At 41.5% G+C, this 57,671-nt stretch carries 45 protein-coding genes, 1 other RNA gene and 4 pseudogenes; 28 read left to right on the top strand and 22 right to left on the bottom strand.

Annotation, left to right across the window (positions count from 1 at the left end; genetic code table 11):
- The first annotated feature begins 144 nt into the window (after positions 1-144).
- The 7 genes from ACR5KR_RS11200 to ACR5KR_RS11170 all read left to right on the top strand — a co-directional run bounded on the left by ACR5KR_RS11200 (position 145) and on the right by ACR5KR_RS11170 (position 5,651).
- Positions 145-576, top strand: coding sequence for a F0F1 ATP synthase subunit B' (locus tag ACR5KR_RS11200; protein ID WP_322715098.1), 432 nt, complete (start codon positions 145-147; stop codon positions 574-576).
- A 194-nt stretch (positions 577-770) separates the two neighbouring features.
- On the top strand, positions 771-1,343 hold the full coding sequence (locus ACR5KR_RS11195) for a F0F1 ATP synthase subunit B (RefSeq protein ID WP_448266571.1): 573 nt from the start codon (positions 771-773) through the stop codon (positions 1,341-1,343).
- Positions 1,340-1,894, top strand: coding sequence for an ATP synthase F1 subunit delta (gene atpH / locus ACR5KR_RS11190; protein ID WP_445626486.1), 555 nt, complete (start codon positions 1,340-1,342; stop codon positions 1,892-1,894). The genes ACR5KR_RS11195 and atpH overlap by 4 nt, the downstream gene beginning before the upstream one ends.
- 232 nt (positions 1,895-2,126) lie before the next feature.
- On the top strand, positions 2,127-3,641 hold the full coding sequence (gene atpA / locus ACR5KR_RS11185; RefSeq protein ID WP_448266570.1) for a F0F1 ATP synthase subunit alpha: 1,515 nt from the start codon (positions 2,127-2,129) through the stop codon (positions 3,639-3,641).
- 96 nt (positions 3,642-3,737) lie between these two features.
- Positions 3,738-4,685: a F0F1 ATP synthase subunit gamma gene (locus ACR5KR_RS11180; RefSeq protein WP_445626488.1), complete on the top strand. Its 948-nt coding sequence runs from the start codon at positions 3,738-3,740 to the stop codon at positions 4,683-4,685.
- Positions 4,686-4,856: 171 nt separating this feature from the next.
- Positions 4,857-5,247: a transfer-messenger RNA gene (gene ssrA, locus ACR5KR_RS11175) on the top strand.
- A 191-nt stretch (positions 5,248-5,438) separates the two neighbouring features.
- Entirely contained in the window at positions 5,439-5,651 is a 213-nt protein-coding gene (locus ACR5KR_RS11170; RefSeq protein ID WP_445626489.1) for a hypothetical protein, read from the top strand.
- On the opposite strand, the gene ACR5KR_RS11165 is transcribed toward ACR5KR_RS11170, so the two are convergent.
- Positions 5,644-6,099, bottom strand: coding sequence for a helix-turn-helix domain-containing protein (locus tag ACR5KR_RS11165; RefSeq protein WP_445626490.1), 456 nt, complete (start codon positions 6,097-6,099; stop codon positions 5,644-5,646). The genes ACR5KR_RS11170 and ACR5KR_RS11165 overlap by 8 nt on opposite strands.
- Before the next feature lie 1,093 nt (positions 6,100-7,192).
- On the opposite strand from ACR5KR_RS11165, the gene ACR5KR_RS11160 reads away from it, so the two are divergent.
- The 5 genes from ACR5KR_RS11160 (at position 7,193) to ACR5KR_RS11140 (ending at position 13,722) form a co-directional block, all read left to right on the top strand.
- Positions 7,193-8,932 (top strand): diflavin flavoprotein, encoded by a 1,740-nt coding sequence (locus tag ACR5KR_RS11160; protein WP_445626491.1) that lies wholly within the window; start codon positions 7,193-7,195, stop codon positions 8,930-8,932.
- A 115-nt stretch (positions 8,933-9,047) separates the two neighbouring features.
- Positions 9,048-10,760 carry a diflavin flavoprotein gene (locus tag ACR5KR_RS11155; protein ID WP_445626492.1) on the top strand — a complete coding sequence of 571 codons (1,713 nt, stop codon included), beginning with the start codon at positions 9,048-9,050 and terminating at the stop codon, positions 10,758-10,760.
- A gap of 502 nt (positions 10,761-11,262) precedes the next feature.
- A complete protein-coding gene (locus tag ACR5KR_RS11150; protein WP_448266569.1) occupies positions 11,263-12,159 on the top strand; it encodes a hypothetical protein in 897 nt (298 codons plus the stop codon).
- Between the two features lie 34 nt (positions 12,160-12,193).
- The gene (locus tag ACR5KR_RS11145) at positions 12,194-13,267 is read left to right on the top strand and encodes a TIGR03032 family protein (RefSeq protein WP_448266568.1); all 1,074 of its coding nucleotides are present in this window, start codon (positions 12,194-12,196) and stop codon (positions 13,265-13,267) included.
- Between the two features lie 275 nt (positions 13,268-13,542).
- Entirely contained in the window at positions 13,543-13,722 is a 180-nt protein-coding gene (locus tag ACR5KR_RS11140) for a hypothetical protein (RefSeq protein WP_322679176.1), read from the top strand.
- Positions 13,723-13,766: 44 nt separating this feature from the next.
- On the opposite strand, the gene ACR5KR_RS11135 is transcribed toward ACR5KR_RS11140, so the two are convergent.
- The gene (locus tag ACR5KR_RS11135) at positions 13,767-15,059 is read right to left on the bottom strand and encodes a dicarboxylate/amino acid:cation symporter (RefSeq protein ID WP_445626495.1); all 1,293 of its coding nucleotides are present in this window, start codon (positions 15,057-15,059) and stop codon (positions 13,767-13,769) included.
- 193 nt (positions 15,060-15,252) lie between these two features.
- On the opposite strand from ACR5KR_RS11135, the gene ACR5KR_RS11130 reads away from it, so the two are divergent.
- The 3 genes from ACR5KR_RS11130 to ACR5KR_RS11120 all read left to right on the top strand — a co-directional run bounded on the left by ACR5KR_RS11130 (position 15,253) and on the right by ACR5KR_RS11120 (position 18,503).
- Positions 15,253-17,883 (top strand): DNA polymerase III subunit alpha, encoded by a 2,631-nt coding sequence (locus tag ACR5KR_RS11130; protein WP_448266567.1) that lies wholly within the window; start codon positions 15,253-15,255, stop codon positions 17,881-17,883.
- Positions 17,884-18,073: 190 nt separating this feature from the next.
- Positions 18,074-18,283: a type II toxin-antitoxin system HicB family antitoxin gene (locus ACR5KR_RS11125; protein ID WP_445626497.1), complete on the top strand. Its 210-nt coding sequence runs from the start codon at positions 18,074-18,076 to the stop codon at positions 18,281-18,283.
- Positions 18,276-18,503, top strand: a complete 228-nt coding sequence (locus tag ACR5KR_RS11120) for a type II toxin-antitoxin system HicA family toxin (RefSeq protein WP_448266565.1) — start codon at positions 18,276-18,278, stop codon at positions 18,501-18,503. Before ACR5KR_RS11125 ends, ACR5KR_RS11120 begins: the two co-directional genes overlap by 8 nt.
- 214 nt (positions 18,504-18,717) lie before the next feature.
- Here the strand turns inward: ACR5KR_RS11120 and ACR5KR_RS11115 are convergent, their stop codons facing one another.
- Positions 18,718-20,466, bottom strand: coding sequence for an Rqc2 family fibronectin-binding protein (locus tag ACR5KR_RS11115; RefSeq protein ID WP_448266564.1), 1,749 nt, complete (start codon positions 20,464-20,466; stop codon positions 18,718-18,720).
- A 559-nt stretch (positions 20,467-21,025) separates the two neighbouring features.
- Positions 21,026-22,261, bottom strand: a pseudogene (locus tag ACR5KR_RS11110) (glycosyltransferase family 4 protein); the annotation flags it as partial.
- Between the two features lie 752 nt (positions 22,262-23,013).
- Between ACR5KR_RS11110 and ACR5KR_RS11105 the strand changes: the two are divergent.
- Positions 23,014-23,181: a hypothetical protein gene (locus ACR5KR_RS11105; RefSeq protein ID WP_448266563.1), complete on the top strand. Its 168-nt coding sequence runs from the start codon at positions 23,014-23,016 to the stop codon at positions 23,179-23,181.
- Positions 23,182-23,319: 138 nt separating this feature from the next.
- On the opposite strand, the gene ACR5KR_RS11100 is transcribed toward ACR5KR_RS11105, so the two are convergent.
- The 6 genes from ACR5KR_RS11100 to ACR5KR_RS11075 form a co-directional block, all read right to left on the bottom strand.
- Entirely contained in the window at positions 23,320-23,892 is a 573-nt protein-coding gene (locus ACR5KR_RS11100; RefSeq protein WP_448266562.1) for a Uma2 family endonuclease, read from the bottom strand.
- Between the two features lie 43 nt (positions 23,893-23,935).
- Positions 23,936-26,098: a DNA helicase RecQ gene (recQ, locus tag ACR5KR_RS11095; RefSeq protein WP_448266560.1), complete on the bottom strand. Its 2,163-nt coding sequence runs from the start codon at positions 26,096-26,098 to the stop codon at positions 23,936-23,938.
- A 131-nt stretch (positions 26,099-26,229) separates the two neighbouring features.
- Complete coding sequence (locus ACR5KR_RS11090) at positions 26,230-26,466, bottom strand: hypothetical protein (RefSeq protein ID WP_448266559.1); 237 nt, start codon at positions 26,464-26,466, stop codon at positions 26,230-26,232.
- A gap of 107 nt (positions 26,467-26,573) precedes the next feature.
- Entirely contained in the window at positions 26,574-26,774 is a 201-nt protein-coding gene (locus tag ACR5KR_RS11085; protein WP_448266558.1) for a hypothetical protein, read from the bottom strand.
- A 38-nt stretch (positions 26,775-26,812) separates the two neighbouring features.
- On the bottom strand, positions 26,813-28,387 hold the full coding sequence (locus ACR5KR_RS11080; RefSeq protein WP_448266557.1) for an AAA-like domain-containing protein: 1,575 nt from the start codon (positions 28,385-28,387) through the stop codon (positions 26,813-26,815).
- Between the two features lie 405 nt (positions 28,388-28,792).
- Entirely contained in the window at positions 28,793-30,199 is a 1,407-nt protein-coding gene (locus tag ACR5KR_RS11075) for an AAA-like domain-containing protein (protein ID WP_448266555.1), read from the bottom strand.
- Between the two features lie 586 nt (positions 30,200-30,785).
- On the opposite strand from ACR5KR_RS11075, the gene ACR5KR_RS11070 reads away from it, so the two are divergent.
- The 3 genes from ACR5KR_RS11070 (at position 30,786) to ACR5KR_RS11060 (ending at position 33,360) form a co-directional block, all read left to right on the top strand.
- Positions 30,786-31,745 (top strand): protochlorophyllide reductase, encoded by a 960-nt coding sequence (locus tag ACR5KR_RS11070; protein WP_448266554.1) that lies wholly within the window; start codon positions 30,786-30,788, stop codon positions 31,743-31,745.
- Between the two features lie 220 nt (positions 31,746-31,965).
- A complete protein-coding gene (locus ACR5KR_RS11065; RefSeq protein WP_448266553.1) occupies positions 31,966-32,430 on the top strand; it encodes a DUF29 domain-containing protein in 465 nt (154 codons plus the stop codon).
- Positions 32,431-32,739: 309 nt separating this feature from the next.
- Complete coding sequence (locus tag ACR5KR_RS11060) at positions 32,740-33,360, top strand: TMEM165/GDT1 family protein (protein ID WP_445626508.1); 621 nt, start codon at positions 32,740-32,742, stop codon at positions 33,358-33,360.
- Between the two features lie 146 nt (positions 33,361-33,506).
- On the opposite strand, the gene ACR5KR_RS11055 is transcribed toward ACR5KR_RS11060, so the two are convergent.
- Positions 33,507-34,400, bottom strand: a complete 894-nt coding sequence (locus tag ACR5KR_RS11055) for a tetratricopeptide repeat protein (protein ID WP_448266552.1) — start codon at positions 34,398-34,400, stop codon at positions 33,507-33,509.
- 378 nt (positions 34,401-34,778) lie between these two features.
- Between ACR5KR_RS11055 and ACR5KR_RS11050 the strand changes: the two genes are divergently transcribed.
- Positions 34,779-35,801, top strand: coding sequence for a hypothetical protein (locus tag ACR5KR_RS11050; RefSeq protein ID WP_445626510.1), 1,023 nt, complete (start codon positions 34,779-34,781; stop codon positions 35,799-35,801).
- A gap of 128 nt (positions 35,802-35,929) precedes the next feature.
- Here ACR5KR_RS11050 and ACR5KR_RS11045 read toward each other — a convergent pair whose 3' ends face one another.
- The 4 genes from ACR5KR_RS11045 to ACR5KR_RS11030 form a co-directional block, all read right to left on the bottom strand.
- Complete coding sequence (locus ACR5KR_RS11045; RefSeq protein WP_448266551.1) at positions 35,930-37,099, bottom strand: homocysteine biosynthesis protein; 1,170 nt, start codon at positions 37,097-37,099, stop codon at positions 35,930-35,932.
- Between the two features lie 587 nt (positions 37,100-37,686).
- Entirely contained in the window at positions 37,687-38,838 is a 1,152-nt protein-coding gene (locus ACR5KR_RS11040) for an AI-2E family transporter (protein WP_445626512.1), read from the bottom strand.
- 90 nt (positions 38,839-38,928) lie between these two features.
- Positions 38,929-39,120 carry a hypothetical protein gene (locus ACR5KR_RS11035; RefSeq protein WP_448270164.1) on the bottom strand — a complete coding sequence of 64 codons (192 nt, stop codon included), beginning with the start codon at positions 39,118-39,120 and terminating at the stop codon, positions 38,929-38,931.
- A 284-nt stretch (positions 39,121-39,404) separates the two neighbouring features.
- The gene (locus ACR5KR_RS11030) at positions 39,405-40,397 is read right to left on the bottom strand and encodes a hypothetical protein (RefSeq protein WP_448266550.1); all 993 of its coding nucleotides are present in this window, start codon (positions 40,395-40,397) and stop codon (positions 39,405-39,407) included.
- Between the two features lie 442 nt (positions 40,398-40,839).
- On the opposite strand from ACR5KR_RS11030, the gene ACR5KR_RS11025 reads away from it, so the two are divergent.
- The 3 genes from ACR5KR_RS11025 (at position 40,840) to ACR5KR_RS11015 (ending at position 43,785) form a co-directional block, all read left to right on the top strand.
- Positions 40,840-42,009, top strand: coding sequence for a pyridoxal phosphate-dependent aminotransferase (locus ACR5KR_RS11025; protein ID WP_448266548.1), 1,170 nt, complete (start codon positions 40,840-40,842; stop codon positions 42,007-42,009).
- Between the two features lie 102 nt (positions 42,010-42,111).
- Positions 42,112-42,549 carry a secondary thiamine-phosphate synthase enzyme YjbQ gene (locus ACR5KR_RS11020; protein WP_448266546.1) on the top strand — a complete coding sequence of 146 codons (438 nt, stop codon included), beginning with the start codon at positions 42,112-42,114 and terminating at the stop codon, positions 42,547-42,549.
- Between the two features lie 183 nt (positions 42,550-42,732).
- A complete protein-coding gene (locus ACR5KR_RS11015) occupies positions 42,733-43,785 on the top strand; it encodes a Rieske 2Fe-2S domain-containing protein (protein ID WP_448266545.1) in 1,053 nt (350 codons plus the stop codon).
- Between the two features lies 1 nt (position 43,786).
- Here the strand turns inward: ACR5KR_RS11015 and ACR5KR_RS11010 are convergent, their stop codons facing one another.
- The gene (locus ACR5KR_RS11010; RefSeq protein ID WP_448266544.1) at positions 43,787-44,464 is read right to left on the bottom strand and encodes an SDR family oxidoreductase; all 678 of its coding nucleotides are present in this window, start codon (positions 44,462-44,464) and stop codon (positions 43,787-43,789) included.
- Between the two features lie 263 nt (positions 44,465-44,727).
- On the opposite strand from ACR5KR_RS11010, the gene ACR5KR_RS11005 reads away from it, so the two are divergent.
- Entirely contained in the window at positions 44,728-45,123 is a 396-nt protein-coding gene (locus ACR5KR_RS11005) for a hypothetical protein (protein ID WP_445626518.1), read from the top strand.
- A gap of 411 nt (positions 45,124-45,534) precedes the next feature.
- Positions 45,535-47,298, top strand: a complete 1,764-nt coding sequence (locus ACR5KR_RS11000; RefSeq protein ID WP_448266543.1) for a WD40 repeat domain-containing protein — start codon at positions 45,535-45,537, stop codon at positions 47,296-47,298.
- A 372-nt stretch (positions 47,299-47,670) separates the two neighbouring features.
- Here the strand turns inward: ACR5KR_RS11000 and ACR5KR_RS10995 are convergent, their stop codons facing one another.
- From ACR5KR_RS10995 to ACR5KR_RS10975, 5 genes and pseudogenes are all read right to left on the bottom strand, one after another.
- Complete coding sequence (locus ACR5KR_RS10995; RefSeq protein ID WP_448266542.1) at positions 47,671-47,892, bottom strand: hypothetical protein; 222 nt, start codon at positions 47,890-47,892, stop codon at positions 47,671-47,673.
- Between the two features lie 461 nt (positions 47,893-48,353).
- Positions 48,354-49,424: pseudogene (gene nrdJ, locus ACR5KR_RS10990) on the bottom strand (ribonucleoside-triphosphate reductase, adenosylcobalamin-dependent); the annotation flags it as partial.
- A gap of 355 nt (positions 49,425-49,779) precedes the next feature.
- Positions 49,780-50,664, bottom strand: a pseudogene (locus ACR5KR_RS10985) (ribonucleoside-triphosphate reductase, adenosylcobalamin-dependent); the annotation flags it as partial.
- A gap of 93 nt (positions 50,665-50,757) precedes the next feature.
- Complete coding sequence (ltrA, locus tag ACR5KR_RS10980) at positions 50,758-52,572, bottom strand: group II intron reverse transcriptase/maturase (protein ID WP_448266541.1); 1,815 nt, start codon at positions 52,570-52,572, stop codon at positions 50,758-50,760.
- 671 nt (positions 52,573-53,243) lie between these two features.
- Positions 53,244-53,501: pseudogene (locus ACR5KR_RS10975) on the bottom strand (ribonucleoside-triphosphate reductase, adenosylcobalamin-dependent); the annotation flags it as partial.
- Between the two features lie 474 nt (positions 53,502-53,975).
- Here ACR5KR_RS10975 and tilS point away from each other — a divergent pair.
- From tilS to ACR5KR_RS10960, 3 genes are read left to right on the top strand one after another with little or no spacing between them, the layout of a single operon-like run.
- A complete protein-coding gene (tilS, locus tag ACR5KR_RS10970; protein ID WP_448266540.1) occupies positions 53,976-54,968 on the top strand; it encodes a tRNA lysidine(34) synthetase TilS in 993 nt (330 codons plus the stop codon).
- A gap of 30 nt (positions 54,969-54,998) precedes the next feature.
- Entirely contained in the window at positions 54,999-55,298 is a 300-nt protein-coding gene (locus ACR5KR_RS10965) for a type II toxin-antitoxin system HigB family toxin (RefSeq protein WP_152590697.1), read from the top strand.
- A complete protein-coding gene (locus ACR5KR_RS10960; protein ID WP_448266539.1) occupies positions 55,282-55,686 on the top strand; it encodes a helix-turn-helix domain-containing protein in 405 nt (134 codons plus the stop codon). The genes ACR5KR_RS10965 and ACR5KR_RS10960 overlap by 17 nt, the downstream gene beginning before the upstream one ends.
- Before the next feature lie 72 nt (positions 55,687-55,758).
- Here the strand turns inward: ACR5KR_RS10960 and hmpF are convergent, their stop codons facing one another.
- Entirely contained in the window at positions 55,759-57,519 is a 1,761-nt protein-coding gene (gene hmpF / locus ACR5KR_RS10955; protein ID WP_448266538.1) for a pilus motility taxis protein HmpF, read from the bottom strand.
- Positions 57,520-57,671: the final 152 nt, after the last annotated feature.

Raw genomic sequence — 57,671 nt, 5'->3', positions numbered from 1 at the left:
CACGCCTCTACAATCAAAAGATTTTGGGTATCTTAATAGTTGTAATGTACAGTTGACCCTTGTTGGCTATGGGTCTCTAAAATATGAAAGGTTGGATGATGTTGCTAGCCATGAAAACTGCTACTCCAGCCAAAGAGGAGACAAATGTTTGATTTCGATGCTACCTTGCCCTTCATGGCATTGCAATTCCTGCTACTAGCAGCTTTGTTGAATGCAATTTTCTATAAGCCACTGACCAAGGTACTAGACGATCGCGATAATTATATCCGAACGAATACCCTTGAGGCGAAAGAAAGCTTGGCAAAAGCCGAGCGTTTAGCCGCCGAATATGAGCAGCAACTCGCAGACGCTCGCAGACAATCGCAAGCTACTCTAGAAGCAGCTCAACTGGAAGCTAAAAAAATTACTGCCGAGAAAATCGCCGAGGCCCAAAAGGAAGCTCAGTCTCAACGAGAACAAGCTTCTGTTGAAATAGAACAACAAAAGCAAGAAGCCTTTCGTACCTTAGAGCAACAAGTTGATGCTCTAAGCAGGCAGATTCTAGAAAAACTATTGGGGCCAACTCCAGTTAGATAAGCTAACCAGACTGGTTCCGTGAAAGCATAGGCGCAGCTGGTCCCTAGTCCAGAGCGCAAAATTTAAGTGTCAAAAAAAGGCACTTTTTCCCTTCTCGGGAAAGATACTTAGATTTCCTTACGGGGAAAAGATACTTAAATTTCCTTCACTTGGGAAAAATACAACGTATTAGCAAGCGAGCAGCGCACTTGTAAATGGGTATCATGGGGACATTCTTATTACTTGCCGCAGAAGCGAACGCTGTTGGCTCTGAATTGGCAGAAGGCGCAGCAGAAGGTGGTTTCGGTCTAAACCTAGACATTTTTGAAACCAATCTGATCAATCTAACGATTCTGATTGGCATATTATTCTACTTCGGACGTAAGGTTTTAAGCAATATCCTGAACGAGCGACAATCCAATATTGCCACTGCAATTCAGGAAGCAGAAGGGCGCTTAAAAGAGGCAAAGACTGCCCTTTCCCAAGCGCAAGAGCAATTGAAGCAATCTCAAGCAGAGGCAGAACGCATCCGCCAATCTGCCACAGAAAACGCCCAAAAGACGAAAGAAGCCTTGTTAGCGAAGGCAGCGCAAGACGTAGAACGCTTGAAACAAACAGCAGCAGCAGATTTAAATACCGAAACAGAGCGAGCGATCGCTCAACTACGGCAAAGAGTTGCTGCACTAGCATTGCAAAAAGTCGAATCGCAACTCAAAGGCGGGATTGCCGACGATGCTCAACAAAGTTTAATTGACCGCAGCATCGCACAACTGGGAGGCAATGTATGACAAGTCAAGTAGCAACAGCCGAAGTAGCCCAACCCTATGCACAGGCACTTTTGTCAATAGCGCAATCGAAAAATTTGACAGAAGAGTTCGGGGAAGATGCGCGTACTTTACTGGGGCTGTTAAAAGCAGACAAACAGCTACAAAACTTCTTTGGCAACCCGTTTATTCAGCCTGAGAACAAAAAAGCTCTGATCAAACAAATACTTGGTGAAGGCTCTAACCCCTACTTACGCAACTTTTTGTTGGTGCTAGTAGACAAACGCCGCATTGCATTCTTGGAATCGATTTTTCAACAATATCTGGCGCTGTTGCGGCAGCTGAATCAAACCGTATTAGCGGAAGTGATTTCAGCCGTTCCCCTCACAGAAGCTCAACAGCAGGCAATCATTCAAAAGGTCATTGCCATAACTAATGCTCGCCAGGTAGAACTAGAAACCAGGGTAGACAACGAGTTAATTGGTGGTGTGATTATTAAAGTAGGTTCACAGGTAATTGATGCCAGTATCCGGGGTCAGTTGCGCCGCCTTTCATTGCGCTTAACTAATAGTTAAGAGTTAGGAGTAGAGACGCGATTAATCGCGTCTGTACAAGAGTTAGGAGTAGAGACGCGATTAATCGCGTCTGTACAGAAGTTAGGGGTTAAGAGTTAAGTAAACAATAATTTATTTTGACTTTTAACTTTTAACCTTTGCTTTTTTAACTCATCGCTCTTAACTCATCACTCTTAACTCATCACTCCTAACTATTGAATTTTCCCGTCTCGAAAGCAAACAAGATAGACACATGAGCATATCAATTAGACCTGACGAAATTAGCAGCATTATCCAACAACAAATCGAGCAATACGATCAAGAGGTCAAAGTTGCTAACGTTGGTACCGTTCTACAAGTAGGTGACGGTATTGCCCGGATCTATGGTCTGGAAAAGGCTATGGCTGGGGAACTCTTAGAATTTGAAGATGGCACAATTGGCATCGCCCAGAACTTAGAAGAAGACAACGTGGGCGCGGTGCTTATGGGTGAAGGGCTAGAAATTCAAGAAGGTAGCTCTGTAACCGCTACTGGTAGAATTGCTCAGATTCCAGTAGGAGAAGCCTTAATTGGACGAGTTGTAGACGCTTTGGGTCGCCCCATTGATGGCAAAGGAGACATCAAATCCTCAGACAGCCGTTTGATTGAATCTCCAGCACCCGGTATCATTGCTCGTCGGTCAGTACACGAACCCATGCAAACGGGTATCACAGCTATTGACTCAATGATTCCCATCGGTCGCGGTCAACGAGAATTGATTATTGGCGACCGTCAAACCGGTAAAACTGCGATCGCGATCGACACAATCATCAACCAAAAAGAAGAAGATGTAATTTGTGTCTACGTTGCGATCGGTCAAAAGGCGTCCACCGTCGCTAACGTGGTGCAGACATTACAAGAAAAAGGCGCACTTGATTACACCATCGTCGTCGCTGCTAATGCCAGTGACCCAGCAACCCTGCAATTCCTAGCACCCTACACAGGCGCAACTATTGCTGAGTACTTCATGTACAAAGGCAAAGCTACCCTGGTAATTTATGACGATCTCTCCAAGCAAGCCCAAGCTTATCGCCAAATGTCCCTGTTGCTGCGTCGTCCACCCGGACGCGAAGCTTACCCTGGAGATGTATTCTACATTCACTCCCGTTTGCTAGAAAGAGCCGCAAAGCTAAGTGACGAATTAGGTAAAGGCAGTATGACCGCCCTACCAATCATCGAAACCCAAGCTGGTGACGTTTCGGCATACATCCCCACCAACGTAATTTCTATTACCGATGGTCAGATATTCCTGTCTTCTGACTTGTTCAACGCTGGTATCCGTCCGGCTGTGAACCCCGGTATTTCTGTATCCCGCGTGGGTTCTGCGGCGCAAACCAAGGCAATGAAAAAAGTTGCCGGTAAGATTAAATTGGAACTAGCCCAATTTGACGACCTGCAAGCCTTCGCTCAATTTGCTTCTGACTTAGATAAAGCCACTCAAGACCAGTTAGCACGGGGTCAACGGTTACGCGAACTCCTCAAGCAGCCACAAAATTCGCCACTTTCAGTATACGAGCAAGTAGCAATTCTATACGCTGGTATCAATGGTTACTTAGACGACGTTCCCGTAGATAAAGTCACTAGCTTTACCCAAGGTCTGCGCGAGTACTTAAAGACTGGTAAGTATGCCGAAGGAGTAAGAGCCTCCAAAGCGCTAGGTGATGCAGAAGAAGCTGCCTTAAAGGAAGCACTTACCGAATACAAGAAGACCTTCAAAGCAGCAGCGTAATTAAAGTGAGGAGTGAAGAGTTAAGAGTTAAAAGTTAATGAAATACTCCTACCTCTTAACTCCTAACTCCTAACTCCCAACTCCTAACTCAAGAATATGCCCAATCTAAAAGCAATACGCGATCGCATTCAGTCGGTCAAAAACACCAAAAAAATCACAGAAGCCATGCGTCTGGTAGCTGCGGCTAGAGTGCGTCGGGCGCAAGAACAAGTGCTAGCAACTCGCCCCTTTGCCGATCGCTTGGCACAAGTATTGTATGGTTTGCAAAGCCGTCTGCGCTTTGAAGAAGCAAACCTACCACTGCTGAGAAAACGCCAAGTTAAATCAGTCGGGTTGTTGGTAATTTCAGGCGATCGCGGTCTATGCGGCGGCTACAATAGTAACGTTATCCGTCGTGCAGAAAACCGCGCTAAAGAAATCCAGGCAGAAGGTTTAAACTATCAATTTGTACTCGTCGGACGCAAAGCTACACAGTACTTTCAGCGCCGCAATCAGCCAATTGATGCCACCTACAGCGGCTTAGAGCAAATTCCCACCGCAGCAGAAGCCAATCAGATTGCTGACCAGCTACTTTCTTTGTTTCTTTCCGAAGAAGTCGATCGCATCGAATTAATCTATACCAGATTCATTTCCTTAGTTAGCTCCCGTCCTGTGGTACAAACCTTACTGCCCCTCGATCCCCAAGGTCTAGAAGCAGGCGATGATGAAATCTTCCGCTTGACAACCCGTGGTGGTAAATTTGAAGTCGAACGCGAGAAAGTGACTAGCCAAGCCCGCACGTTGGCTCCTGACATGATCTTCGAGCAAGATCCCGTGCAGATTCTCGATTCTCTATTGCCCCTGTATCTGAGTAACCAGCTATTGCGGGCGCTACAAGAATCAGCAGCTAGCGAACTAGCAGCGCGGATGACAGCTATGAGTAATGCCAGCGACAATGCCGGTGAACTGATTAACACTTTAACCCTGTCCTACAACAAAGCTCGACAAGCTGCAATTACCCAAGAACTCCTTGAAGTTGTGGGCGGTGCTGAAGCACTAACTTAGAAAAATACTTGTTGTGGATCGTCGTAAATAGCCAATCGCTAATTTTAAAACCATTAACGATTGGCTATTTTGAGTAATGGGAGCTATATATCCTGACTTTGATAATTACGAATTACGAATTACGAATTACGAATTAAAAATCGCGTACTATAATTGAAATATGAAGCGCATGGGTCCGTCACGGTTTCGACAGGTTGGCGAACGCTGCTCTGTGATTCAGGTCGAGAGTGAGTCTCCTCTCGCAAATCAAAGGCTCAAACAAAAAGTAAATGCGAATAACATCGTTAACTTTGCTCGTAAGGATGCTCTAGTAGCAGCCTAAAACACCTCTTACAGGTTCGAGCGTCTTTAGTTTGACTCCGTTAAGGACTGAAGACCAAACCCCAACGGATGCTCTAGCAAGCGTTCTCTGGTTGGCTTGCTGGCTAAGATTAAATCAGAGCATCCTACGTTCGGGATAATGAACGATTCCCGCCTTGAGGGTCAGAAAGGCTAAACCTGTGAATGAGCGGGGGGTCAATACCCAATTTGGACAGCAGTTCGACTCTGCTCGGATCCACTAAAAATAGTTAACAAGTCCACTTGACACTGTGATGTGTAAGTGGGCTTTGTTTTATGGAAAACTCCATCATAATTTTCTATAATGCACAGTTAACTTGAGTTCATTCAACGGCTAAAATAGCAATACCGTTTAGTGAAGCCCAAAATTTTTGGTAAAGATGCGAAACTAAACTGTTATCCTGCTGCGCTAAGGTGTCTCTACAAGTTTCTCGGCAAACCTTAAACCAAAAATGTGTAGACCTCAACAGCACCCAAGCCCGACTAACAGAAAGAAGCGCAACAAATATTATTTCTGCAAAAAGTCAGGAACTTGTCAAGAAAATAATCTTGATTTTCAACCATAATCTAGCGATCGCTACCCAAACGAAACAAGTGATTCGATTTCAAGATGGTGTAATCAGCTAATCACGCTGTTTCTGGGTTTGTGTGCGTTTCCCAACCTTCTTCCTCTTTTTTTCAGTACACGTCGTAGTCGATCTGCACTCAAGTTTACTTGACGCTCAGATGCTAGTTTTTTTGCTAATTGTTTAGAGTTATAAGTCTCTGACTCTTGAGCTAAACAATTTTCGAGATAAACCAAATCTGATTCTGAATATCGTGGTTTTCCTCCTCGGCCAGGAGCATCCCATAAACCTGCTAAACCCATTTTTTCCCAGCGATGAAGGGTTTGACGCACTGTTGAAATCGCCCAATTCAAGCCTTTTGCAATTTGCTCATTTTTTAAGCCGCGAGTATTCAGCAGTAAAACTTGAGCGCGATCCTTAGTACGTTGAGGAACATCTTTGGCTTTTCTCAATTCTTCTAAAGTCAGCTTTTCTTCTTCTGTGAGAAACACTTTTAATCGGCATCCCATAAACAATAACCTTTTACAAAATCAATTTTTGTATCTATTTACGCCTGTATATTGAATTACTTAGGTATTTCATAATACATTTTAAATATTTTAACTACAAGTATTAGTGATATCGGCGTTTCTAAGGCTACTACGCGATAAGTATTGGCTTGGGAAAACTATCAAAATTTGCATTTTTTCATCAACAATGGATTTTGATAAGAAGTTCGGCACATCGAGATTACACATTAACCTATATAGGTAAAGCGATCTGATAGCCTGAAGCTGTAGCTTATAGCTATAACAAGAAAAATTTTTTGGCGTTATCTTGTTAATGTTTAAACTCGATAATAAAGGACTGTATCATTAAATTCCTGATATTATTCTTATGCTTACGGAGGTTTATCGAAACTTTAAAAATTATTTTTATGCTAGTTTCCTTTTAGATGAGCAAAAAAATATATACAAGCCTGCTTTCTTTTTATTCAACTAGTCTCTGGAAATTTGCCTTGATTATCTTCAAAAAAATATCTTTTTTCTCAACTTTACATAAAGTTTATATTCTATGCACCATATTTTTGGTTAAGACAACATATTGAATACCAATTGAATAAACTAATGTTAACAGCCGATGCGACGCTTTTTGCAAGCCTAATAAGGTTTGTCCTACCTTTCCTACTTTTCCTACTTTTCCTACTTTTCCTACTTTTCCTACTTGTTTAATTAAGTGAGTACCCGAAAAATATAAATTTTTCTACTTGATAAATATATCCTTTGACAATATGAAGTATTAAAAGTAATCTCAACTTGGTAGATAGACCAACAATCTAATCATAGTAAAATTATGCTTTCTTAGTTAAAGAATATAATTACTATGATATTTTTAAATTAAGATAAAACCAGATAAATAGCAAAAACAAGTACTCAGTAAAACTTAGGGATAAATTAATATTTATTGAGAATATTTTTTGAATCATATTTTTTGCGAAAAAACAGCAATAATTGATACAAGTTAAATTTTTAAAAAACTGATATTCATTACAACTTCAAAGAAAAATAATAGAGAGAATGGGGGCAGAAGAAAAACCTGTTAATTTGCGCTCGGAGACGAATAATGGTATCGATGTCTACGACCGGCAAGGCCCACGCAGAGAACGTTCAACATCGGCTAACTATACAAACTGTAGAAATTGCCCCTAACACAACGGCGATTCGCTCTCTTGACTGGGATCGCGATCGCTTTGATATCGAATTCGGATTGCAAAACGGTACAACCTACAATTCATATCTAATTAGGGGCGAACAAACAGTTTTGATTGATACTTCTCACCAGAAGTTTCGCGATTTGTATTTAGAGACTCTCAAAAGTCTTGTCAACCCCAAAACAATTGATTACATAATTGTTAGTCACACAGAGCCAGACCATAGCGGTTTGGTAGAAGATGTCCTCCAGTTAGCTCCAAGAGCCACTGTTTTAGCCTCAAAAGTTGCGCTGCAATTCCTTGAGGGATTAGTACACGATCCTTTTTCCAAGCGGGTTGTGAAAACTGGCGATCGCATTGATCTCGGCAAAGGACACGAAATGGAATTCGTGAGTGCGCCTAACCTGCACTGGCCGGATACAATCTTTAGCTTTGACCGCAAAACCCAAATTCTCTACACCTGTGATGCTTTTGGAATGCACTTCTGTGACGATCGCACCTTCGACGAAGATTTAGAAGCGATCGAAGCGGACTTTAGATTTTATTACGACTGCTTGATGGGTCCTAACGCTCGTTCGTTGTTGAATGCGATGAAGCGGATGGGCGAACTAGGAAAGATTAATATAATCGCCAATGGTCACGGACCATTATTATACCACCATTTAGATGTTCTAACCGGGTGCTACGAAAATTGGAGCCAAAGACAAGCTAAAGCAGAAACAACAGTTGGCTTGTTTTTTGTCTCAGAATATGGATATGGCGAACGCCTTGGTCACGCAATTGCCGAAGGTATCCTGAAAACTGGCGTTGGCGTAGAAGTACTGGATCTAAGTACTGCCCAGAGCCAAGAAATTCAAGAACTAGCCGGGAGAGCAGCTGGCATCATTATCGGGATGCCCCCAACTACCTCCGCCGCCGCCCAAGCTGGTATCAGTTCGGTGCTAGCTGTCGCCAAGAACAAGCAATTGATTGGGCTGTTTGAATGTTACGGTGGGGATGATGAACCCATTGATACACTCCGCAGACAATTTCTTGACTCTGGCATCAAAGAAGCCTTCCCACCCATTCGGATTAAAGAGGCTCCCACCGCATCAACATTCCAGTTGTGTGAAGAAGCGGGTAAAGACATCGGACAATTGCTAGTGCGCGATCGCAACATCAAGCAAATCAAGTCCCTTGATGTCAACATGGAAAAGGCACTGGGTCGCATTAGTAGTGGACTATATATAGTCACCACGAAAAAAGATAATGTCTCAAGTGCAATGCTGGCATCCTGGGTAACGCAAGCGAGTTTGCAACCATTAGGATTTACAATTGCCGTTGCTAAAGACCGCGCCATTGATTCCTTAATGCAAGTAGGCGATCGCTTCGTCCTCAACGTTTTGGAAGAAGGCAATTATCAAGAACTCAAAAAACACTTCCTCAAGCGCTTGCATCCTGGTGCCGATCGTTTTGCTGGAGTGAAAACTCAAACCGCGAAAAACGGTTCGCCGATTCTAACTGATGCTTTGGCATACATGGAATGTGAAATACAGACCAGTATGGAATGCAGCGACCACTGGATATTATACTGCACCGTCCAAGAAGGTCGTGTCTCCAAAAACGATGGATTGACAGCTGTTCGCCATCGCAAAGTAGGTAATTACTACTAAGAAAGAGGCAAGAGGTGACAGGTGACAGGGGACAGAAGAGAAAACTATCCCCTGTTCCCTATTCCCTATTCCCTATTCCCTATCCCCTGTTCTCTGTAACCTATTTCCAACAGCTATGACCAATTCCAAGCCACGTGACGTACAAGTTTTACCAATTGCTACCAATACTAAAGCTATCAGAGCGCGTAGTTGGTCACGTCTGCGGTTTGAAATTGAATACGCACTTGAAAGAGGTACAACCTCCAATTGCTATTTAATTGAAGCTGATAAAACCGCACTTATCGATCCACCGCCAGAAAGCTTTACCGAAATTTATTTAGAGGCATTGCGGCAGACTTTAGATTTACAAAGTTTGGATTATATCATCTTGGGTCATTTTAGCCCCAATCGAGTTGCAACCCTCAAAGCAATTTTAGAACTGGCACCACAGGTAACTTTTGTCTGTTCTCTTCCTGGTGCGAACAATTTGCGTGCTGCTTTCTTAGAGCAAGATTTAAATGTTTTGGTGATGCGGGGGAAAGAAACTCTGGATTTGGGTAAGGGTCATGTTTTGAAATTCTTACCCACTCCCAGTCCGCGTTGGCCGGAAGGACTTTGTACCTACGACCAGCAAACTCAAATTCTTTACACAGATAAGTTATTTGCAACTCATCTCTGTGGCGATGAAGTGTTTGATGATAACTGGGAAACGCTCAAAGAAGACCAGCGTTACTACTTTAACTGCCTGATGGCTCCCCAAACTCCTCATGTGCAAGCAGCTTTGGAAAAAATCTCAGATTTGCAGGTGAGAATGTATGCTGTGGGACACGGGCCCTTGGTACGCACCGGCTTAATTGAACTTACCAAAGCTTATGCAGAATGGAGCCGTTCTCACAACGATCGCGAAATTTCCGTTGCCCTACTTTACGCTTCAGCTTATGGGAATACAGCGACTTTAGCACAAGCGATCGCTCTGGGACTAACTAAAGGTGGAGTCGCAGTTAAATCCATTAACTGCGAATTTGCTACCCCTGATGAAATTCGCATCAACCTCGCACAGTCAGAGGGTTTTATCATTGGTTCTCCTACCATTGGTGGTCATGCACCAACTCCCATTCATACTGCTTTAGGGATTGTGCTATCGAGTGGTGACAACAGCAAACTCGCTGGGGTCTTTGGTTCTTATGGCTGGAGTGGCGAAGCCTTTGACTTAATTGAAGGTAAACTCCGGGATGCTGGATATCGCTTTGGCTTTGACACCCTGAAGGTGAAGTTTAAACCTGATGATGTTACCCTCAAGTTTTGTGAGGAATTAGGTACAGACTTTGCCCAAGCACTGAAAAAAGCTAAAAAGGTACGCTTACCCCAACAAGCCGCGACTCCAGTGGAACAGGCTGTTGGCCGGATCGTTGGTTCCGTTTGTGTGGTGACAGCGAAACAAGGAGAAGTGTCTACCGCAATGTTAGGCGCTTGGGTTTCTCAAGCCACCTTTAACCCACCCGGAATAACAGTGGCGATCGCCAAAGAGCGAGCGATCGAATCTTTGATGTATCCAGGCGGTAAGTTTGCCTTAAATATTCTACCTGAAGGCAATCATCAAGAATACATGAAGCATTTCCGTAAATCTTTCGCGCCTGGAGAAAATAGATTTGCCAACTTTAGCACAGCAGTTGCAGATAACGGTTGTACCGTCCTCACTGATGCACTAGCATATTTGGAATGTTCAGTCAACCAACGTCTAGAATGTGGCGATCATTGGGTTGTGTATGCAACTGTAGATGAAGGTAAATTACTCAAGCCTGATGCTGTGACTGCCATCAATCATCGCAAAACCGGCACTCATTATTAAATAATGAGAAATTTAACCTAACGAAACCGCTTTAGCTTAAATATAGCCAAGGCGTTTTATAACAAAAATTCTCTTTTTTCTTGTGGGATGGGTCGAAAAGCCCGTCCCAATTTTTTGTCGATATGCAGAATACGCCCAAATAAATTTTAGTTATCTAGAAGCCGATCGATCTTTAGACAGATGTTCAGGGTTATTTAAGTTTTAGATTATACACTATATACCCTTGTATTACAAATTTATCTATTGTTTTAAAAGGACTCCGACAATATTCTAGTAAATTTCTGAAATAAAGAACCACTGACTACGAACTATATCAAGAGCGATCGCTCATAACTGTTGATAAAACGCATATTGCCTAGAGCATCGACGACACATATTGCCTTATATCAAGGGTTTGGTAAATCTGCGTAACATAACTTTACAATTGTTCCAATTTCCACATATCTCGGCTGATCTACTATTAGGCTATTCTGAATCATGTAAATAGACCTTTAATATCCAAATGTTTAAAATCTGTCTAGCTATTGCTACTTTTTTACCTTTTATTTTCTTTCCTCTTTACTCACAATTGCTGCATTCACCACTAACTTCTATCAAGGTTGCTTTTCTTTTTCTTGCAACTGCTCACGTTGCAACTACTGGATATTTTTATTGGTGCAGAGAATTTAGAGAAAATATTATAGTTAAGAATAAGATGAGATACATATTCTTACCTATTCTGCTGTTTCTTGTAGCAGGATTTATTTATGCTTACTCACCGGATTTTTTAAAGATATATCTGCTGCTGTTCTATTGGGTTTGGCAATCTCACCATTACGGACGCCAAAACATTGGTGTGTATAGCTTCTGGGTTAAACGACCTCTTAAAAAGCTGGAAAGGCAGTGTATCACAATAGGAACATTAGCAGGTACATTTGCAGCATTGAAGATCGTAGGTTATGCAACCGCTCCTATTTTCTTACATCAATTAATTGATATGATGTATCATTTTGGACTGTTTCTTGCTGTTAGCGCTTTTCTTTTATCAGCTTGGACAATCTTCAAAGGTGCGAATCCTTTTCTTTTTGTTATGTCACTCTTTTTTGTTCCGGCTTTTCTTTCAAATAATATTGCCATAAGTTTTTATACTTATGCGATCGCACATGGTTTGCAGTACATCATATTTATGGGGGCGATCGCACTTGGGGATAGTAAGAAAGCCCTGATTCCTTTCAGTATATATATGATTATTGGTGGGGCGATTTTATATAGTAGCCAGTGGGCTGGTGATTCTGTGTGGATACAGTTCTTTGCTGGTGGAGTACTTGGTTTGACAATGGGCCATTTTATTGTAGACGCCCATGCATGGCGTTTGTCAATGCCAGTACAGAGAGAATTTGTGTTGAAGAGACTAACTTAATTCTCTTTCTGTTTTTTTTGAGAGTCTAAACCAAGTGAATTCCAGTAATAGCAACATTGAGAAACCATTTTTAGAAATCAACGCTTCTCGCCAATTTACCGCTTGGCTGTATGAGCAAAACCTCAGTTTGTCCTTCACTACCTATCAAGCGGGGAAGTTATTTTTCATTGGCTTGCAACCAAACGGCAAATTGTCAGTATTTGAGCGTACCTTTGAGCGGTGTATGGGGTTGTATGCCAATGGCAACAGCCTCTACATGAGTTCTCTGTACCAACTGTGGCGATTTGAAAACATTATCCAACCTGGAGAAAACCACCAAGGCTATGATGCTCTCTATTTACCCCAGATGAGTTATGTGACAGGAGATTTAGATATTCACGATATCGCTTTGAGTAAAGCAGAAGAGAAAGATTCAACTCCACAAAAACTATTATTTGTCAATACTTTATTTAGTTGTTTGGGAACAGTCAGCGAAACCCACAGTTTCGTTCCTCTATGGCAGCCAACCTTTATCAGCAAGCTGGCGGCAGAAGATAGATGTCATCTGAATGGGTTGGCAATGCAGCAAGAAAAACCGAAATACGTTACTGCTGTCAGTCAATCGGACGTAGCCGAAGGTTGGCGGGAGCATCGGGCAAATGGGGGCTGTGTTATTGATTTAGAAAGCAATGAAATCGTCTTGCAGGGGTTGTCTATGCCCCACTCCCCACGCTGGCATCAGGGAAAACTCTGGCTGCTCAATTCGGGTACGGGCGAGTTTGGTTTTGCCGACTTCAAGCGGGGAGTATTTGAACCAATCACCTTCTGTCCGGGATATCTGCGTGGTTGTGCATTTTATGGCAACTTTGCAATAGTAGGAATTTCCCAACCCAGGCATAACAAGACCTTCAGCGGCTTGGCTTTGGACGATAAATTGCACCAGAAAAATGTTGAGCCTCGCTGTGGGTTACTAGTGATTGACCTGAGAAGCGGTGATATTGTCCATTCCCTGCGAATAGAAGGGGTGGTACTGGAATTATACGATGTGGTAGCCCTTTTGGGGATACGTCGTCCGATGGCGATCGGGTTTCGCAGCGATGAAATTCGGCGGGTGATAACGGTGGGATAAAAAGCAATTCAAAATTTCCGAAAAATCAACATCAATGATGTCTAATTGAGCAATTTTTCACCTATCTAATCTCAACGGCAGCAACGGCTTTGTGATGTGGAATCAGAAAAATCGCGTGTGCAATTTCAGTATTAAAGCGTAAACAACATAAATTCACTTGTTGGAATTCCGCAATTGCCACAAAGACAATAGCAAAAACGCAGGGTAGCCTTTAACTAGAAAAACAGTATTAGGTAATTCCTAGACACAACTTTTATATTATTTTTCTTGTTCTTATGACTCCAAAACACACTAAAATTAAATTTCCTCTTTGGCAATATCTGAACCAACCCTTATTTAGTCGCGATACTAAATTAATACTGAATCCCCAACGTTTTGTATTAGTCTGGCGTCTGCAACTTTTAGAACGTTGCTGGACTAAAGAATGTGACGCCAAAGGGCCTCAACAGCATTAGATATTTGAAAAACTAGCTGCTGAACTCAACTATAAGCTGGCAAACTAAGCCTCGTCTACAGAACGTGGCTTTTTGCCATCAAGTAAAGTACTGACAGTCATATCTCCCATAACATTAATTGCGGTGCGGCAGCGATCCAAAAACCAGTCTACAGTCACTAGCAAAGCGATGTATTGGGTAGGTAAGCCAACAGAAGTGAACACTAGTGTCATTGTTACCAGTCCTGCATTGGGAATATTTGCCGCACCCACAGACGCAAAAATCGAGGTAAGGATGACAATTAACTGCTGTCCTAGACTCAGATGTTGTCCAATTAGTTGGGAAATATACAACGCAGACATTGCTTCATAGAGGGCAGTACCATCATTATTGAAATTTGCCCCGACTAATGCGCCCAAAGCAGCAGAAGATTCCCTTAAACCGACTTTTGTTTGCAAAACCTCAAAGGTTACGGGCATTGCCGCTGCTGAGGAAGAAGTTGAGAAAGCTGTCAAAAAGGCATCAGAACCACCAGCGAGGAATTTTAGTGGGTGTACCCAAGAACCAAATTTTACTCTGGTGAGGTAGTAGCACGCTTGCAATACCAGTGCTAACAATACGGCGACGATAAATGCACCCAAAGATTTAAACGGTGTAAATCCCTGCATCGCCACAGTTTTAGCCACAATCCCAAAGACTGCGAACGGTACTAAAGCAATTACCCAGTTAAGGATGCGGACTACCGCTTCAAATAAAATTCCGATGACATCCTCTATGGGCTGGAATCCATTCTTGCCTTGGGCGATTTGTTCAGATTTTAATGCCCGCAGGACGATGCCAAAACTCAGGGCAATCACAATCAACTGGATGACATTATTATCAACCAATGGCTTGAGGACGGCTTCTGGTACAGCATCTTTGAGTATTCCCCAAGGATCGAGACTCTGAGCAGTTATTGCCGTACTTGTTGAGGTGGCTACATTCCCCCAAGTCCCCGGACGCAGGACATTCGCTACGAAAAGCCCCACCAAAATAGCTACAGTAGTATTGGTTAAAAGTAGCACTGCCAGCCGCCGTCCGGCTGTACCAGGGATGTTGGTGGTCATTAAAGTATGCAGCACCGCTACCAAAATTAGGGGTGTAGCCAAGGCGCGGAGAGCCTTTAGCACCAATTCAGCCGGAATTGCTAAATTGTTGATTAAGGCAGCGTTGCTGGGATTAGGATTCCCTGCACCAAGGGCAATTCCGACGCTGACTGCCGCTATTAAGGCGATGAGAATTTGCAACGTGAGAGGGATACGCTGCCACCAAGGGCTAGCTTTGGTTTCAGGCGATGTAGTTCTCTCTGTTTGACTCATTGGCTAGATACTGGTTAACTGCTGTAACTATTAAAACAACACTAATGATATTGGTAATTCCAGAAAAAGAACAGCTTTAATTTTGGTTAAAAACTGTTAATCTAAGATTCCGTTGCTTTGCAAAATCTCGCTCAAAAGGGTATACCACAAGGTAGGCCCCTAGAGGTGTCTTGGCTTGTGGTTGGAGATGCTTATGTCCTTTGTTCCTTTACATATTCACAGTGACTACAGTCTGCTCGATGGGGCAAGTCAGCTACCAGAGTTGGTAGATCGAGCGATCACACTAGGAATGAAAGCGATCGCTCTTACCGATCATGGTGTCATGTATGGAGCCGTTGAACTGATCAAAATCTGCCGTAGTCAAAATATTAAGCCGATTATCGGCAATGAAATGTATGTAATTAACGGCGATATTGAAAAACAAGAACGCCGACCAAAATATCATCAAGTAGTTTTAGCTAAAAATACCAAAGGTTACAAAAATTTAGTTAAATTAACTACAATTTCTCACCTCCAAGGTGTTCAAGGTAAAGGAATTTTTTCTCGTCCTTGTATTAATAAAGATTTATTAAAACAATATCATGAAGGCTTGATTGTCACCAGTGCTTGCTTGGGTGGAGAAATTCCCCAAGCGATTCTCAGTAATCGACCAGATGCCGCCCGAAAAGTTGCTCAGTGGTATAAAGATGTATTTGGTGATGATTATTATTTAGAAATTCAAGACCACGGTTCCCAAGAAGACCGGATTGTGAATGTAGAAATAGTGAAAATTGCTAGGGAACTAGGGATTAAAATTGTTGCAACTAATGATTCACATTTTATTTCTTGCTTTGACGTTGAAGCCCACGATGCTTTGTTATGTATTCAAACTGGCAAGCTAATTATTGAAGATAAGCGGATGCGTTATAGCGGCACAGAGTATCTCAAGTCTGGTGAAGAGATGCGGCAGCTATTTCGCGACCATTTACCGGATGAGGTAATTGCCGAAGCTGTAGCCACTACTGAAGAAGTCGCTGATAAAGTCGAGCCTTACCATATCATGGGTGAGCCTCAGATTCCCACACCCCCCATTCCTTCAGGTCATACTGCTGATACTTATGCCGAAGATGTTGCATGGCAAGGACTTTTAGAACGATTAAATCGCAAATCTCGCCAAGAAGTTGATTCCGTCTATAAAGAAAGATTGGAATACGAACTGAAAATGATTCAGCAGATGGGTTTTTCAAAATACTTTTTAGTTGTATGGGATTATATCAAATTTGCTAGAGATAATAACATTCCTGTGGGACCAGGTCGGGGTTCGGCGGCTGGTTCATTAGTTGCTTATGCAATGCGAATTACTAATATTGATCCTGTGCATCATGGGTTACTCTTTGAGCGTTTCTTGAACCCAGAACGTAAATCCATGCCTGATATTGATACGGATTTCTGTATTGAACAACGGGATAAAGTGATTGATTATGTAACTGAGAAATATGGTGCAGATAGAGTTGCCCAAATTATTACTTTTAACCGCCTAACTTCTAAAGCCGTTTTGAAAGATGTCGCCAGAGTATTAAACATTCCCTATGGGGAAGCTGACAAAATGGCGAAATTAATTCCTGTAGTGCGGGGGAAACCAACTAAACTCAAGGTGATGGTTTCCGATAAAACTCCAGAACCACAATTTAAAGAAAAATATGATAAAGAACCCCATGTTCGACATTGGCTTGATATGGCGATGCGAATTGAAGGAACTAACAAAACCTTTGGTGTTCATGCAGCAGGTGTGGTAATTTCTGCCGATCCACTTGATGAAATTGTCCCGCTACAGAAGAATAATGATGGTTCTGTGATTACCCAATATTTCATGGAAGACCTGGAATCAATGGGTTTGTTGAAAATGGATTTTCTAGGTTTACGGAACTTGACGCTGATTCAAAAGACCGTTGATTTGATTCAAGAAACCAGAGGATATCGGGTCGATCCTGATGAAATTCCCCGCCAGGAAAGAAAAGCCCAGAGAATATTAGCTAAAGGCGAACATAGCAGTTTACCTAAAGATGTCCAAAAAACTTATGAATTATTAGAAGCAGGTGAATTAGAAGGGGTATTCCAATTAGAATCTTCTGGGATGCGTCAGATAGTGCGAGATTTGAAGCCTTCTAATATAGAAGATATTTCTTCGATTTTGGCACTTTATCGACCTGGGCCACTAGATGCGGGGCTAATTCCTAAATTTATTAAACGCAAACATGGGCAAGAAAAGATTGATTATCCGCACACTATTGTGGAACCAATATTAGACGAAACTTATGGAATTATGGTCTATCAAGAGCAAATCATGAAAATTGCTCAGGATATGGCGGGATATTCTTTAGGACAAGCTGATTTGCTGCGTCGGGCGATGGGTAAAAAGAAAGTTTCTGAGATGCAAAAGCAGCGAGAAAAATTCGTGGATGGCGCAGCAAAAAATGGCGTTCAGAAAAAAGTTGCGGATGAATTATTTGAGCAAATGTTAAAGTTTGCGGAATATTGTTTAAGCTATGACACGGAAATATTAACAGTAGAATATGGATTGTTGCCCATTGGGAAAATTGTAGAAAAAAGCATTGAATGTAATGTGTACAGCGTTGATAAGAATGGGAATATTTACACGCAACCTGTAGCACAGTGGCACGATCGCGGACAACAAGAGGTGTTTGAGTATTGCTTGGAAGATGGTTCAATAATTCGGGCGACAAAAGACCATAAATTTATGACTGTTGATGGTCAAATGTTGCCAATTGATGAAATATTTGAACGGGAATTGGATTTGATGCGGGTAGAGAATTTGCCGAGTTAGCCAAAATAAAACTTGAGTAGTATGAGATTACGCTGTTGAATTAGCAGCGATCGTATTTGCAAGACAAATACTTTTATTTTTATGGTTGCTGAAAGCGATATCGCTCCACTGATGGATGTACATGACGGCGATCTTTATAGAGAAAGGGTGATGCTATGCTTGCTATAAAAAGGATTGAGGATACAGTACGATGAAAACTCGCAGCTTTGCAGTCCTCATTTATAAAGAGGACGATATGTATATAGCTGAGTGTCCCGAAGTTGGTACGGTTGATCAGGGAGAGACAATCGAACAAGCAATTGCTAGCTTAAGACAGGCAACGCAGCTTTACTTGGAGGAATTTCCTCTACCTGAAACATCTCCAAGATATATGACCAGCATTGAAATCACCTATGCCTAAGTTGCCACGAATCTCAAGTAGAGAGGCAATTCGGGCACTGGAGCGTTTGGGTTTTGAGCAAATTCGACAAAACGGTAGTCATGTTGTGATGAAGAAGCAAACACCAGAAGGCACAATTGGCTGTGTTGTACCTGTGCATCAAGAACTGAAGGTAGGAACATTGAGCGGCATTCTTAAGCAAGCACAAGTTACACCGGAAGAGTTCATAGAAAATCTGTAAGCGATCGCTTTGAGTGCGAATTGGATTTGATACAGGTTGATGCGACTGGGGAGACAAGGAGAATAACCCGTGTTTCATGCCTAATACCCAATGACTCAATACGCTTGGGTTAAGGGCTACTGGCAAAAATTTTGGGTTTTTGAGACGCGATAAATCGCCGTCTCTACAAGTGTTTTGTTGCTCATTCTGAACTGTATTGCCCAATGACAAATGACTAATAACTAATGACCATTTGTGGTTTTCCCCAAAGGATGGTTTCTTGCTTGTAAATGGCAATTCCGGGTTTTGCTCCTTTGGGTTTGTAGACGTGTTTTGGCTGAGTGTAAACTACTGGCACTTGCTCGCTCTGACGGGCGCGACTGTAATATGCAGCAAGATTAGCTACAAATTGCAAATCAGCTTCTTCGGCAACAGCACCCGGTTCTAGACGTAGTAACACATGGCTACCTGGAATTTCTTGAGCGTGGAACCATAAGTCATAATCCCCTGCTACACGAAAGGTTAATTGGTCATTTTGGCGATTGTTACGACCGATTAAAACTTCAAAGCCATTAGGCGTAAGGTAACGATAAAAGTTAGTGCTGGGAGGTTCATTGGCACTGCGGCTGCGGTATTCTGGATCTTCCAGATATTTTTGCCCAATTAACTCTTCGCGGATTTCTTCTAAAGCTCGCAAATCTTCTGCTGTTTGGTAGGTGTCTATCTGAGCGTTGGCGTAGCCCATCGAAGATATCGCAGCTTCTACTTGTTCTAAATACTCAATTTCTGTCTGCACTTCCAATAGTAGCGGTTCGACGGCAGCACGAGCGCGTTTCAGCTTTTGGTGCTGTTTATAAAGACTTTGAGCATTTTGGACGGCATTTTTATCTGGCTGGAGAGCGATCGCTACTGGCAAATTTGTCTCAAAATCAGCAAGGATAATTTCTTTCATCCCTGGTTCCCAGTTTTGCAAATGAGCCATCAATAAATCAGCTTTTTGCCGATACTCATCGGCTCGATCTGATTGCTGCAAGCGCGTCTCAAAGGTTTGAGCTTTATTGTGTAATTTCGCCAGAATATTATTCAATTTCTGACTCAACTGATGGCGCAATTGCGAAAATAACTGTTCGTTAATCTTGTTACTGTAATAGTGGTTGAGTAACTCCTGAATATTTTTGACCTTTTCAACTGCACCCCAACCCATTACGGTATAACCATCTTTTGTCCAAGCGGGTTGAAATTCTTTGGAATCTAGAGCTTGCAGCCATTCTTGCCAACGCTCAAATAGCCGTCGCCAGTCGTTGGGGTTGAGAGTATGGGTGGATGTTTCTGGTGCAATATTTGCTTCTAGCAGCATCAACTCCACTAGTACAGCACTCAAGCCACTATAACTTTTGAGCAATTGCTGCTTAATTGCTCCTGGTACTAAACTTACCCGTTCTTGCCAACGTTCTTGAGATTCGCTCAAGTAGGGGACATTTCTAGTTAGTTTCGGTGGTGTTTCATAAGGTTGTCCGGTTTGGATGGGACGGACACTAGATTGTTGCTGACTGACTTGATGAGCGGCGGTGATAATTATATTGTTAGCGTCGGTGAGAATGACGTTGCTATACTTGCCCATGATTTCTGCATAGACATGATATAGGGCGCTTTCTCCCGGACGACGGGCAAATTGTAAATCAATCACCCGCTCCCAAGGAGCGATCGCTTCAATCGCCACCAGTGCTAAACCATTCAATTGGTGTATCAGTTGTTGGCTAAAGGTAAAGGTATCTGGCGATCGCGGTGGGGGATCGCCGATGCAAATATGTGCAGCTTGGGGATGCCAAGAAATCTGTAGCCAATCTCGCTGCTTTATGGTGCGTAATGCCACAGCAATAGTATAGCGATCGCGCTGGTAAACCTGTTCTAAGCGTGATGGTAGCCAGTTAGCGCGGATTTCGCTACAAGCAGCTGTGAGAGTGGTAAAGTCAACTGGTTGCAAAGCGATTACTTGTTAACATTCAAATGGTAGCGATCGCCATGCCTTTATTTTTGTTTAGTTAAAGCATAACAGACCTCAACTATCATAGCGGTTACTTGGTTTGGTGATAGCTGCGAATCAAAAAACGCAGAAATTATCATAAAATAAGCTTCTGCGTTTAAGTAATAAGTTCGTTTTTTATACAGTTTGTTTTTGGTGTTGAGTTTTCCAAGCTCAGGCGATGCCTACGGTGGTCACTGAGCTTCTTGCCTTGAGTTTCGACTGCGCGGTAATCGAGCGAAGTCGAGATTCAACTACCGCGAAGCCGAAAGGTGTCGAAGTGTGGTCAACTCTTGGAGAGGCTACGCCAACGCTGCTGCCAAATTTAAACCCAAAATTTTATCCGAGTTACTCACTCACCATTATCTGTTAAACAAAAGCGTTATTTAGCAGCCAAAACTGGTTCTTTTGCTGCTGATTGCACTAGTTCGGTGGTTGAGTGTACTAGTTCTTTGGCTGCTGATTGCACTAATTCGGCGGTTGAGTGTACTAGTTCTTTCGCTGTTGACGCTACTGTTTGTGGCTGCATCAGTTCGGTGTAAAGTTCACTCAGTTGATTTGCAACACCATCCCAACTAAACTTAGTTTCGACGCGCTTTCTACCAGCTTTACCCAATTGATCTCGCCATTCTGGATTTAAGAGAATTCGGTCAATCGCAGAGGCAAAAGCATCTACATCTTGCGGTGGAGCCAATAAACCAGTTTTTTCATTAACTACAGTAAACTGAAGTCCGCCGACATCGCTTGCTACTACTGGTGTACCGCTTGCCATCGCTTCGATCGCTACTAATCCAAAGGGTTCGTAGTGACTGGGAACAACGCAAACATCGGCAGCGGCGTAATAAGTTGGTAAAACATCTTGACTCAGACGACCTGCAAAGGTGGTAAAGTCGCTCATTCCCAATTCGTTGACGATTTGCCCAATGCGATCGCGCTCAATTCCGTCGCTGTTACCTGGAGTGCTACCACCACCAATAATTAGCTGGATATTTTTGGAGTCGCGTAGTTGAGACTCGTTTACTGCCCGTACCAAAGTTTCTATACCTTTGCGTTGGTCAAAGCGCCCCACGTATAGTACAACTTTGGCTTCTTTGTCAATCCCTAATTCAGCCCTGGCTGCTTCTCGTCCAACAGAGCCAAAGCGCTGAATATCTGTACCACATGGAATGATATCGATATTGCCTTTTGTAGAAACTAGCGATCGCATGTGTTCCTGTTCTTGCGGACTTGTCGCTACAATTCGCTCTGCTTTTTCCAACACTTGTTTTTCCACTGCTAATCGCTGACTAGCAATCAAAGGAATATTTTCTATAGTGTTGTACTTGACTGCTCCTAATGAGTGGTAGGTGTGAACCTGTTTACTCTTTTGGATTTTATTTAACTGCATCCCCACCCAACTAGAGAGCCAGTAGTTAGTATGAACCAATTCGTATGTAATTTCGTTTTTTATTTGAAATTTGAGGAAATTATCCACAAATTCTGGCAGATATTCAAAAATTTCATCTCGCGGCACAAACTCAAGGGGGCCAGCTTTTAAACGGATAGTTCGACAATTGTTGCTATGTTCAACTATCGAGTCTTGCTCCAGACTTACTTTGCGGGTAAACATATCAACTTGCCATCCCAGCTGCGCTAGTGCTTCACCCACATTACGCACATAAACATTTTGTCCCCCAGCTTCTTCTTTCCCTATCTCAATCGCTGGGTCTCCGTGGACGGAAATCAAGGCGATACGTTTTTCGGTGGTAGAGTTCATAGTTTGTGTGTTGCTGATTTTAACAAAGTTTTGGATTGTTCCAAACACGTGTATAGCACACTTGCCAGAATTGTTTAGGAACTTTGATTATTATTGACTTTAATTTACTATGTCTAATTTTTTTTAACATCCTCTGTCAGAAATATACATTTAGTTTCTTCAGATATAGGAAATTGTTATATCCGTATCTCATCCTTTTGATAGATAAACATGAGATTTTTTCATTCATGTCTAGCTCTAATTTCATAGATATGGCAATTTTAATTAGCTCTCTACCTAGAGACTCAGTTCTCTGACTTGGGCGAGGATATATCCTTTCTGGGGCAGGTTTTTTTGATTAGACAAATTTTTGGGATTTTAAAACCAAAACCATTGTCTGAGAACTTAAAACTACGTTCAATAATTGAGAACATTCTCAACTATTTATCGAAAGCCTAAAAGCCTGCCCTTGAAAGGAGGATATATCTGGTGAATAGGGGGTTTGACCCCCTAACACATCTCAGAGTAGGAAGTCAGAATTCAGAATTCAGGATTCAGAATCAAGACGCGACGCTATCTACTTTTTCGTTCAAAAGACCCTTCTTGTATTCTGGCGACTGACGCCTTTATTCTGTTTCGATAAAAATATATTTATTTAGCTTATATTCTCTAAAAGAAATTTAAATTCTGTTTTTACGCAATTCTACTGATTTTGCTTCAAACTAATAAATATAGATAGTCACCACCAATTTTCAAACGGAGAAGATTAATATATGAGTTTGATAGATGGTATATTTCTGACGATATTAAATACTGTTGTCTGTCTAGCACTGCCTAAGCTGGTATCTGTAATTCTGTCTGTCAAAAACCAAAACACTGAGTCTTCAAAGTCTGCTATGACATCACAAGATTCTAACTCTGAAATTCCCAGTTTTTCTTAATGTAAACTGACGAGCTATAGATATCGCCTTGATGAGGAGAAAACTTAGTTATTGGTGCAAGGCGATATCTGAACAATTTATTATACAGATTGTGTTTTGGGAAAAGAATAAAAGCTGTTTTTCCATTCAACCTAAAATTTATACAGGAAAAAGCTGGTCTACAGTACAGCTAAAACCAGGCAATAGCCCAGAAATGAGACGATCGCTACTAAATAAAGTTACTACCAAGTTAAGTTGACTTTGTTCGCGCCGATAGACCTCTAGTTTACGCGATCGCCAATCAGCTATCCAATATTCTTTTACTCCTCTAGAAGAATAAAGTTTAAGTTTGGCTTCCTTATCTCGTCTTTCGTCTGACTTACTTTCAGACAAAACTTCTACTACTAAATCTGGTGCGCCAGTTAAATGTCCCGCTTCATCCAATGTTAGCGCCAAGGTTTCTTTAGTAGCCCAAACTACATCAGGAATCACATTGTCTGATTCTGAAAATAAAACGCCGGGGTTGATTACAGCTTCTCCTAAACCAGTAGACTCTGACCAAATATTAAGCTGTTGGAAAATTCTGCCACAAGTTTGCTGATGTTTAAAGTGAGGTGCCCTGGTCATAAATAATTCTCCATCAACTATCTCGTAGCGCGTCCCCTCATTTTCTGCAAAGAGTTCCACATCGTGAATTGTCCAGCGTACTCCATTATTAAGCATCTCACTCATCGGCTAACTCCTTTAATCTTGTTTATTACTTGTTCTGAACAAATTATCTCTTGCGATTTTCACGCCGCCACTTACTCCGTACTAAACGAATTTCATCAAAAGTGTAGCTTTCGCCTAGTTGTTCTTTGATAGGAGTTAGGGAAATGTCACCAAGTACTTCTAAAACTTGCCAAATTTTTTGTTGATGTTCTAAAGGTACTAATTGATTTAAATCAACTGGCTGATTTTTTTCAATTAGTTTTTCCAGATGATTGCTAACTGTTGCTGGACTAAGATTGCGCTTTTGGGCAATTTGAGCGATATTTAAACCTTGTTGATACAATTGTAATGTCTGCAATTCAGTATAAGAAGAAGATGATTTGGCAGAAGATACAGAAGTAGCAGATTTATTTTGCAAACCTTTTTCTTGGCGGTAAGCGCGAATTTCTGTAAGAAACTTTTCACCATATTGAGCGAGTTTGTGACTACCTACACCAGAAAGTTTGGCAAATTCAGCTAAGTTTTGGGGTTGCACCTGTACCATCAATTTTAAAGTGGAATCGTGGAAGATGACGTAAGGTGGTACAGATTGCTCATCAGCTAATTCTTTACGTAGCGATCGCAACTTCTGTAATAATATTTCTGCAACTTCTGCTTTTTCACTCTCCGGTTCCCAAGTAACCTTTTGCACTGTGGTTACAGCTAGGGAAACTGTGCGTTGTTTTCGCATGACTTGCCAACTTAAGGCATTTAGTTTTAAAACTGAGTAACCATCGCTAGTTTGTTCTATTAACCCTTGATGTAAAAGCGATCGCCCCAACATTCGCCATTCATCTACAGTTCTATCTTTACCAATACCATAAGTAGAAAGTTTGTCGTGTTCGTACTGGAGAATTTTGTCTTTTTTTGCTCCTCGCAACACATCAATTATGTGTAACATTCCAAACCTTTCTTTGCAACGCGCCACACAAGATAAAAACTTCATGGCTTCAATTGTCCAATCTTGCACGGGTTTGGGATGACGACAATTGTCACAATTACCACAATTCCCAGGAAACCTTTCGCCAAAATAACCCAGTTGAATTGTTCGCCGACAATCAGTCCCTTCAGCGTAATCGATCATCTGACGCAGTTGTTGTTTAGCAATCAACTGTTCTTGAGGGTCAGCTTTTTGATCGATACTCCATTCAATTGTTTTAACATCACCAAAGCTGAAAAATATTGTACATCGAGATGGTTCTCCGTCTCTACCAGCCCTACCCGATTCTTGATAATAACTTTCTATATTTCTGGGCAGATCGAAGTGAACTACCAACCGCACATCGGGTTTATTAATTCCCATCCCAAAGGCGATTGTTGCCACCATCACCCGGACATCATCTCGAATAAATCGCGTTTGATTGCTACTACGTTCTTCATCAGTTAATCCGGCGTGATAAGGCAAAGCAATAACTTTATCATTTTGGAGTTTAAAAGTTAATTCATCAACTTTTTTCCGAGTTAAAGAATAAATAATTGTCGAACCTTCAGTTTCTCGAATTAGTTCTAATAATTCAGCGTAAGCATATTTAGTTTTAGGACGAACTTCGTAATAAAGATTTTCCCGGTTAAAACTGGCAAGATGAATGCTTGGTTGCTTTAGTCCTAGTTGTTGAATGATATCACTACGGACGCGATCGGTTGCTGTGGCGGTGAGAGCGACTGTAGGCACATCAGGATAGCGTTTCCGCAGAGATTTCAACTGGCGATATTCTGGACGAAAATCATGTCCCCATTCCGAAACACAGTGCGCTTCATCAATAGCAAAGCTAGAAATACCGATTTTTTCTTTAACTAAATCAAGAAACGGGAGAAACCTTTCACTGAGGAGACGTTCCGGAGCAACGTAGAGTAATTTTACTTTACCGCTGAGGATGGCATCTTCGCGCGATCGCACTTGGTAAGCATTCAAACTGCTATTGAGAAATGTCGCATTAATATTATTATTTCGCAATGCCTCTACTTGGTCTTGCATCAAAGCAATTAACGGCGACACCACCACTGTTAGCCCATTTTTTAACAACGCTGGTAGCTGAAAACACAAAGATTTCCCCCCACCAGTCGGCATCACCACCATTAAATCTCGATTTTGCAGCGCATCTTCGATAATTTGCCGTTGTCCAGGGCGGAATTGATCGTAACCGAAGTGATATTTTAGCGCTTGTTCGAGATGGGGATACTGAAGCATAGCGATCGCTTTTTCGGAGCCGTTCTGCGTGGGTAGTTATTAAAGATATCAGGATTTTAACTCACATCATCGCCAGCTTTGGTCAGAGTTGTGTTTGTGTTTGCCATTTAAATTTGCTAGTAATAACCAACCTACACATCGGCTGCACTTGGGTTATTGAGATATTCCCGTAATTCTTGAATTGCTTCGGCAGCAGTCTGGACTTTGAGCCTACCTGCTTGAAATTCAGCAATGGAAGCTGCTGCATCTGACGCAATTTCATCTCGCCGACTTTCAATAATTCTGCTTTTGAGAATTTGTACCAGCATTTCTTGCTGCTCTAAAGTAAGCTCCATTGCGGCATCTAAAACTTTATCTAGGTTACTCAATTGCTCGATCCTCTTAATTATTTGGGTTGATACAGAACTTGTAAGATATAAAAAACTTAAAAGTCTTATCCTTATCGCTTTTTGAGCTTCGTCAAACTCATATTAACTTATTGCACTAAATCAACCTTTATACATGAGAGATGTCTACGACGGGCTACGCCTATGCTTGACTTTAAAAACTGGCGTGACAATATTAGCGATCGCACTTGTATTGAGCTAATAAACATCGTCATGAGTAAGTCAGCATTACGACGAGTAAATTTTCGGAAAGCTGTTTTAAATTTACTCGTAATAACTAACTTATACATCGGCTGCACTTGCGTTATTGAGAGTTTTTTAACGAGCGTTATTCTGAGGTTTCCCTAGCAGCTCTTGACTTTGAACAGTGAGGAAATTGCAGGGATGTAGTAATATCGGTGCATTTTAGCTGTGATTCTAAAGCATCAATCTTTCGTAAAAGCGATACTCCCCACACTATAGAAATCACTAATTTAATGGTCATTCCCACGAGCAAAAGTGTCACTATTGTGGCATTTTTCTTTTGTTGAGCCAGCCTTTTTTGTTGTTCTGCAAGTCGTGCTTCTACTTCTTGAGCGCGTTCAGCTTCTAAAGCCTGTTGTACTTCTCGCCGATCTAATTCTTCACTAGCAGCTAAAAATCGATAATCTAAGTTGCTCAAGCTTTTACCCTTTGCCCACGTTTGAGCATCAATCAAGGCTTGTCCGCGCAATAGGCGAGATTTATCTTTTTCTTCTGAGGCTACCCATGCATTGAAGTTTTCGTAGTAAGGACGCAAGTAAGCTAGTTTTTTTGCAACCCATTCTAAATTGAAAACTTCTTGATAAATTCGGTTTTTTACTTGGAGACAACCTTGTTTTTTGATTACCAAACCAGACAGCAAAAGTTCTACCTGTTCTCGACTATCATCAACTGGTACTTTCAATCCTTGGAGGACTTGTTGATAAATTCCTAGCAATCTAGCAGCAAATTTTTCTTTTCTGAGGATGCGATCGCGAATAGTTCGCAAATGCTCCGGTTCATCTTGTGATTCCCATTTCTCAATGACGTGCGATCGCACCACATTTTCTATCCAAAATTCTTCTGTGCCAGGGGGAATTTTTAGCTTTCTACCTAGATCGTCTTGAGATAAACTCACAATTAGTCTGCACAGCTTTTGAGTAAGAAATGGTTGTCCTTCTGTCCAAGCTAATATTTCTTTCAAAACTTTCTGAGGATGATTGTCTTTAATATCTAATCCCAAAGATAGTGGTTGAGCTTCTTCAAAGGTAAAACCATTGACTTGTATAGTTTTACCAATATTAAACGGGGTAGTATTATCTCCATATATAACTAAGTCTGAAGGTGTCGCAACCCCAAAAATTGCAAATGTTATTCGATGATACTCTGGATTAATTGCTCGTTGGTTATAACAGAATCGAATTATGTTAAAAAAGTCATCAACGGAGAAATTGAGGTTGAGTATACTATCAATTTCATCAATAAAAATAAATAGCCTTTCGTTAGGAAACTGAGCTAATAAAACTTCCGAAATAAATCGACTGAGTTTCTGAATCAAACAAAGATCATTTTGTTCTTGCCACCAAGTTTTTAAATTAATTTTTCCTAACAGTTTAAAACTTAACCATAAGTCACCAACAACTCCTTTGTACCACTGCTCTGGAGTTATATTTTCACAACCAATATTAGTCATATCAATGGTGGCACATTTAAAGCCCTCTTTTTGCAAACGGTGCTTTGTTTTTACCATAAGTGAAGATTTACCCATTTGTCTACAGCTTAGGATGTAGCAAAATTCACCTTGTTTCAAAGCTTCGTAAAGTTCCATATCCGCTCTGCGCTCAACATAGCTAGGAGCGTCATTAGTGAGAGTACCACCAACTTGGTATCGATAATTTTTCATTTGATTGATTTTTAATTTTAAGTTTCTTCTATATCTCAATAGACTTCTTGGCATTGGTCGGGGTAAGAGCTGATTCGTAAAGAAAATCTGAAGGGTACTTAACTCATTGCTAGGTCTAAGTTTCAGCGAATAAGTGCTGTATTGACTTAAATTACTGAAACCCTGATTAGACAAGTGTTTTACTTGAGTTGACAAATTAGCTCTAAAGGGTAAAAGGATAAAGAAATTCAAAATCCTTTCCCTTTAACATGAGTCCCTTTTCCCCTTCCCCCTTTCCCTTTTCCCGACTTATGCAAGAAGTCTAATTGACACATTTGGATTGTGACAGTTAATAAAATTCTGATAATATCGATGAATAATTAGATTCGTAGTCAAAACTTTAGTGTTTAGTATGAACACTCAAAACTAGCTGGTAAATTCATAAGAAATATTAGCACTATTTTGCTTTCCAAACTGTTGGCTAAAATAAAGACGATATAACTCACACATGGCGCTAGCTTGATTGCCGTTTAGTTGAACCAAACCCATGCTTTCTAACTTGTAAGCAGCGATCGCGTTTAACTCCACTTTTTCATCTGTGGCAATTACCTGTTCCATAGCTGACATTAATTTTGGTTCTGCTTGCAGTAGTGTCAACAGTTCTCGTAAATGCTGACTGTAAATTCCTACTGGTGTAGATGCAGTTTCTAATAACACCTCTAGCGTCATTCTACCCTGACATAGATGATAAAATGCAAGGCTCACCAGATAGGGATGTCCTCCTACCATTGCTTGTAGGGGTGCAAGGCGTTTTGCCCCTTCCAAGTTTCCTGCCCAATCTAGTCCGTAACGTAATGCTAAACTCTGTACTTGCTTAAGGGTAAATGGTGGCAGTGTAATTGTTATCCCAACATTGAAAGGCGATTGGTTGAGCTTGAGCGGAATATAAATTTCTGTGGTGTGAACCACTACCATCCGTAGTTTTTGCCAAATCCGATCTTGCTTTGCTTGTTCATGCCAAAATCGTAGCATTGGCAGAAAGTCTTGGGCAATATTGGGATGTTCAAAAATCCGATGGACTTCATTCAAAGCCAAAACTAAAGGATTATCATTAATGTATTGCAACAAATAAGCTTCAAAATAGATTTTGCAGCTTACCTTGCTGCCCATTTCTATATCCCAAAAATCATCTACACAAGGAAGGAGATTTAACTGCCTACTGGCATTTACACAAAACCAACGCAAAAATTTATCCAGAGAAACAAAAACATCTCGGTCAGCTTCTTGAAAGTCCAAACAAACAATTTGATAATCTTGCTCTTTCGCATAAGCAATCATCCGATTGAGTAGAGAACTTTTTCCCATCTTTCTAGGTGCTTTGAGCCGGATTAAGCAACCAGGTTGTAAAATCTCATTACAAACAAGTTCTTCCAGAGAAGGGCGATTGATGTAAAGAGGAGAATTTAGTGCTACAGGGCCGCTGGGAAATTCTATCTTGCTTGCTGAAAAAAAGTCTGGAGAAATCATTTCTAAACTAGATTCTTCACCCAACTTTTCTTGAATCTGATTTTTTTGATTATCTATCTCGTCTTGCAAGTGTTTCTTCAAAGCTAAATGTAAATTTTTTTTCGTTATTCTTTCCCCAAGTGCGATCGAAAGGTCTTGCCACAACTCAGAACCAACTTCCTTGATGTAATTGTTGCCGTAGCCTGATACCTCTGCCATCTCACCATAAGTTTTACCCAACCACGATTGAGAAAGCACGAACCACTGAATTGGATCGAGAGGCTTGTCTTGGAGAATTTTTTTTACAGATTGTAGAAGCTTATCCACAGAGAAGAAGTTGTTAAACAGCTAGGCAATTTGCTTATACTTTTAAGCCTGGTAACAATATACATCTGAAATCTCTCTGAAAAAAAAAATATTTGAAATCAAAAAAAGTTGATATTGCTGCATTCATCACTATACCAAGAATGTGATTATAATTACTTTTTTGAAGGTTTTTTGTATAGAGATTAAGTCGGCAAGCACGATCAAACCAATATATATTTAGTTTTGTAAAAACGGTGAAATAACGAATTTGTAAAGTATGTGCTGTATTTACATTTCGTAAAATACTTGGGGATTTTCTCGCCCACTTACTTAGCGCTCTTCCATCACTCTTAAAGAAAGCAATTGCTGCAAGGCTTACGAACCTCACTTTCCAGGTTTTGGCTACATTTACATTTGTGAATTTATATTAGAAAATAAAGCCTCAAACCTTGATTTAGTCATAGTTTCAGTTTTCTGCTTCGATTATTGTTTTCACCAGAGCGATCGAAGGTCGTTAGTTTAGCCTAAATACAGCCCTGAAAAACCTGGTGACAACGATGGCTCGCTGGTATGAGATTCTAGAGACAGTCAATGTGAGCTGAACAGAATGGAACAACATCAAAAGCCAACGGTTGTAATTACGGGTGCCTCTTCAGGGGTGGGTTTGTATGCTGCAAAAGCTCTTGCTGAAAGGGGATGGTATGTGGTGTTAGCGTGTCGGGATTTAGCAAAGGCACAAAAAGCAGCCCAAAGTGTGGAAATCCCCTACAACAGTTATACCAGCATACATATTGACCTTGGCTCCTTGGAAAGTGTTCGACAATTTGTGAAGAACTTCCGAGCCACTGGCAAATCTCTAGACGCTTTGGTGTGCAACGCTGCAATTTATATGCCCTTAATCAAAGAGCCGTTACGCAGTCCAGAAGGTTACGAGTTAACTGTCACTACTAATCATCTAGGGCATTTCCTATTGTGCAACCTGATGCTGGAGGATCTGAAGAAATCATCTTTAGAGCCAAGGCTGGTAATTTTAGGAACAGTCACGCACAATCCAGACGAACTAGGTGGAAAGATTCCACCACGTCCCGATTTAGGCGATTTGCAAGGCTTTGCAGAAGGATTTAAAGAGCCAATATCGATGATTGATGGCAAAAAATTTGAACCAGTTAAAGCTTACAAAGACAGCAAGGTTTGCAACGTGCTGACTATGCGGGAACTGCACGAGCGCTATCACGAGTCAACTGGTATCGTCTTCAGTTCTCTTTATCCGGGATGTGTTGCAGAAACGCCGTTATTTAGAAATCACTATCCCCTGTTTCAGAAAATCTTCCCCTTGTTCCAGAAGTACATCACTGGGGGATATGTGTCTCAAGAGTTAGCGGGAGAACGAGTTGCTGCCGTGGTTGCCGATCCTGAGTATAATCAATCCGGTGTTTATTGGAGTTGGGGAAATCGCCAGAAGAAAGATGGTAAGTCTTTTGTGCAAAAAGTCTCTCCTCAAGCCCGCGATGACGAAAAAGGCGATCGTATGTGGGAATTAAGTGCCAAGTTGGTTGGACTTGCATGATGGAACAAAAACAGACAAACTATGCTCATCTAGTGTTCACCGTTCCACTCAATACTGATGAGTCAACAGAACATCTTAACCTTTACAAACTAGAATGTGAGACTACACCTTTAACAAAATTAATACCTCCCAATTTCTAGAGTTCGTAGGGTGCGTTACACTTTGTTAACGCACTGATGTTAATTGTAAATAGATACGAAAAATTATCTAAACATTTCTGATGGAAACTGCTATGTCTTCTTTAAAGGCGCATTCCCAAACGCTATATGAAACTGATTACTTGCAATGGATAGAAACGACTGTAGAAAAATTGCAAAGTCAGGATTACGCAAACGTTGAGTGGGAGAACCTAATTGAAGAAATTGCCGATATGGGAAGGAGTGAACGCCGGAGTCTCAAGAGTAATTTGATTGTAATTCTGATGCATTTGCTCAAATGGCAATTTCAGCCGGACAAAAGAAGTGGTAGCTGGGAAGGAAGCATAATTGAACATCGTAGACGTGTCAAAGAAGCTCTAGATGATTCACCTAGTCTCAAATCCTATCTTGAGATAGTTTTTGCTGAGTGTTACACACAAGCGGTTAAGCAAGCAAAAGCTGAAACTGGCTTGTCAATGGAATCCTTTCCTCTGAACTGCCCATACCAGCTAGCAGAAGTCACAGATGATGAGTTTTTACCTCAGTAAGCCCTGAATCGGTCTGGATGTACCGCTTCACTCTACAGTTATACCTCTATATGCCTACTCTCTTGACTTAATACATGGAAAATATGTATAATGACGGACGCATAGAAGGGGAGTAGCTGCTGGCAAAAAACTTGAAAGCCAGTACATCTGAATCAACATACTGGCGATGAGCCTGGTTCAGATGGCAAGTAATCAATATTTGAAAGCGAGACCTTCACTAAGTTCACACCGAAAAGTGTAAACTTGGTGAGGTCTTTTGGCTCTCATCAAGCTTCACATCGGTAAACGATTCTTCAGGAGCTTGAGAGAGTGTTAACAGCTTTTACCGCAGGTTTATTACTAATTACAGTTTCAGAACTAGGTGATAAAACATTTTTTATTGCTGTAATTTTGGCAATGCACCACCCGCGGCGGCTGGTGTTTACAGGTGTGACAGCTGCTTTGGCGGCGATGACAATCCTTTCGGTGATATTTGGACAAGCAGTATCTTTGTTGCCAAAAGTTTATATTCATTACGCCGAAATAGCTTTATTTATTGCCTTTGGTATCAAGCTGTTGTATGACGCTAGTAAGATGTCAGCTGCTGCTTGTGATACAGAAGTTGTGGACGAAGCTGAAGCTGCGGTGAAACAAGCAGATTTGCAGTTACCAAAGCAAAAGACTGGTTTGGCAATTATCATAGAAGCCTTTACGTTGACATTTATGGCAGAGTGGGGCGATCGCACCCAAATTGCCACTATTGCCCTAGCCGCAGGTAATAACCCCATTGGAGTGACAATAGGTGCGATTTTAGGACATTCTATTTGTGCTGCGATCGCAGTTATCGGCGGCAAAATGATTGCCGGACGTATTTCTGAGCGTCAACTCACCCTGATTGGCGGATGCCTATTTTTAGTCTTTGGTATTGTTGCTGCCATTGAAGGAGCGTGATCAGGGGCAGGGGAGGCAGGGGAGACAAGGGGACAAGGAGAAAAGGGGGAATTATTGAACAAGTCTCTTCCTTGTCTTCCCCCTCTTCCTTGTCTACCTTGTCTCTTCTCCATGCCCAATGCCCCATGCCCCATGCCCAATGCCCCCTACTTAGGCTTACTTTCCAATGGAGGCGCGGGAGATGCAGCAGGAGTAGGGAGGGGGGAAGCCGTTGCTGCTTTTTTAATTCCGTCTTTGTACTGAGCAGGTGCTAAAGCTACGGCACTATCAAACAAAAGTTTTGCTTCTGCGTCTTTGCCCTGTTGTTTCAGGAGCATTGCTTTTGCCACAACGGGGCGGAAATCTTTGGGATCTTTCTTAATTGCCTGATCGTATACAGAGCTAGCTTGAGCGTAGCGTTTCTGGGAAGCATGAACAGAACCTAACAGCACCTGCACCGCTACTATATCTACACTTCCAGGCTGAATTGTATTTGCTTGGGCTGCATTAGAGAGAGTTTCTTGCAACAAACCAATGGCTGCTTCCGGGCGTTGCTGACTGATCAATAAAGCCACCATTCCTTGCAAAGCCTTCAAATCGCCCGGTTTCGTGGACAAAACCGAGCGATAAGCTTGAGCGGCTCCTTCGCGATCGCCAATTTGCTGTTTGGCTTGAGCTAGTAACACTGAATATTCTGACTGTTCGGGATTCAGTTTTGCTAGCTTTTCTAGGGGTTCAATAACAACTTGGATATCAGCTGGTTTAACCTCACTTTTATCTTTTTGACTCAGTAATTGCAGCCGCGCCTGTAACAGACCCTTAAGCGCAGTTTGATTTTCTGGTTCCCTTTGCAAAACCTGTTCATAACCCCGTGCTTCGTCTTCCAGTTTTGATTTTTGGTCAGCAGAGGACAAACTGCCTTTGGTGCTAGCAGTATTCTGACTTGAGGGTGGCGTATTATTAAATGCTCCAATTATGGGAATCACCGAAACACCCACAAAAGCAAGAATTGCCACCGCTAAGACGACTTGAACTATCCAACGATTGCGCGGTTGAGACACGGTTTTGTCTTTCTCCTAAATTTTAATGACATTATCATTTACACAAATCGTAAAGTTAAAAATTTCCAAAACTTTGCGGAATACCGCCAATTGCCTGTGAATTTTATAACAATTAACTATCCACACTGCTAAAGTAAGTGATGACTTTAGGAGGAGCCGTCAGAATTGTAGCTATGATATGCTTCCGAAACTAGTGTAAAGCCGCTAAATTAGACATTTAGTGTTTATACATTAAATTTAGCGCCTTTAGGATTGTATAGAGTACCCTAGTGTGATTTTGTGAAAAGCCAATATACTTTCATCAGTCGCACAAATGCTCTTTCCAGCTGCCTTTGTAAAATCCCACAATGGGATGTGTCTGTGCCGCAAGGAGTTTTTATGAATTCCGACCTGATGCCGTTGCCTGAATCTTCCAATTCTTCTGCCTCTAACCAGGGCCCAACTAACGTAGAGGCAGCCGCTAATGTTCGCATAGCAGCCCAGTCCTCTAAACAAGTTGACAATTTGCCTGTCAACACCAGCGAGACTGACTCAAATGGGAACTCGATCAATCGCCAGCAACCGATTCCACCTCCCAGCGAACCGATGCAGTATCGAGCGATCGGGTTAGTCCGGGGTCGCTATCATGCTAGCAGCGAACAATTTACTCAAGGTACGCTGTTGACCGCAGATGGTGTAGAACTCAATGCCGTCCTCCTAGGCCGGATTATGAGCTTAGTCAAGAATCATCTAGACTTAGAAAAAGAACACTTGTGGGTAGTATATCCACGTACCAGACAAGAAAATGATACCTTGCACATCCAAATCGTCGGAGTTTGGGAGCCAGAAAATCTGGCTAAAAACTCAACAGATGAGGACGAATCGGATTTGGAGTTGCAATTACAGACACTTGATGATGGCTTATCCGAGAACTCTGAACTAAATACAACTCCCCCCAGACCTTCATCAGAAGTTACTGATGGTGGTTTTTCTGTTCGTGGTGAAGTAGTATACCAATCTTTTGATGCTAAAAGCTTGGTAGTCAAAATTAGGCAGGCTCCACGTAAATCAACTGATAAACCTAAATATTTTAAGTTGAAATTGAGGGGTGTGCTAACTACCAAAGCAGTGGGAAAATTCTGGGACTTCCAAGCCAAGCGGGAAGCAGACGTTTTAGTAGTAGAAAAAGCTGAGGCGATCGCTGATTTACCCAAAAAACGCAAACCACCATTTAAAGGTGGGCCTCGTGCTGGCATTGGTGGTGCTGGTGGTAGAAAACCATTCCCCCCCAGACGCACTGGCGAAACCCCTCGTCCCATCAAGAAAACAAGTACAGGCGGCGACCCTTCAGTGGTGTCAAAACCTATACCAAGAACACCTGTTCCTAAACCTATCAAACGACCGAAACCGACTCAAGAGTAGGGAATGGGGCATTGGGCATTGGGTATGGAGAAGAGACAAGGTAGACAAGGAAGATGGGGGAGATTTGTTCAATAATTTCCTCTTGTCCCCCTTGTCTCCCTGCTCCCCTGTTCCCGCACTCCCCCCAATCAAAAATCCGTTCGACGGTCTTGGGGTAGAAAAGATCGCTCCATCGGAATTGGAGAAACTGGTTCTGTCAGGGTAAACGTACCTGCTTCGATCCACTTTTTCAACTCTAAGGCGACTTGCCTAGAAAAAAACAAACTCGCTAAGGGGGCAGAGCGTACTGCTTTGCCCTCTATGGCGATCCACCCAGATTTGAGTTGGGCGTAACTCACCAAACCAAAGGTGGGACGGACGCGCCGGGGAATGGAAAAATCTACTATTGGGGCTACTAAGTCTCGATCTTGGACAGCGCAGTGTTCAATTACTTGTTCATTTAATACAGGTAGTGGTACCCCAACACCTAACATTAATGAGGGGCCATAACTTTTGAAGTAACACCCCCGCACCCAATGAGCATCCATTTGTTTGGCATCACCAATTAAAGCTAAAGTAGCGGAAGGCCCGATCGGTGTACGATTAGCTAAACGCTTTTGTAAGGGAAAGTGCTGAGTGCCTTCCCAGGCGACATAGCCAATACCGCCGCCTAAAAAAATTCGAGTCCCTATACCAACGAGTTGCAAATCGGGGTCGTTGAGTAAGGGGGAAATCGCACCGGGGTTAGAATAAACAGCATTCCCCAAACGCGGTTGTAAAGGGCCGAGATAGGTGAAGAGGGGGCGATCGCCACCATTTACACCAACAATAAAATTTTGATAAAGATTGCGCGGATTGAATAAATAAAACTGATTAATTGTGTCACTGGTAATTGTAGTTTCAAAATTTGCTCTGGGGTAACAATCTGTTACTTGTCCTTGCGCTTTCACGTGTATAGATTTACCAGCGATCAAATCTTCGATTATATGACCGCCACCACGTTCTCGCACTTCTTCCCCATCCATCGTCTCCACAGCGCAACTCGCACCCAAATATAAATCTACTGCCCCAAAACCAGAGTATGCTGGCACGCCATCTAACCAACAACGGCGAATTTTTATTGGGGGATCGGTATGTCCCAGATTGATAATTGCACCACTTGATTCCATCGGCTCAAAAGTACCAGTGGTAACTACATCAACTTCTTTAGCAGCTTTAGTAACACCGATTTCTACAACTCGTGCTTTTAATTCTTCAGTTGTCAACACCACCGCACGTTGGCGCTTAATTTTTTCGTTAATTTCTGCAATTGTTCGCATCTTCTCAGTGCTTGCGCTTCCTGCTGAATGGTAAATAGGGAGAAACACGATTAATCGCGTCTGTAACTAGGGAGTAGGGAAAAGAAATTTTCATTGCTCTTTGTGAGCGCAGACGATCGAGGCTTTTGGATAATTTCATCTCCAAATAGCGATCGCCAATCTCTGCCCGACATTAACACCCCGAATAAGGATAAAATTCCAAAAAACAATTCAAGGATTGCAAAATTAAAATGATATATTTTTTGGAGCAAACAAGCTGTCTGTATCCAAAATGCTTTTTTCTAAGTAAAATTACTATAAAAAGTTTTTGTATTATCAATCAAATGTATGGTTAGAATTAAGTGGATTTACTGAATTTAAATAAGCAATGTCCATCTCTAAGGGTTTGTACCAAAAGTTTACAACTTTCAGTTGTTATTTCACAATTTCTGCCTAATTAATTTCCGGTTTCTGCAAATTTAATCTTTAAGTCGTGGTGTTTTACCGCTAAACTACCAGGTCAAGGTTTTAGAAACCCGGACGAGATTTGAACTCATGTCTCACTGACCAAAAGCGATCGCCTTTTTCTGTAATCAAAAATTGAATGACTAATCTTCTGGTTTCAAGATGTCATCATCAATCGATGGCTTCTTCTTAATGTCTGTATTTTCTGCTTTCCAATTCTCATCGGCTTCTGGAGATTGAGAAACTATTACAAATTCAGTCTCTTGTGTATGATTATTTCCCCATTCATCCAGAACATCTTTAATTAACACTTCTTGCAACCAAATCTTAGCGACAACAGTCAGGGGTAGGGCTAGAAATAATCCTAAAAAGCCAAAGAAAGTGACGAAAAATAGCTGGGCAATTAAGGTTATGGCTGGCAGCAATGAGACTTGATGCGCCATCACAACAGGCGTGATGAAATTACTCTCAATTTGTTGAATAATAAAGTAGAGAATCAAGACAGCGATCGCTTTCCAAGGTTCATCTAAGAAGGCGATCGCCATTGCTGGGATTACACTCATTGTTGGCCCCAAATTGGGAATCAAGTTAAAAAATCCCGCTAAAACCGCTAAAGCAAGTGCTGCCTTGACATGCAAAATTGATAAGCCAATCAGACTCATCACTCCCACTACACAGATGGCAATGAAAGCGCCTGTAATCCATCCCTCCAGAGAGACTTCACATTTATCTAAAATCCCATCTACCCGCCGCCGATAAAATGAAGGGAAAAGCCGCACAAATACTTTGCGGTAAGCCATTGGGTCGGCTAACATCATTCCTGTTAAAACCAACACTAGCAAAATCTTGAGAACGACTTCTAAAGAACCAGATACAAAAGCAAAGGAGTTTCCCAGTAGCCGATTGGCGAAAGGCTGTACTTGTTGGATGAGACTATTAATATCTGGGATATAAGGAACTAACTGGTCAGGAATACGAGTTCTCAGGGCATCAAGCCAACTATTAAAGCGTCCAAACCCTCTAGGAACTTGATAGGTTAGTTCTTGAAACTGCTGGGCAAATGGCGGCACAATTAGCCAGAAAAAACCCACGACACCTGCGAAAAAGATAGCTACTGCTAGGAGGACGGCGAATCCGCGCCTCATCCCAAAGCTTTGGAAGCGTTTCGCTAGCCGATTTAAGGTGGTGGCTAACACAACTGCGGCAAACATCAGCAAAAGCACTTCCCGAATTTGCCACAAGATGTATAAAGAAAGAACTATGGCGATTAAGCCGATCCATTGACCGAGGTTCACAGGCTAACTCCTAACCGTTGCCAAGATGCAATTTTATTGTAATTAAGCTAGGTTAGCTGATTTTAGGAACTTGTGCGTAAAACTATTGAGTTAATTTTGTTTTTCTGCTTGAAATCGCCACAGTAGAGCGATCGCTACAATCGCAACCGGCAAGAATACTATAATCAGCGCGTTAGTTGCTGTCGCCGGAATTGCTAGACTTGGCCCTGCATACTTAATCAATACCGATAACAAAGCCGAGAGTAAAAGCAGTTTTAGAATTAATCCTAGTTGATTTTCCATAAAAGTACGGCAATACAGATTTTTGTGGTACATACAAATTTGCGCTGTACCGTATAGTTTCTAGAATAAACCCACAGATACAATCCTTGTAGTTTTCACAAAAATATAATTTCTAGTACCTGTCAGAAGCGAAGGATGTGAGGCGCGATCGCTATTACACTTTGTTAGTGCTGCCTGAACCTCAGACAGCACATTATACACTATTAAAGCTTTACAGAAAGTAACCAAAACAGCCTTTGAGTAATTTAAATTAAGCACAAAGGAATGCAGAGTTTTAGCAAACTTTATTTGTTCTGAACTGCCTCAATTCTATATTTAGTTTTAATCAACTCAGACAGTTGTATCAAAAGTTTTTTCACTCTAGCTTGAATATATTTAGGATTTTTTGGTACACGTTTAGCTATATATCTTAATAAAGCAATCTGATAGCCAAACTTATACTGAATTGCGGAAAATATATTAGACTTGACCTGGTGGGCTGCATCTTTATCTAGGTTTTTTAACTTTGTGACTTCACGATGATATACCGGATGCTCTCCCCAAACGCAGGCAAAGTGTACAAGAGCCGGAGACACCACCTGATTGTATTTTTGAAAAGTAGATTTACCTTTAATAGCATCTATATTAAAAGAACCACGAAGACCGATAGGTGTTCGCATCATCAGACCTTTATCTTCAAACATACTTTGATTATGTAGCATCATAGCTAGACCAAAAATACGTTCATCATTAGGGCCATCACCACGAAATTCACTAATACCTAGCTTTTTCCAGTCTCTTGAAAATTCTAGTGCTGTTTCAAAAAAGGCCTTCGTAGTATCGTTTTTTTCAAAATAATAGAGACCTCCATTAAATCTAGGTAATTTTGTCAGATTAAATCGTTGGAGTGTGTCATCTACATCAATGAAATTATCTTTATCACCTGCTTGAAGATATACATTACCTGGCACACTAAAACTTCTGCCTTTAAAATCATCAAAAATAAAATTAATATCCCTTACTGCTATGCAATCACTATCAATACAAAGTGTGTATTTAAATGGAGAATAATCATAAACGTGAAGCTTTTGTTTGACGTTAGAACCGTATTCTTTTCTAAGATTTATAACGCAATCATAAAGCTCTAGCAAATCTTTATCATCTTCACGATCGGTAACAATAGCACGCGGAATATTTGGTGAATGAAGACGTAGAGAACGTGCTAAGGACTTTGCCATTTCTAGATAATAAGATGCTCCGTAAGCATAGGTGATAATGCCACGTTGTGAAATCAACATATTTTTACTAATTAATAGTATTTAAGCTTTAACTTTCTAATTGCATTCTAACTTACACCCCAAAAGATAGATATCCACTAATATCAATCCAGCTTAAAATCTGTGTAAAGTATTCGTAAAGTATAGTCTACAGCACTTACGCAATTGGCATATTATTTTCAGTTCGCAGTGTTGGCGCAGTGTCTCATTCGCGTTAGCGTCTCTGAAAGAGAAAACTAAAGTCTTCAAAATAAAGACTAAAGCCTTGACTACAAACTACAAATCCGATTTTTTGGTGACACTTGCGTAAGTCCTAGTCTAAATGTTCTTTAGACCTGTTTAAGTATACCTAATTGGCTTTAAAAGAAAATTTTAAAGGTACAAATCGGTTAAAAACAGAAATGTATGCAGCAAAAAACAACACAGTAAGAGATACTAAAAGCAGGTACATAGGCAAGAAAATATGGAATCCCTAACCTCTCGTATGCAGGCGGTACAATCGCCAATTATTCCTGTGGTTGGGGAACTGATTAAAAACTCTCCTGGAACCATTTCTCTAGGACAAGGTGTTGTTTCTTACAACCCACCACATGAAGCCATAGAATTTTTAGCCAAATTCTTAGTCGAACCCACCAATAATTTATACAAAGCAGTTGAGGGAATTCCCCTTCTACTGACAGCACTTGCGGAAAAATTGCAAGCCTTCAACAGGATTGAAATCAACGGGGAAAACTGCATTGTTGTGACAGCAGGGAGCAATATGGGATTTATGAATGCCATTCTTGCGATCGCGAACCCAGGCGATGAAATTATTCTGAATACCCCCTACTATTTCAACCACGAAATGGCGATTGCAATGGCTGGTTGTCGTGCGGTATTAGTGGCGACGGATGAAAATTACCAATTACGAAAAGAAGCGATCGCTCAAGCAATTACTCCTAAAACACGGGCTGTGGTGACGATTTCACCAAATAATCCCACTGGAGTTGTTTATTCTGAAGCCGCATTGCGCCAAGTAAATCAAATTTGTGCTACTCACAGTATTTACCACATCAGCGATGAAGCTTATGAATACTTTACATATAACGGAGTAAAACACGTTTCACCTGGCTCATTTAGTAATAGCAGCGAGTACACCATTTCTCTCTATAGCCTTTCCAAAGCATACGGTTTTGCTAGTTGGCGCATTGGCTACATGGTGATTCCCAAACACTTACTTGTCGCTGTTAAAAAAGTCCAAGATACAATTTTGATTTGCCCGCCAGTCATTTCTCAATATGCAGCTTTAGGGGCATTGCAGGCAAAAGAGGAATATTTGAAGAGTCATATAGGAGCAATTGCTCAGGTACGCCAACTAGTATTAGAATCCCTTAATCGTCTACAAGGCTTATGTAGCATTATCCCTGCCAATGGCGCTTTCTATTTTTTTCTCAAAATTCATACCCAGATGGATGCTTTTGAATTAGTCAAACAACTAATCCAGGAACATAAAGTCGCAGTTATTCCAGGTACAACTTTTGGCATAGATGACGGATGCTATCTACGCGTTGCCTATGGGGCTTTACAAAAAGAGACAGCAAAAGAAGGTATAGAAAGATTAGTACAAGGTTTGGAAACTATAGTTAGGAGTTAAAAGTCATTCAATTCCTGCCTCTAGCAAGAACTGCCTCCTTCAAAAAGGCGTTAAGCTGTGTTAGCGTACCTCGTTCGCAATTCCAAATATAAAATTCAACAGATGCCAATTATTAATAAGTTAATTGAAATTGAAACTGAGCCAAAAATTAATATTCATAATATCACCCCACAAATTCAAGATTTTCTTGCTTCAACCCCAATTAAAAATGGACAAGTTTTAGTATTTTCTCGACACACAACAACAGCCTTAGCTATCAACGAAAATGAAGTCAGATTATTAGAAGATATAAAAGTATTCTTGCAAAAAATCGCACCTGCATCAGACAGCTATTTGCATAATGACTTGCATTTAAGAGATGTCCCAGAAGATGAGCCGATTAATGCTCACTCTCATTTGATGGCAATGATGCTGACCACAAGTGAGATAATTCCCGTTGTGGATGGTAAATTAGCTTTGGGAACCTGGCAATCTGTGTTGTTTTTTGAGTTGGATGGCCCGCGTAAAAGAACGGTATTTGTGCAAATTTCTGGTGAATAATCCAATTTAACACCTGCAATGCTCTGAGAACAACCTAAATCTGAGAGAATTACGAACACAATCAAGAAGTACATCAGTTGAATTTATCTACAGCAATTAAAAACCTGAAAGAATGTTTTCCAGCATCACCTTCCTTTCCACAAACCAGGACTTTTGTTGTGTCAAAGGCAGAGGCCATTAGTTATGAAAAATAACGATAATTTTGTATTACGTAATACTTGGTACTATGCCCTGCCTAGCAATCAAATCAAGCCAGGTATGATGATTAGCCGCATTTTCTTAGGAGAACCGGTGCTGTTAGTTCGCAGCCAGGATGGCAAAGTGTCTGCGATGACGGACATTTGTCCCCATCGTGGTGTGCCTTTGAGTTGTGGGAGATTCAATGGGCAAGAAGTTGAATGCTGTTACCACGGTTGGCGCTTTAACTCTGCTGGGCGCTGTACTGCGATACCTTCTCTTGTGGAAGAACAGCAAATGGATTTGAGTCGCTTTGATGTGCAGTCATATAGTGTTCGCGAAGCCCAAGGCAATATCTGGATATATATGCCCGATCCCGATAACCCTCAACCTGCATCTGATATGGAAATTCCGGTAATTCCAGGGTTTGATGGGCGATCGCACCAGTTCGTAGAGGTGGTAAAATTCCCTTGTTTTATAGATCATGCAGTAGTCGGTCTGATGGACCCGGCGCATTCCCCTTATGTTCATCGTGCTTGGTGGTGGCGAAATGAGCAATTGCACGAAGAAGTAAAGCAATTTGATGCTTCGCCCTACGGCTTTACGATGCGACGACACCGATTACCTGCAAATGGGGGTCGATTATACTGGCTGATTGGCGGTGGTGTCCCGGAAACGGAGATTTCTTTTCGTTTACCTGGAGTCAGAATTGAAGAAACCACTATTGGTAATAATCGAGTCGTTAATTTGACGGCAGTTACACCAATTTCAGACACCGAAACAGAGGTAACTTTTGCTCTTTACTGGACACTTCCTTGGGTGGGATTTTTCAAGCCACTGTTACACGTGCTGGCGCGGACTTTCATTGGCCAAGACCGAACGGTGGTAGAAAAACAGCAAATTGGTTTGAAATATAATCCTGTGCTGCGGCTGATTAAAGACTCCGATATGCAGGCACAGTGGTATTACCAGTTAAAGCGGGAGTATGCTCGTTCTGTCGCTGAAAAACGAGAATTTGTTAATCCTGTCAAGGGTCAAATACTGCGCTGGCGTGCTTAAATTACTCCAAAGTAAATTCGGCAAATTCTCTTTGTCCGAATAGCATATTTCGGTCTACGGCTGACAATATTTTATTATTGGCGCGATCGCTATTTAAACTGCGACCAACTAATTGCGCCACATCTGCACGATTGATGCTACCAATAATGTGCGGATCTTCGGTTAAAACGCCATTACCCGTTGCTGGTTCTGACTTTAGTCCACCAGGACGGATGATTGTATAAGTAAGTCCACTGGCAATTAAGTGTTGTTCGGCTTTGTCTTTCTCAGCTAAAACTTTTCCCAGTACCTCTAAAACTTGGGGTGAGGCAGCAACAACACTATTGCCAGCACCTATGGAAGATACAAGAATAAACTTTTGCACCCCAGCTTTAACTGCTGCATCGATCAGATTTCTGTTACCAGGGTAATCCGGCCTTTCTACATCTGATGGTAAACCGCCAATTGTACTGATAACGGTGTGAATAGGTGCATCTGTTACCATTGCGCGTTCTATATCGCCAAGATTCAAAGCATCTCCCTGAACTACTTCAATACCCATTGCTTCTAGTTCAGTAGCAACTGCTGCTGTTCTCAGGAGTGCTTTAACCTTTAGCTGTTGTGCTGTGAGATATTGAGCAATTTCTCGACCAACACCGCGACTTGCCCCAGCTAGAAAAATATAAGATGCACTTGTCATAATAAATTTAACTATTTACGCTCAAAGGATTTTATCAGAGGATTGGCAGTATTTAATAATTGCTCAAGACCATCGAAAAGTGATTTGCCCTCCCAAAAGTAGTAGATAGCTATCATTGCAATCTTAATCTCGCGATCGCAAATAACTGAGTAACCATAATTACAAAAGTATATAAGATAGCAATTATACCTAACCCAATGGTAGGAAGTATTTTAGTAAACATTTGTGCAAATGTAGCAAATAACTTTTCTGTGGATAAACTTATGGCTAAAAAATCTCAACCCAATCTCGAACAATACCAAGATGTGAGATTATCTGCTACCACAAGAATTTGGGTAATTACAGTTGCCATTCTTGGAGTTTGCGTGCCACTGTCAGCCGTTACTAGAAGTGGTGCTATTCTTCCTTTAGTTGCTATTGGTGGCGCAGCTGTTGGTACAGTTGCTGTTTGGCGTTCTGATGAGCAAAAATCCAAAACTAACTATTTGCAACAGCAACAAATAGAACTGCTAGAGCGGAGATTAGCGAATTTAGAAACAATCGTTAGCAGTGATGACTTGAACTTACAAATGAAAATTAAACAAATCGAAGCAAGGGATACTTTTGACGACTCATCTAATGTAAGTACTACACCCAGACAACCAAAACGCAAAGGTTAAAATTAGCCAATCTTCACCATTTATTTCGATTTCAGAGGATATTTCCGCGAATTATCGTTAATAGGTGATTTTTATGTAGCTATTTGCTGACTTAACGTCACTGCAACCTTTAAATCTGTCTCAAATTCAACTTTCTTTTGCAGCTAGAAGTGTTTCTCTAGAAACAGTATCTCGATCTCTATCTCCGTTAGAATTGACTGATATCATTTAATTCTATATACTTCAACTGCATCAGTTCATGAAATGTCTAAGTGCTATCCATCTATCTCTTTCCCGGAAACATTTGTCAATGGCTGTGTTTTATTAGACTGTTAATATTACTGAATTTTTAATTAACTAAGGTTATAAACTTGAGTAATTGCATTTGTATAGCTTACCGTAGGTATGCAATAGTTTGCCGCAGGAATGTAGATGGATTGGATTAGCTTACTCAAAGCTCAACAAATTGACTTCCTTCAACGTGTGAAAAAACCTAAAACTTATGACTTATCTTTGCTGGAAAGTCAAGTTAAAGGTTGCCACACTGAAGTTATAGCCTTTTGGGGCGAGCCATTGGCTAGACTCCAAGAACTTTCTCGTCAACAAGCAGAAGTTCTCGCCAAAAATCCGCCGCCGACGCCGCCGGAATATCCTGAGCCTCCTGACTGGACGATACCTTTTCCCAAATACTTCCAACAACAAGCCCAAGATTATCTTTTCCGGGAGCATATTGTTGACAAGGTAATAACTGAACGCTTGGGCAAGTTAGTAAAAAAGGTGTCACAAGATACTTTGCAAAACATGATTTTAGATGACGAGGGAAATTTGAGTGGCGAAAGTAAATTTCCTTATATACTCAAAGATCGTCCTCAGTTAAGTGTTCAAGTTTACGTTGCTGATGGAGAAAGTTTTAATGGTATTAAGAAAGACAAAATTAAGTGGTCGGTTACTCAAGAAGATTTAAAAAATCACCAAGTATTAATTTTTCTCTGTTTATTTTATCCATCTACAGGTAATTTAGGTTACGAGAAGCAAAGTATCATAACAGGCTTTTTACCGACAAATCAACTTGAATTTAGCGAACCAAAACTGTATGTCACTCCGAGTAATTTGTTATATGCAGGGGGGTTAAGTTGGTATTTAGAATCACTGATGGGTAAAAAAGACACGTCGCCAGTAATTAATGAAAGAGCGATCGCAGATACAATACAAACTCTACCATCAGAACATTGTCTCAAAGCTATAATCGGTGACTGGGAATGCTGGCAGACTTTGCAAGGACACACCAGAGGAATTAATTGCCTAGCTTTCAGTTCCGGGTGTAATAATGGCAAAGCCTTACCCATTTTGGCAAGTGGTAGTCGTGGCGAAACGAAACTCTGGGATTTAAGCAAAGGCGAATTAATAGAGACATTATCAGAGTATCCTTGGGTAATATCTGGGCTGGTGGATGAAGTGAATTCCCTAGCTTTTAGTTCAGATGGACAGACTTTAGTAAGTTGCGGTGCAGATTCGACAATTAAGCTTTGGCACGTAGGCGCTTTAGACTTGATAGATATTTTGCACAAACACAATGGGGTAGTGCGATGTGCTGCTTTCACCCCAGATGGCAGAATGTTAGCGACAGGCGGAGATGATAGAAAAATTCTCTTTTGGGATTTGATGCATCGTCAAGTTGCGATCGCACTTTCCTTAGATGATACAGCGGCTCATTCCCTAGTTTTAAGTCGAGACGGCGAAACTTTAGTTACAGGTAGCTACCGCAAAATCAAAGTTTGGCGCACCTCACCGCAAACGGGAATCAAAAGTTTAAAAGATGCACAACCACTGCATACCCTCATGGGTCATTCTCATATCGTTTGTTCCTTAGCAATCAGTACAGATGCTAAACTGCTCGTGAGTGGTAGTTGGGATCAAACGATTAAAGTTTGGCAATTGGAGACTGGAGAATTACTTCATACCCTTAAAGGACATAGAGATCGGGTATATGCGATCGCTTTAAGTCCAGATGGGCAAATTATCGCTAGTGGTAGTGCTGATAAAACCATCAAATTGTGGCATTTACAAACCGGAGAATTGCTGGCTACGTTTACAGGTCATGGGAATATAGTCACAGCATTAGCCTTCACAGCTTCCGGTGAAATGTTAGTCAGCGGCAGTTTGGATAAGACAATTAAAATTTGGCAACGCAGTTAATCGTAGTTGGTAATTCATCATCACACTTTCTTTGGAGCTTGCTTCTTTGCAGGAGTACAATAGACACCTTGCAAAAGTAGGGAAAAGGGGAAAGGAACAATAAAAAACATGAGTCCCTTTTCCCGCTTCTTGCAAAAGTAACAAATGCCAAGATGTTGATTAGACTTCTTGGCATTTGTCGGGAAAAGGGGAAAGGAGAAGGGAGAAAGGTTCTGCAAAAGTCTCTTTCCCCTTTAACCTTTACCCTTTTCCCCAAGAGTGCAAAAAGCACTTTTGCCAAGATGTTGATTGTAAAAAGTAGGAGTCAGCGCTACCATCGGCAGCACTAACTCCTTATTTTGTAGTAAATTCAACTATGTCAGGTTGGAGTTTCTAGTCAATCGAAATCTGCTGAGGACCACTGGCTTTGCCGTTATGTGCATCTGTTGTGCTGCTACTGGTGTAACTATTTGAGCGGATCTGTTTATCTAGCCAGCTTTTAACGGGATCGTCTGCAAGATTGAGTCGAAGCACACCAGAGAAAAACCCACCTACAAATGAGACTGGATGCTGAGTAAATTCTCTGAATAGAGGTGACAATTCATTAATGAACATAAAAAGACTCCTGGCACTGCCGTAAAAAATTATTACTTCTTAATTGATCGTAACGTGTTAAAGGATTGGGGATTGGGCATGGGGCAAAACAGTGCTGAGTGCTGAGTTAAGAGTTAGGAGTTAGGAGTTAGGAGTTAGGAGTTAAAAGTTAGGAGTTAGCAGTTAAGAATTATTCTCCCCTCTGCCTTACTCAGCACTCAAAACTCGGAACTCAGCACTCTTGAAGGGCATTGGGCGTTAGGAGTGCTGTTAGCGGAAAGCTAAGGTTTAGCCCGTGCTGAGTGATGAGTTAGGAGTTAAGAGTAGAGACGCGATTAATCGCGTCTGTACAAGAGTTAGAAGTTAGGAGTTTTGTTTATCTCCTTGTCCCCTTGTCCCCCTTGTCCCCTTGTCCCCCTTGTCCCCCTTGTCCCCTCACTTCCTCACTCCCTCACTCCCTACTCCCCGATCATTTCGCCTTATCAGCTTGGTTCTTGATCGGGAAACATACACTTATCAGAATCACAACCACTAGGGCCAGCCTCTGTCATTTCGCCTAAATCGTAGCGGCTTAGTACTGCACAGAAATCATCTGTTTTGCGTCGTGTTTTCACCTCTTGAGTTAAGCGATCGTAGGTTGATTTATTTATTGGTTCAAATGGCAAACGTGGGAATGATTGCAAATCGTCAAAACGCGCTAAAAGAGCAGCTGAAATATATCCCTCATCATTCTGAATGGTTTCGTAAATGCGCTGTCCCAAAGGCTCAATTTCATCAGAGCGAAGTTCCAAAGTAGCTGATGTGTTGTGAGTCACGTACCAACGTTGAACCTGGAGGACAAAATCAAATTGGGCTAAGACTGAAAACTTAGAAACATCAATTTCATCAGCTCCTGGTAAATCAGCCCAAGTTACAGAAACAGGGATTTCCACTAGCCATTCACTCACCCGTGGATCGAAGGGATCGTTAAGCAAATTGCCTTGTTCGTCTTTGTCTGATTGAGAGGGAATCACGTTGTAACCATAATCAATACAAGCTAAGGCTACTGGGTCATTTTTACCGAAGGTGATCCGACGAATAAATCTTTGCGCTTTCGGAGGATGCCACCCCGAACTAGCATTAGTTAATAAAGCCTTAGTACCACTTGGTTGCACTGTGGTACAACGATTTGGGCGCTTGAGATTGTGGCGATCGCAATAATCCCAAACCACCCGATGTACAATATCTCTCCAAGAACTGAGGTATTTCTCTTCCTCACGCTTGAAAGCTAATCCTTGCGGCGTTGCGGGTCTTCCTGCTTCCCACCAGCGCAGCCAATTAACACCAAAAGCATGGACAAAGAAATCAAATAAACCTGTAAAAGAAACTCCCACAATCGGGTCTAATTCACGGCTGTATTGATAGCGTGGTTCCAGAAATTTGTGATTTAAAAGTGCCGCTACAGATAACGCCCCAGCAGTGAAAGCTTCTTCTTGTTCTTTGTAGTTACGTGGGTCAATTTGATTAAGGTGAACCTCTGACAAATTACAGTGGAAATTACTACCAATGATTTCCTTTCTTTGTTACCCTAGAAGCTTTTTATCCCCTAGTTCTACTGCTTGATTATTCGCAGTAGCTCCGCGTACCTTTTACAGATGTAATATCAGATAATAAAAGTGTTTCGGCTCCCTTCTCTACGAGAGGCTGCGCCAACGGCTACGCTCAGGGCAAGCCGCTCAACACAAGTGTTTTTCACATCCGCCCCCGCACTCTTGGAGAGATTATATTCTAGATACCAATTTTCGATGTCATCTAGTTTCACTCTCTACGCTGTACGGTGTCAAAGACTTTTTAATTCCTTTGATTACCACGGGATTAGCATCTCAGCTTTCCCCGTTTTTGCGAGGTTTTTAACGTGAGGCAAAATCACTTACCACACGGATTTAGCCCATAGCGAGCTAAACGATGTTCTAGCTCATTAGCATCAAGATTTGAATAACGTTCTTCTAACCACTGTTTTGCTGTTCCTTGTTCATAAGCTTGTAAAAACTCAACTTTCAAAGCTTGTGTTGGCAGCAAATCAATATTCGATCGCGCTACAGCTTCACCAGCCCATTGAATCGCTCCCTCGCCACTATAATATTGTTTGCGGACAGCACCAACACATTCTTCTAAGGTGGGCTTACGGTGAAAAACTCTGGTATGGTTTGCCATCCTGAGTGCATCACGCTCTGGATCGATTCGCCAGTTGCCATTTTCATCTTGCTGCCATAAGTTATCTTTGGCAGTGGCTCCTTGTTCATCGTCAGCAATAAACTGACGCATCCCCGCGCTTCTTCGTATGTTCCCAGCAACAATTGTTACAGCAGCTTGATCGATTAACAGACAGCATTCAACTGAATTTAATTGTCTTCCCACAGCTTTATTCAGGATGGAAGCACAACGCTGATAAAGTCCGGACAATTTCACCGGATTTGCAACTCCTCCAAAGCCGTTGAGAGTTTCTCCTGCTTTTCGGACATCGCTGATATCAACTAATACTTCAACTTCTGCTGAAAATTGTTCATCAGTCGAGAGTTCTAATAAGGCTTGATATGATTCAACCCAACCTTCACGGCTATCTCCAACGTGAATAGTGACGTTATTTCCTTCTATATGAGTTTCAGTATATTCACGCCGCTGTTGCACAGGAGTGCTGCCAATTTCGCCTTGGACAGTGACATTCAGTTGATTACGAATCGGAGGCAACTGATTAATAAATTGTGGTTCTAAGATGGCTCCAGTACCACAGCCCATCATTGCTAAATCCATCATCAAGCCGAAGGCACTCCAGTCTTCGAGATTGGTAGAAGTGCAATTATAAGCCCCGGAAAAGTTCTTTGGCTTGGCGATCCAGTCTGTATTACCCTAAGCCACATTGTCGCCAATGTGACTCGGCTTCAGAACCGTGCGTGATACTTTCGCATCACACGGCTCCTCAATGATTTGGCTCTTGTCATGAGTACCGTCTCTTTTGGTTTTGATGTCATGGCAGTGTCTATGCAATAGTTGGTAATTTTCGTAGCTGTCTTTTCCCCCCTTGGATCGAGGAATAACATGGTCTACTTCCATTACATCTCCATCTCTGAAGTACATATTGCATTCTGTGCATTTTCCATTCTGCTTTTTCAGCAGTTTGGAGACTCTAGTAGGTAATTCGACACTTTTGCCCATGCGGGTAGCCCAGTAGATGAAATCGCCGTTGTAGGGGCTGACTTCTCCCTTGACTTTGACAAATTTCTGGATATGAAAATCACCGTGGTAGGTAAGATAGAGAGTTTTACCTTCCCTTTGGGACGCTGCGCGAACGGTAATAGCGCGGAATATCCAGTTTGACCCGCCTTTGGAGCCGAAATATTTCCTAGTCCACCGTTTTGTAGATTTGTGAAGGTGTCTAGCCTTAGTCCAAGCAATCAACTTCAGTGTTAGTAAGTTGTCAAGCTCTTGAAAGATTCCAGCACTGTTAACTTTGGAGTAATAGTTGCTCCATCCAGTGATGATTGGATTTAGTCGCTTGATTAGCTCGACTTGAGATTGACAAGATTTTAACTTATCAATTTCATTAGCTAACCTTTGATAGTGAGCTTTGACAGCCTCTTTGCTTGGCTTAATGTATGTCTTGTATCCTAGCGGTTTACCGTGTGTGTTTTTGCCTGTTGCGTACTTCCCTACTGGGTACTGGCGGATATTAAAGCCAAGGAAGTCAAAACCAGGGGTTTCTTCACCCATGTTTTCCAAGGTGTGGGTGATGCGAGTTTTTTCTGGTCTAAGTTCTAAACCAGTATCATTAAGGAATTCCTCAATCAGTGCTTTAGCCCTCATAAGTACATCCAATTTGGGATGTAGGATGACAAAATCATCGGCATATCTGACTAAGGTGATTTCCTTCTCGTTGTTGTCCTTTTTCCCTGGAAGGGTTCGGGCAAATTCCTTGACAATCTTTTCCATTCCGTGTAAGGCGATGTTTGCTAATAGTGGTGAAATTACACCACCTTGAGGGGTTCCTTCATCGGTTGGAAACCATGCTCCGCTATCATAAACACCAGACTTAAGCCATGCTTTAATCTGTCTGCGAAGTTTTGGAAACGTATTGATTTTGTTCAATAGTTTCTTATGGTCAATTTTGTCAAAACATTTTGCAATATCGGCATCTAGAACATATTTGCTCTTTTGCTTAATTGCTACTTTGATACCCTCAATAGCATCCATACAACTTCTACCAGGCCGGAATCCGTAGCTGTTAGGCTCAAACTTGGCTTCCCATTCGGGTTCCAAGGCTAATTTCACCAGTGCTTGTTTTGCCCGTTCTGCAATAGTGGGTATACCCAAAGGTCTTTTTTCTGTTTTCCCAGGCTTGGGAATCCATACTCTGCGGGTGGGGGTAGATTTGTGGTTTAGTTCTAATGTTTTCACTAGCTCAAATCGGGCTTTAGGCGTTAGAGCCTTTTTCCCATCTACTCCGGCAGTATTCTTTCCTTGGTTATCTTGTGTCACTTTACGGATGGCAAGCATTTTGGCAGACCAGGAATTTAGAAGAGTCTTTTGCAATTTACGCACTGCTTTGACATCTCCCCTTTGAGAGGCTTGATAGATTCTCTTTTGCAACTTAAACACTGTGCGTTCTAGCTTGCGCCAGTTCACTTGTGTCCATACCACCATCGGATTTTTCCGTGTTTTAGTCATTTACATTGCTTGTTAAAACTCTATCTTCCAAATCATCGGGAATCTGTCAGCGTATCCATACCCATTACAGGTAGGCATTTGCTTCTGATTCCATCTCTTCCTGTTAGGGCTTGTGGATTGGTTCCTACTCTAATATCGACCTCTTAGAGAGCCACAGACAGGATTACTTCGTTCCGTATAACCTTTGTTTGAGTGTTTAGGACGGTACTACTCAGCCGGAGACAGGAAAGCGTGACCTTTAATGGAGGTACTTTCGGGTTCCTATGTGTCTCAGTGTCTTTTGACCGCAGCGTATCAACCATTCTTTTCGCTACTTACTGGGTTACGACTGTTCAGACGTACCTTCACTTTCGTTGTCCATGCACTCTTGCTTGCTGGGATTCACCTCATGGTTTGGTTTTACCAGCGTTTTTCCCCGCTTTACCCTTTGATAACCAGTCACTAGGTAGGGGAAATGCTTTCACTCCCACGCTTGGAGGATAGGACTTTGTGATGGATTATCACATCACCTATAAGGTTATACAGTTATCAAGGTTCGGCTATCCGTACATTACTTATTCGGTTATCCGTTTGGGTTTTGTAACAGATTTTTAAGAACCAAGTGAGTCATCCCAAGACTAAGGATTGGCTAAAAGCCTCTCTGTAGCCAGTTTCGACTCAACGAATCACACACCACCAACCCATAGCCAGCGCCCACTGGGCATAGCTTTCAAGTTGCGCTGCATTTTATCCAGTGTGGCAGCTTCTTCTTGAGTGAGCTTTCCCAACTCGACTAAGCCTTGTATAGTGCGATCGCATACCTCATCCCATGTTTCCCTTAGTCCCGCCTTTGTACGGCGGCTATAGGTTCTAAAAAATACGGGATTAGCAGCCGGTGCAGTTTCTGGAAACCTTGCACTCTGGCGTGTTCTTTCGAGATTCTGAACCATATATAAAGTGTCTTACGTTCTTCTTGCGTGCGGACAGATTATGACTATACGCCAAGTAGTTTGAGTATTAAAGATTGTCAAATTGTCCACTTTACGCTAGCTCTATCCGGCACTAATTACAACATAAATTTATGATGTATAATGTCCCTCACCCTTGGATGGGAAAAATATACTTGGTTATAGTTAACACCATTATTTTTAAGTAAATTATCTCTATCGCCTCATCTTCAGTCCGATTATCATTACTCAGCATGGGCTAAACCTTAGCTATCCGCTAACTATACTTAGGATCTCTTCATTACTTTCCCACAACTAAGTCAGTTGGCACAATAAAACCAAACTATGTGAAGAAAGATAAACTAAACTAAAACCCTTTTTCCTCCTGCTTCCTGCCTTATCCCAACAACAAATTTTTACGCCGAGCTACTTAGCAGTCATAGTTAAATAAGTTGCAGTTATCAGTCAAATCCAAAAATGGTATGGACTCCCTTACATGCAAAAATCCATCGCACAATCAGATCGCGCCACTTATTTGAGCGCAACCAGCGGCTATTAATCGCTGTCTCCGGCGGACAAGATTCTCTGTGTTTAATAAAATTACTTTTAGATTTACAATCCAAATGGGGATGGGATTTAGGTATTGCTCACTGCGATCATCGCTGGCGTTCTGACTCCGAAGCTAATGCTAACCACGTCGAAAACTTAGCTAAAACTTGGGGTATATCCTTTTATTTAGAAACAGCGAACAAACCGATAAATAGTGAAGCGACTGCACGCGATTGGCGCTATCAAGCTTTAAGTGCGATCGCTCAGGTAAATAATTATCAATATATAGTTACAGGACACACGAAGAGCGATCGCGCCGAAACTCTCCTCTACAATTTAATTCGCGGTACTGGTGCTGATGGTTTGCAAGCCCTAACTTGGCAACGCCCTCTAACTACAGGCATTGTGTTAGTACGTCCACTTTTAGAAATCACTCGAAAACAAACAGAGCAATTTTGTCAAGAATTTAGATTGCCAATTTGGGAAGATTCCACTAATCAAAATTTGCAATATGCCCGCAATCGCATTCGCCAAGAACTATTACCATATTTGCGAGATAATTTCAACCCCCAAGTAGAATCAGCCTTAGCCCAAACAGCAGAACTTTTACAAGCGGAAGTGGAATATTTGGAAAAAGCTGCCCAGCAGTTGCGGGATCGGGCATTAGGCGTGAAACATGAAGAAGATTCTCTTACTGTTTTTCCCTTACGGTTAAATCGTCGGGAATTACAAAAAGCACCATTGGCACTGCAACGTCGGGTAATGCGTCAGATATTGCAGCAAATACTGACCGATGCGCCCAGTTTTGAACACATTGAAAAATTAACGGCTTTAATTATAGCGCCCAACCGATCGCAAACCGATCCATTTCCTGGTGGGGCGATCGCTCAAGTAGAAGGCGACTGGATCTGTTTTAAATAGTTATTTTAAGTCTTTTTGTTATCAGGGACGATGCACATTATTAGTTTTAGAATCTTAAGAGAATATGCAGAAAACCATGCAGATTGTCAGGAAGCATTAAGCAATTGGTATAAGGTTGCTACTAAAGCGAAATGGTCAAATTTAGTTGAAGTACAGCAAATTTTTATTAAAGCTGAAGCTGTTGGTAACTTTACAGTATTTAATATTAAAGGAAATAAATATCGCTTGATTGTTAGTATAGATTATGAAGGGCAGTTAATTTATATTAAATATATCCTCACCCATGCAGAATATGATAAGGAAAACTGGAAAGATGACCCTTACTTTTAATCCAGATAAATACAAGGAATTATTAACAGCTTATCTTCCCAAGCTGATCAAAAGTGAATTTGAAAATGAGCAAGCTTTAAAGATAGTAGAAGATTTAATGCACCGGGAACGCACCCCAGAAGAAGACGAACTTTATCAGTTATTAATTACTTTAATTGAAAAGTTTGAACAGGAATATTATCAGCCAATCCAGCAGAGTAATCCTGCATCTATATTGTTATTTTTTTTAGAGGAATCTGAGAGAAGTAGAGATGATTTAGTAGCGGTTTTAGGGACAGAAGATTTGGTTGATGATATTTTAAGTGGACAACATAAAATAAATACAGAACAAGCACGTAAATTAGGAGAGTTTTTTCATATAGAATCTAGTTTATTTATGGAATACTAACTAAGAATTTAGTTAGTACTTGGGCTTTAGCATGACTAAAGCCCCTTGTTCTCACCAAAGCTTTAGAACTTCTTAAGATGCCAGTAATTCCGGCTGAGGCATTAAACTCTGGAGAGTATGACGCAACTGAGCGATCGCTTGGACTTGATAATCACCAGTTTCCTGGAATTGATCCAAAGATTCTGCAATTCCTTGCAGCTTTTGCCGTAATCCATCTAGAGAATCCTGAATGGGTTGTAGTGCTTCTTGATAAAGATTCACTCGCCCAGATAATTCAGCAGTTGTTCTTCGTAGGGATAGCAAATTTTCCTCGATCGCTTTCAATTCTTGGCGCTTTTCATCTAAATCGTGAGTTTGATTGTCAATCATTCCCTGATTTAGCTCAACACCAGAACGAATCTGCTCAATTTCACGTTCCAGCTTTTGAACTTCCTGTGAATATTGTTGTCGCTGGGTTTCAATTTGTAACAAAATCGGCTCGAAATTAATTTTGTTGTTACTTTCTTCTTCAGTAACAGTATGTCCTTGGCGTCGTAGCAGTACAGTTTGATGTTGCTTGAGAAACTTCTGGTGCTGTAGCATATTGCGGCGTTGCCCCACCAAACTGGAATTTAGCATCTGATAAAGGTCTTTTTCATCAGTTAGTTCTAATTCCAAATTGATGTGGTCATGGTCAGATGCTTGATTTAATTTAGTTTGGAGTTCTTCTATAGCTTCTTGTTTATATTTCAGTTCTTGTTCTTGATCGTGAACAAAGCTAGCGTCGATTTCTAACTTATGCTGCAAGTCTTGCACTATCTTTTGTAGTTCTTCTAAAGGCATTTTCTCCAAAGCCTCCACATCAGCTTGCTTGCCGAGAACTACATCACCAGATGTTGCCGCTAAAGAGTGCATCTGTTGATATAACTCTTCAGTGTTTCGTAACTGCTCTTTGACGATCCGAGCATATTCTTGCTTACTGGTAAGGTCTGCTGTATTTATTTGCAATTGGGCTGTTTGCTGTACTAGAGAATTTTGCGCTTCTTGTAATGCATTTTGGCGATCGCTAAAAGTTTGTGATAAACGCTCAACTTCTTCTTGCTGTTGTGCGATCGCACTTTTATGCTCCTCCAGTTTTTGCCAGTGCGGGGTAAGAGTCGCTTGCTGCTTTTCGACCAATTCAAAGGCTAGATGCAGGTGTTCTCTAATTGTTTCCGTAGGAGTAACACGACTAGACAAGCGATCGAGTAACTCACTCATTACTCGACTTTGCTCCTCATCCAAAACCGTCCCTTGTTGAAAATCCGCTTGGCGTTCTTCCAGGCGACGCTGCTCACCCCGTAAATGCTCCCAAGCGCCTTCCAACTCTTGGCGGTTGCGCTCAATTTCTCCTTGTAATCGTTCAATTTCCTGACGGGAGGTGTCAACTTCCTGTTTTTGCTCCTCTAGATGTTGTACCTCATCCTCCAATTGCTGCAACTGTTCTGCTCGTACCTCCATGTCCATTTCACGGCGATTCAACTCTTGCGCCTGAAATGTTAATGACTGTTTCCACTGATCGATTTCATCTTCCTTGAGCTTAAATTTCTCCAACTGGCGGGAAAAATTCTGCAAAATGTTGACGAGTGGACGTCCTGCTTCTTGAATCCGCTGTACTTGACGATTGGGATTGAGTTCAACCAATACCAAAGCACCATCATTTAATTTGCTTGCATCCTCAGCGGCAATCACCTCTTCCGACACAGTACTCCAATTCTGGTCAGTTCGCTGACAAGCTAGCAGTTTCAGTTCGGTTTTGCCACCGCCACTGAGTAAACCACCTTTCTGTTTTTGTACTTCTGCTAAATACAGCACACCGTTAGTCCTTTATTGATGCACTTAAACTTCGTGTTTTGAGATATACCTTAAATAATTCTGTTAACTTGTCTCACTGAACTAAGGTTTAGAAGAACAAGACAGACAAAACTATAGACGCAAGATGTTACGTCTTGATACTTATAGAAGCG

It is taken from the genome of Nostoc sp. DSM 114159 (assembly GCF_053470285.1).
This window is presented reverse-complemented; position numbering and strand designations above follow the sequence as displayed.

Excerpts from the sequence above, each read along its gene's own strand:
- ACR5KR_RS11155 (WP_445626492.1), top strand. The coding sequence starts at position 9,048 with ATGACCAATTCCAAGCCACGTGACGTACAAGTTTTACCAATTGCTACC.
- ACR5KR_RS11165 (WP_445626490.1), bottom strand. The coding sequence starts at position 6,099 with ATGGGATGCCGATTAAAAGTGTTTCTCACAGAAGAAGAAAAGCTGACT.
- ACR5KR_RS11195 (WP_448266571.1), top strand. The coding sequence starts at position 771 with ATGGGTATCATGGGGACATTCTTATTACTTGCCGCAGAAGCGAACGCT.
- ACR5KR_RS10960 (WP_448266539.1), top strand. The coding sequence starts at position 55,282 with ATGACCCTTACTTTTAATCCAGATAAATACAAGGAATTATTAACAGCT.
- atpA (WP_448266570.1), top strand. The coding sequence starts at position 2,127 with ATGAGCATATCAATTAGACCTGACGAAATTAGCAGCATTATCCAACAA.
- ACR5KR_RS11160 (WP_445626491.1), top strand. The coding sequence starts at position 7,193 with ATGGTATCGATGTCTACGACCGGCAAGGCCCACGCAGAGAACGTTCAA.
- ACR5KR_RS11000 (WP_448266543.1), top strand. The coding sequence starts at position 45,535 with ATGGATTGGATTAGCTTACTCAAAGCTCAACAAATTGACTTCCTTCAA.
- ACR5KR_RS11025 (WP_448266548.1), top strand. The coding sequence starts at position 40,840 with ATGGAATCCCTAACCTCTCGTATGCAGGCGGTACAATCGCCAATTATT.
- ACR5KR_RS10995 (WP_448266542.1), bottom strand. The coding sequence starts at position 47,892 with ATGTTCATTAATGAATTGTCACCTCTATTCAGAGAATTTACTCAGCAT.
- ACR5KR_RS11100 (WP_448266562.1), bottom strand. The coding sequence starts at position 23,892 with ATGAGTGAGATGCTTAATAATGGAGTACGCTGGACAATTCACGATGTG.
- ACR5KR_RS10965 (WP_152590697.1), top strand. The coding sequence starts at position 54,999 with ATGCACATTATTAGTTTTAGAATCTTAAGAGAATATGCAGAAAACCAT.
- ACR5KR_RS11135 (WP_445626495.1), bottom strand. The coding sequence starts at position 15,059 with ATGAGTCAAACAGAGAGAACTACATCGCCTGAAACCAAAGCTAGCCCT.
- ACR5KR_RS11080 (WP_448266557.1), bottom strand. The coding sequence starts at position 28,387 with ATGAAAAATTATCGATACCAAGTTGGTGGTACTCTCACTAATGACGCT.
- ACR5KR_RS11065 (WP_448266553.1), top strand. The coding sequence starts at position 31,966 with ATGGAAACTGCTATGTCTTCTTTAAAGGCGCATTCCCAAACGCTATAT.
- ACR5KR_RS11140 (WP_322679176.1), top strand. The coding sequence starts at position 13,543 with ATGACTCCAAAACACACTAAAATTAAATTTCCTCTTTGGCAATATCTG.
- tilS (WP_448266540.1), top strand. The coding sequence starts at position 53,976 with ATGGTATGGACTCCCTTACATGCAAAAATCCATCGCACAATCAGATCG.
- ACR5KR_RS11015 (WP_448266545.1), top strand. The coding sequence starts at position 42,733 with ATGAAAAATAACGATAATTTTGTATTACGTAATACTTGGTACTATGCC.
- ltrA (WP_448266541.1), bottom strand. The coding sequence starts at position 52,572 with ATGACTAAAACACGGAAAAATCCGATGGTGGTATGGACACAAGTGAAC.
- ACR5KR_RS11125 (WP_445626497.1), top strand. The coding sequence starts at position 18,074 with ATGAAAACTCGCAGCTTTGCAGTCCTCATTTATAAAGAGGACGATATG.
- ACR5KR_RS11030 (WP_448266550.1), bottom strand. The coding sequence starts at position 40,397 with ATGTTGATTTCACAACGTGGCATTATCACCTATGCTTACGGAGCATCT.
- atpH (WP_445626486.1), top strand. The coding sequence starts at position 1,340 with ATGACAAGTCAAGTAGCAACAGCCGAAGTAGCCCAACCCTATGCACAG.
- recQ (WP_448266560.1), bottom strand. The coding sequence starts at position 26,098 with ATGCTTCAGTATCCCCATCTCGAACAAGCGCTAAAATATCACTTCGGT.
- ACR5KR_RS11005 (WP_445626518.1), top strand. The coding sequence starts at position 44,728 with ATGGCTAAAAAATCTCAACCCAATCTCGAACAATACCAAGATGTGAGA.
- ACR5KR_RS11130 (WP_448266567.1), top strand. The coding sequence starts at position 15,253 with ATGTCCTTTGTTCCTTTACATATTCACAGTGACTACAGTCTGCTCGAT.
- ACR5KR_RS11035 (WP_448270164.1), bottom strand. The coding sequence starts at position 39,120 with ATGGAAAATCAACTAGGATTAATTCTAAAACTGCTTTTACTCTCGGCT.
- ACR5KR_RS11085 (WP_448266558.1), bottom strand. The coding sequence starts at position 26,774 with ATGTATAAGTTAGTTATTACGAGTAAATTTAAAACAGCTTTCCGAAAA.
- ACR5KR_RS11200 (WP_322715098.1), top strand. The coding sequence starts at position 145 with ATGTTTGATTTCGATGCTACCTTGCCCTTCATGGCATTGCAATTCCTG.
- ACR5KR_RS11070 (WP_448266554.1), top strand. The coding sequence starts at position 30,786 with ATGGAACAACATCAAAAGCCAACGGTTGTAATTACGGGTGCCTCTTCA.
- ACR5KR_RS11180 (WP_445626488.1), top strand. The coding sequence starts at position 3,738 with ATGCCCAATCTAAAAGCAATACGCGATCGCATTCAGTCGGTCAAAAAC.
- ACR5KR_RS11010 (WP_448266544.1), bottom strand. The coding sequence starts at position 44,464 with ATGACAAGTGCATCTTATATTTTTCTAGCTGGGGCAAGTCGCGGTGTT.
- ACR5KR_RS11150 (WP_448266569.1), top strand. The coding sequence starts at position 11,263 with ATGTTTAAAATCTGTCTAGCTATTGCTACTTTTTTACCTTTTATTTTC.
- ACR5KR_RS11105 (WP_448266563.1), top strand. The coding sequence starts at position 23,014 with ATGAGTTTGATAGATGGTATATTTCTGACGATATTAAATACTGTTGTC.
- ACR5KR_RS11050 (WP_445626510.1), top strand. The coding sequence starts at position 34,779 with ATGAATTCCGACCTGATGCCGTTGCCTGAATCTTCCAATTCTTCTGCC.
- ACR5KR_RS11020 (WP_448266546.1), top strand. The coding sequence starts at position 42,112 with ATGCCAATTATTAATAAGTTAATTGAAATTGAAACTGAGCCAAAAATT.
- ACR5KR_RS11045 (WP_448266551.1), bottom strand. The coding sequence starts at position 37,099 with ATGCGAACAATTGCAGAAATTAACGAAAAAATTAAGCGCCAACGTGCG.
- ACR5KR_RS11120 (WP_448266565.1), top strand. The coding sequence starts at position 18,276 with ATGCCTAAGTTGCCACGAATCTCAAGTAGAGAGGCAATTCGGGCACTG.